At 71.2% G+C, this 50654-nt stretch carries 42 protein-coding genes and 2 pseudogenes (1 of these 44 cut by a window edge); 27 read left to right on the top strand and 17 right to left on the bottom strand.

The window, feature by feature from the left end; genetic code table 11:
- Positions 1–489: pseudogene (locus KIS93_RS41445) on the top strand (hypothetical protein); the annotation flags it as partial.
- A gap of 602 nt (positions 490–1091) precedes the next feature.
- On the opposite strand, the gene treZ reads toward KIS93_RS41445, so the two are convergent.
- The 3 genes from treZ to glgX all read right to left on the bottom strand — a co-directional run bounded on the left by treZ (position 1092) and on the right by glgX (position 8024).
- Positions 1092–2807 (bottom strand): malto-oligosyltrehalose trehalohydrolase, encoded by a 1716-nt coding sequence (gene treZ, locus KIS93_RS41440; RefSeq protein ID WP_155128468.1) that lies wholly within the window; start codon positions 2805–2807, stop codon positions 1092–1094.
- Positions 2804–5869, bottom strand: coding sequence for a malto-oligosyltrehalose synthase (gene treY / locus KIS93_RS66090; RefSeq protein ID WP_246005411.1), 3066 nt, complete (start codon positions 5867–5869; stop codon positions 2804–2806). Before treY ends, treZ begins: the two co-directional genes overlap by 4 nt.
- A 61-nt stretch (positions 5870–5930) precedes the next feature.
- On the bottom strand, positions 5931–8024 hold the full coding sequence (glgX, locus tag KIS93_RS41430; RefSeq protein ID WP_080042545.1) for a glycogen debranching protein GlgX: 2094 nt from the start codon (positions 8022–8024) through the stop codon (positions 5931–5933).
- A gap of 238 nt (positions 8025–8262) precedes the next feature.
- Here glgX and mscL point away from each other — a divergent pair, with 238 nt between their 5' ends.
- Genes mscL through pip form a run of 3 tightly spaced genes read left to right on the top strand, consistent with a single transcriptional unit; the run spans position 8263 to position 10301 of the window.
- On the top strand, positions 8263–8685 hold the full coding sequence (mscL, locus tag KIS93_RS41425) for a large conductance mechanosensitive channel protein MscL (protein WP_080042546.1): 423 nt from the start codon (positions 8263–8265) through the stop codon (positions 8683–8685).
- A 36-nt stretch (positions 8686–8721) separates the two neighbouring features.
- Entirely contained in the window at positions 8722–9294 is a 573-nt protein-coding gene (locus tag KIS93_RS41420; protein WP_230465549.1) for a hypothetical protein, read from the top strand.
- Between the two features lie 47 nt (positions 9295–9341).
- Positions 9342–10301, top strand: a complete 960-nt coding sequence (pip, locus tag KIS93_RS41415; protein ID WP_080042547.1) for a prolyl aminopeptidase — start codon at positions 9342–9344, stop codon at positions 10299–10301.
- On the opposite strand, the gene KIS93_RS41410 is transcribed toward pip, so the two are convergent.
- Both KIS93_RS41410 and KIS93_RS41405 read right to left on the bottom strand, forming a co-directional pair.
- Positions 10241–10999, bottom strand: a complete 759-nt coding sequence (locus tag KIS93_RS41410; protein ID WP_080042548.1) for a phosphatase PAP2 family protein — start codon at positions 10997–10999, stop codon at positions 10241–10243. The genes pip and KIS93_RS41410 overlap by 61 nt on opposite strands.
- 91 nt (positions 11000–11090) lie before the next feature.
- Positions 11091–11393, bottom strand: a complete 303-nt coding sequence (locus KIS93_RS41405; protein ID WP_080042549.1) for a hypothetical protein — start codon at positions 11391–11393, stop codon at positions 11091–11093.
- 79 nt (positions 11394–11472) lie between these two features.
- Here KIS93_RS41405 and KIS93_RS41400 point away from each other — a divergent pair, with 79 nt between their 5' ends.
- Genes KIS93_RS41400 through KIS93_RS41395 form a run of 3 tightly spaced genes read left to right on the top strand, consistent with a single transcriptional unit; the run spans position 11473 to position 14400 of the window.
- Positions 11473–12267 (top strand): universal stress protein, encoded by a 795-nt coding sequence (locus KIS93_RS41400; protein ID WP_230465550.1) that lies wholly within the window; start codon positions 11473–11475, stop codon positions 12265–12267.
- A 10-nt stretch (positions 12268–12277) separates the two neighbouring features.
- Positions 12278–12508: a hypothetical protein gene (locus tag KIS93_RS63750; RefSeq protein ID WP_222107741.1), complete on the top strand. Its 231-nt coding sequence runs from the start codon at positions 12278–12280 to the stop codon at positions 12506–12508.
- A complete protein-coding gene (locus KIS93_RS41395) occupies positions 12469–14400 on the top strand; it encodes a sensor histidine kinase (protein WP_222107740.1) in 1932 nt (643 codons plus the stop codon). The genes KIS93_RS63750 and KIS93_RS41395 overlap by 40 nt, the downstream gene beginning before the upstream one ends.
- Here KIS93_RS41395 and KIS93_RS41390 read toward each other — a convergent pair.
- On the bottom strand, positions 14341–14949 hold the full coding sequence (locus KIS93_RS41390) for a response regulator transcription factor (protein ID WP_080042551.1): 609 nt from the start codon (positions 14947–14949) through the stop codon (positions 14341–14343). The two genes, KIS93_RS41395 and KIS93_RS41390, sit on opposite strands and share 60 nt — an antisense overlap.
- A gap of 100 nt (positions 14950–15049) precedes the next feature.
- On the opposite strand from KIS93_RS41390, the gene KIS93_RS41385 reads away from it, so the two are divergent.
- Both KIS93_RS41385 and KIS93_RS41380 read left to right on the top strand, forming a co-directional pair.
- The gene (locus tag KIS93_RS41385; RefSeq protein WP_080042552.1) at positions 15050–15781 is read left to right on the top strand and encodes an ABC transporter ATP-binding protein; all 732 of its coding nucleotides are present in this window, start codon (positions 15050–15052) and stop codon (positions 15779–15781) included.
- Complete coding sequence (locus KIS93_RS41380; RefSeq protein ID WP_080042553.1) at positions 15772–18213, top strand: ABC transporter permease; 2442 nt, start codon at positions 15772–15774, stop codon at positions 18211–18213. The genes KIS93_RS41385 and KIS93_RS41380 overlap by 10 nt, the downstream gene beginning before the upstream one ends.
- Here the strand turns inward: KIS93_RS41380 and KIS93_RS41375 are convergent.
- On the bottom strand, positions 18202–19320 hold the full coding sequence (locus KIS93_RS41375; RefSeq protein ID WP_080042554.1) for a glycosyltransferase: 1119 nt from the start codon (positions 19318–19320) through the stop codon (positions 18202–18204). The genes KIS93_RS41380 and KIS93_RS41375 overlap by 12 nt on opposite strands.
- On the bottom strand, positions 19317–20279 hold the full coding sequence (locus tag KIS93_RS41370; RefSeq protein ID WP_080042555.1) for a glucosyl-3-phosphoglycerate synthase: 963 nt from the start codon (positions 20277–20279) through the stop codon (positions 19317–19319). The genes KIS93_RS41375 and KIS93_RS41370 overlap by 4 nt, the downstream gene beginning before the upstream one ends.
- Before the next feature lie 119 nt (positions 20280–20398).
- Between KIS93_RS41370 and KIS93_RS41365 the strand changes: the two genes are divergently transcribed.
- Together KIS93_RS41365 and KIS93_RS41360 are read left to right on the top strand one after the other, a co-directional pair.
- Positions 20399–21346 (top strand): Gfo/Idh/MocA family protein, encoded by a 948-nt coding sequence (locus KIS93_RS41365; protein WP_080042556.1) that lies wholly within the window; start codon positions 20399–20401, stop codon positions 21344–21346.
- On the top strand, positions 21333–22442 hold the full coding sequence (locus KIS93_RS41360; protein WP_230465552.1) for a zinc-binding dehydrogenase: 1110 nt from the start codon (positions 21333–21335) through the stop codon (positions 22440–22442). The genes KIS93_RS41365 and KIS93_RS41360 overlap by 14 nt, the downstream gene beginning before the upstream one ends.
- Positions 22443–22451: 9 nt before the next feature.
- Here KIS93_RS41360 and KIS93_RS69215 read toward each other — a convergent pair.
- The 3 genes and pseudogenes from KIS93_RS69215 to KIS93_RS41350 all read right to left on the bottom strand — a co-directional run.
- Positions 22452–23630, bottom strand: a pseudogene (locus KIS93_RS69215) (MGH1-like glycoside hydrolase domain-containing protein); the annotation flags it as partial.
- A complete protein-coding gene (locus tag KIS93_RS41355) occupies positions 23627–24412 on the bottom strand; it encodes a sugar phosphate isomerase/epimerase family protein (protein ID WP_080042558.1) in 786 nt (261 codons plus the stop codon). The gene KIS93_RS41355 and the pseudogene KIS93_RS69215, both read right to left, overlap by 4 nt.
- Positions 24413–24415: 3 nt before the next feature.
- Positions 24416–25444, bottom strand: coding sequence for a zinc-binding dehydrogenase (locus KIS93_RS41350; RefSeq protein ID WP_080042559.1), 1029 nt, complete (start codon positions 25442–25444; stop codon positions 24416–24418).
- A 114-nt stretch (positions 25445–25558) separates the two neighbouring features.
- On the opposite strand from KIS93_RS41350, the gene KIS93_RS41345 reads away from it, so the two are divergent.
- From KIS93_RS41345 to KIS93_RS41325, 5 genes are read left to right on the top strand one after another with little or no spacing between them, the layout of a single operon-like run.
- Positions 25559–26446, top strand: coding sequence for a sugar phosphate isomerase/epimerase family protein (locus tag KIS93_RS41345; protein ID WP_080042560.1), 888 nt, complete (start codon positions 25559–25561; stop codon positions 26444–26446).
- A gap of 32 nt (positions 26447–26478) precedes the next feature.
- A complete protein-coding gene (locus tag KIS93_RS41340; protein ID WP_080042561.1) occupies positions 26479–27849 on the top strand; it encodes an ABC transporter substrate-binding protein in 1371 nt (456 codons plus the stop codon).
- On the top strand, positions 27846–28811 hold the full coding sequence (locus KIS93_RS41335; RefSeq protein WP_080042562.1) for a carbohydrate ABC transporter permease: 966 nt from the start codon (positions 27846–27848) through the stop codon (positions 28809–28811). The genes KIS93_RS41340 and KIS93_RS41335 overlap by 4 nt, the downstream gene beginning before the upstream one ends.
- Positions 28798–29643, top strand: a complete 846-nt coding sequence (locus KIS93_RS41330; RefSeq protein WP_080042563.1) for a carbohydrate ABC transporter permease — start codon at positions 28798–28800, stop codon at positions 29641–29643. The genes KIS93_RS41335 and KIS93_RS41330 overlap by 14 nt, the downstream gene beginning before the upstream one ends.
- A 3-nt stretch (positions 29644–29646) precedes the next feature.
- Positions 29647–30804 (top strand): ROK family transcriptional regulator, encoded by a 1158-nt coding sequence (locus KIS93_RS41325; RefSeq protein WP_080042564.1) that lies wholly within the window; start codon positions 29647–29649, stop codon positions 30802–30804.
- Here KIS93_RS41325 and KIS93_RS41320 read toward each other — a convergent pair.
- Positions 30794–31543, bottom strand: coding sequence for a helical backbone metal receptor (locus KIS93_RS41320; protein WP_080042565.1), 750 nt, complete (start codon positions 31541–31543; stop codon positions 30794–30796). The two genes, KIS93_RS41325 and KIS93_RS41320, sit on opposite strands and share 11 nt — an antisense overlap.
- Positions 31544–31638: 95 nt before the next feature.
- Here KIS93_RS41320 and KIS93_RS41315 point away from each other — a divergent pair, with 95 nt between their 5' ends.
- Both KIS93_RS41315 and KIS93_RS41310 read left to right on the top strand, forming a co-directional pair.
- Positions 31639–32430 carry an SAM-dependent methyltransferase gene (locus KIS93_RS41315; protein ID WP_230465553.1) on the top strand — a complete coding sequence of 264 codons (792 nt, stop codon included), beginning with the start codon at positions 31639–31641 and terminating at the stop codon, positions 32428–32430.
- Positions 32431–32434: 4 nt separating this feature from the next.
- Positions 32435–33367 (top strand): TIGR03619 family F420-dependent LLM class oxidoreductase, encoded by a 933-nt coding sequence (locus KIS93_RS41310; RefSeq protein ID WP_080042567.1) that lies wholly within the window; start codon positions 32435–32437, stop codon positions 33365–33367.
- A gap of 61 nt (positions 33368–33428) precedes the next feature.
- Here KIS93_RS41310 and tpx read toward each other — a convergent pair whose 3' ends face one another.
- Both tpx and icmF read right to left on the bottom strand, forming a co-directional pair.
- Positions 33429–33929 (bottom strand): thiol peroxidase, encoded by a 501-nt coding sequence (tpx, locus tag KIS93_RS41305; RefSeq protein ID WP_080042568.1) that lies wholly within the window; start codon positions 33927–33929, stop codon positions 33429–33431.
- A gap of 87 nt (positions 33930–34016) precedes the next feature.
- On the bottom strand, positions 34017–37208 hold the full coding sequence (gene icmF, locus KIS93_RS41300; RefSeq protein ID WP_080042569.1) for a fused isobutyryl-CoA mutase/GTPase IcmF: 3192 nt from the start codon (positions 37206–37208) through the stop codon (positions 34017–34019).
- A 105-nt stretch (positions 37209–37313) separates the two neighbouring features.
- Between icmF and KIS93_RS41295 the strand changes: the two genes are divergently transcribed.
- Complete coding sequence (locus tag KIS93_RS41295) at positions 37314–38366, top strand: glucose 1-dehydrogenase (RefSeq protein ID WP_080042570.1); 1053 nt, start codon at positions 37314–37316, stop codon at positions 38364–38366.
- A 946-nt stretch (positions 38367–39312) separates the two neighbouring features.
- Here the strand turns inward: KIS93_RS41295 and KIS93_RS41290 are convergent.
- Positions 39313–40215, bottom strand: a complete 903-nt coding sequence (locus KIS93_RS41290) for a CHAP domain-containing protein (RefSeq protein ID WP_080042571.1) — start codon at positions 40213–40215, stop codon at positions 39313–39315.
- A gap of 181 nt (positions 40216–40396) precedes the next feature.
- On the bottom strand, positions 40397–41167 hold the full coding sequence (locus KIS93_RS41285; protein WP_080042572.1) for a PP2C family protein-serine/threonine phosphatase: 771 nt from the start codon (positions 41165–41167) through the stop codon (positions 40397–40399).
- A 77-nt stretch (positions 41168–41244) separates the two neighbouring features.
- Between KIS93_RS41285 and KIS93_RS41280 the strand changes: the two genes are divergently transcribed.
- From KIS93_RS41280 to KIS93_RS41245, 8 genes are all read left to right on the top strand, one after another.
- Positions 41245–43035 (top strand): N-6 DNA methylase, encoded by a 1791-nt coding sequence (locus KIS93_RS41280; protein ID WP_080047207.1) that lies wholly within the window; start codon positions 41245–41247, stop codon positions 43033–43035.
- Positions 43036–43075: 40 nt separating this feature from the next.
- Positions 43076–43966: a serine/threonine-protein kinase gene (locus tag KIS93_RS41275; RefSeq protein WP_080042573.1), complete on the top strand. Its 891-nt coding sequence runs from the start codon at positions 43076–43078 to the stop codon at positions 43964–43966.
- Between the two features lie 154 nt (positions 43967–44120).
- Positions 44121–45425, top strand: coding sequence for an ABC transporter substrate-binding protein (locus KIS93_RS41270; protein WP_080042574.1), 1305 nt, complete (start codon positions 44121–44123; stop codon positions 45423–45425).
- Positions 45422–46384 carry a carbohydrate ABC transporter permease gene (locus KIS93_RS41265; protein WP_080042575.1) on the top strand — a complete coding sequence of 321 codons (963 nt, stop codon included), beginning with the start codon at positions 45422–45424 and terminating at the stop codon, positions 46382–46384. Before KIS93_RS41270 ends, KIS93_RS41265 begins: the two co-directional genes overlap by 4 nt.
- The gene (locus tag KIS93_RS41260; protein WP_155128470.1) at positions 46381–47184 is read left to right on the top strand and encodes a carbohydrate ABC transporter permease; all 804 of its coding nucleotides are present in this window, start codon (positions 46381–46383) and stop codon (positions 47182–47184) included. The genes KIS93_RS41265 and KIS93_RS41260 overlap by 4 nt, the downstream gene beginning before the upstream one ends.
- On the top strand, positions 47181–48551 hold the full coding sequence (locus KIS93_RS41255; protein ID WP_080042576.1) for a GH1 family beta-glucosidase: 1371 nt from the start codon (positions 47181–47183) through the stop codon (positions 48549–48551). Before KIS93_RS41260 ends, KIS93_RS41255 begins: the two co-directional genes overlap by 4 nt.
- 33 nt (positions 48552–48584) lie before the next feature.
- Complete coding sequence (locus KIS93_RS41250; protein ID WP_080042577.1) at positions 48585–49580, top strand: LacI family DNA-binding transcriptional regulator; 996 nt, start codon at positions 48585–48587, stop codon at positions 49578–49580.
- Between the two features lie 3 nt (positions 49581–49583).
- Entirely contained in the window at positions 49584–50465 is an 882-nt protein-coding gene (locus tag KIS93_RS41245; protein WP_080042578.1) for a phosphotransferase enzyme family protein, read from the top strand.
- 25 nt (positions 50466–50490) lie between these two features.
- Here the strand turns inward: KIS93_RS41245 and KIS93_RS41240 are convergent, their stop codons facing one another.
- Positions 50491–50654: the end of a carboxymuconolactone decarboxylase family protein gene (locus KIS93_RS41240; RefSeq protein ID WP_080042579.1), read on the bottom strand. It continues 364 nt past the right edge of the window; 164 of the gene's 528 nt are visible here — the last part of the coding sequence; its start codon lies beyond the right edge, outside the window; its stop codon occupies positions 50491–50493.

Here is a 50654-nt window from a genome sequence, read left to right as displayed (position 1 = left end):
GGCGCGTGCGACTGCCTGCGGGTCACGTCCCGGGGCCTGCGCCGCTTCGCCCTGCCCGAGATCACCCTCGACGGCGCCGCCTGCGCCCACAACCTGTGCGCCACCAACCTCCTGCGCACGGTCGCCGGCCGCCTGCTGACCGACCACCTCTCCTACCTGGCCCGGCACCCGGAGGCGACCACCCACAAGATCGACGACTTCCTCCACATCCAGCCCGCCGACCAGCCCGACGGCGGCCTCCCCTTCGGCGTCCGCCTCACCCCGTACGACGCCGACGCCGGCGAGCTGGGTCGCACCGGCAGCATCCGCCGCCTCAAGGTGGGCCCGGCCCCCGGCACCGGCCAGATCACCTGCCTCAAGGTCGGCCCACCTTCAGGCTTCACGGGTTCCCTGAACGACTGGCTCTGCGCCACGCAGGTCTCCCAGCACGCCACCCTGACCTCTATCGACTTCCACTCCCCGGATCCGGCCCGCGTCCTGGCGGCATGACCCGGGCCGTCCCCGCACCGACGGCCCACCCCACCCCTCACCCCCAACCGAACGGGAACCACCGCGCATGCCGACCACACCCACCGCAGCACCACACCGCAAGCAGGGCCCCGCCTCCCATGGACGCCCCGAGCCACCCTCACCCGCCCACATGCAAGGCACACCCCCACCCCCAACCGCGGCGACTCCCCGCCCGCCCCGTCGCGGCGACTCCGGGCATACCCCGTCGCGGTGGCGACCGCCACGGCCTGTCGCGGCGACTCCGGCCATGTCCCCTCGCGGTGGCGACCGCCACGCCCCGTCGCGGCGACTCCCGGCATGCCCCGTCCCGTCGCGGTGGCAACCTCTACGACCCGTCGCGGTGGCGACGCCACGCCCCACCGTGGCGGGAAACGGCACCCTCACCGTGGCGGAGAGGGCACGCCCCACCGTGGCGGAAACGGCACCCTCACCGTGGCGGGAAGGGCACGCCCCACCGTCGCCGGGGCCGACCATCTCATCAGCCGGAACCAGCCAGCCCACCGTGGCCCGGCATCGGCCGCCTCACTGTGGCCGGAAGCGACTACTTCACGCGGATGGCGCGCGACAGATCGCCATGGACCTCATGGAGACGGGGGACGGCAGATGACCATGGATTGGGCGGGGAGCCGCAGCCCCTCCTCGTCCGTCGCCACGGGCTCGTCCGAGGCCAGCAGCACCGTGCCGGGCGACACCGGCACCGTCACCGACTCCTGGGAGAAGTTGACCGCCACCGCCAACTCCCCCCGCCACACCAGCAGCCACTTCTCCAGTGGATCCATCTCCACCCGCACCCGGTCCAGCCGCGGGTCCGACAGCTCGGGCAGGGCCTTGCGCAGGGCGATCAGGTCGCGGTACCAGCACAGCAGCGACCAGTGCGCCTCCTCCTTCACCTCGCCCCAGTCGAGCTTCGACTTGAGGAACGTCTCCTCGTCCGACGGATTCGGCGCCTCCCACACGTACCCGAACCCGTCGAACTCCCGCTCCCTCCGCACCCCTTCGCTGTCGCGCAGCTCGGGCTCGACATGATCGGAGAAGAACAGGAACGGCGTACGCGCCCCCCACTCCTCGCCCATGAACAGCATGGGGGTGAACGGCGAGGTCAGGAGCAGTCCGGCGCCGAGTTTGAGCGCCGGCATGGGGAGCCGGTCGCCGGCGGGCCGGTTGCCGATCTGGTCGTGGTTCTGCAGGCAGGCCACGAGCCGGTATCCGGGCACGCCCGCGTACGAGCTGCCGTGCGTGCGGGCCCGGAAGCTGGAACGGGTGCCGTCGTGCACGACCCCGTGCGTGAGCACCTTGGCAAGGGCGGGGAGGTGGGCGAAGTCCTGGTAGTAGCCGTGGCTCTCGCCGCTGACGGCGCAGTGCAGGGCGTGGTGCACGTCGTCGTCCCACTGCGCGGTCATGCCGAGCCCGCCGGCGTCGAGCGGACGCACCATGCGCGGGTCGTTGAGGTCGGACTCGGCGATCAGCGACAGCGGGCGGCCGACGGAGCAGGCCAGCGCGTCCACTTCCTCCGACAGCTCGGCCAGCAAGTGCTTGGCGCGCTTGTCGTGCAGCGCGTGCACGGCGTCGAGGCGCAGGCCGTCGATGTGGTAGTCGCGCAGCCATTGCAGGGCGTTGCCGATGAAGTAGCGCCGCACCTCGTCGGAGTCCGGCCCGTCCAGGTTGACCGCTTCGCCCCAGTAGCTGCCGTCAAAGCCGGAGAAGTACGGGCCGAAGGGCCGCAGGAAGTTCCCCGACGGGCCGAGGTGGTTGTAGACCACGTCCAGGATGACCCCGATCCCGGCCCGGTGGCAGGCGTCCACGAGCGACTTGAGCCCGTCGGGCCCTCCGTACGTCTCGTTCACCGCGTACAGGTCCACGCCGTCGTAACCCCAGTTGCGCCCGCCCGGCACCGGCGCGACCGGCATGATCTCCACGAAGTCGACGCAGAGCTCCACCAGGTGCGGCAGCTTCTCGATGGCCGCCGCGAACGTGCCCTCCGGCGTGAACGTCCCGATGTGCAGCTCGTAGATCACCGCTCCGCGCAGGTCGCGGCCCTTCCAGTCGTGGTCGGACCAGGTGAAGCGGGCATGGTCGTACACCGCGCTCTGCCCGAAGATCCCCTCCGGCTGCCGGCGGGTGCGGGGGTCGGGGTACGGGCCGTCGCCGTCCACCACGAAGCCGTACCGGGTGCCGTGCTCGGCACCCTCCACCTCTGCCGACCACCAGCCCCCTTCCCGGGGCGACATCGCCCGGCGCCCGCCCAGGACGTCCACTTCGACCGACGTGGCCTTCGGTGCCCAGACCTCAAAGATCATGTCTCTCCAGGAGTGAGACCGGATACTGACCGAGCAGGTGCGCGAGCGGGATCCGCCCGGTGAACAGGCCACCCGTGAGCAGATCCCGCCAAGTGCCCGCGGGCAGGGTCAACGTGGTGGCCCCCACCCACCCGCGGCGGCCAGGCCCACGGGCAACCGCGTCGCCACCACAACCGCCCGCGGCCGCCCCCCAACCTCAGCAACGCCCCCACCTTGCCCCTCGACAACAGCCCCCGCTCGCTGCCCGGGCTCGGCCGACCCCCACGCTCACCGTCAGGCCGACCACCCTCACCATCGGGCTGGGCGCCGTACTCGCCACGGGGCTGGTCGGCACGCTCGCCGTCGGACCAAACGCCATGGACGCCGTCGGGCCGGACGCCCCCCTCGCCACCGGGCTGGGCGCCGTACGCGCTACGGGGTTGGTCGGCGTGCTCGCCACCTGGTCCGCCGTGCTCGCCGTCGGGCCGGACGCTATGGACGTCGTCTGGCGGCACGTCGCCCTCGCCACCGAGCCGGGCCCCGTGCTCACCACCGCGCCTATCGCCGCCCTGGTCATCAGGCCGGGCGCTGTGTTCACCGTCGGACCGGGCGCCGCCCTCACCATCGGGCCCATCGGCGCGCTCGCCGTCAGGCCGAACGCCATGGACGTCGTCCGTCCAGGCGCCGCCCACGCCACCGGGCCGGGTCCCGTGCTCGCCACCCGACCGGACGCCGCCCACGCCATCGAGGCGGGCTCCGTGCTCGTCCGTTGGCGGCGCGCCATACCTCACGTCGGCCCGCACCCGATACGCATCGGCAGGCCGCGTGCCCTCTGCGGCATGGGTGCGCGCTCGCTCGCGGGCATCACCGTGCGCGGCGGTGCTGGCGTCGCCAAAGGTGGCGGCGCGAGGCTCGGGGCCGACGGCCGGAGCGTGCTCTGGAGCCCAGGGGGCGCCCTCCTCCGGAGCCGGGCGAACCCCAAGGTCGGCGGCCGGGCCGGCCTCCGAAGTCCAGGGGGTGCCAGCCTCCCGGGCCGGGCGGGCCCCAGGGTTGGTGGCCGGGCCTTGCTCCGAGGCCCAGGTGGCTTCCTCCTCGGTGAAGGCCCACGTGGCGGGCCAAGGAGGGGTGGGGGTGGAGGTGTCGGGGGTGGTGCGGGCGAAGGCGATCACGTGGTCGGCCTGGGGGCCGTCCGCGTACAGAGGCAGATATGCGGCGGCGCCCCCCAGCCGCCGCCTCAAACGCAGGGCCTGGGTGGTGACGAGGAGTTTGGCGGAGTCCCAGGAGGTTTCGGGTTTGCGGGGGTATGTGATCGGTCGCCGGTTGTCGGGGTCGACGAGGGAGAAGTCGGTGGTCTCGTTACCTTGGTACACGTCCGGCACCCCGGGCATCATGAGCTGCACGAGCTTGGCTCCGAGGGAGTTGGACATCGCGTACCGGTCGATGCGTTCGGTGAAGCCGCCGATGGGGAGGCGGACGGCGGCTGCGGCGAAGGCGCGCAGGCGGCGTTCGTAGTCGGGGTCCGGGTTGACCCAGGAGATGGCGGTCTTGGCTTCGCGGGCGGCTTTGAGCAGGTATTCGGTGAAGCGTTCGGCGGAGATGGGCCAGGCGGCCATGAGGTTCTGCCAGGCGAGGTAGTCGAGGTGGGGGTCGAAGCTGACCTGCGCCGACCATTCGGCGACGGCCGCGGCCCACTCGCCGGGCAGCTCCGACAGCACCGACAGGCGGGCCCGGACGTCCTCGGAGCGTTTGGTGTCGTGGGTGGACAGGGTGGTCATGGTGTAGGGGGACATCGAGGCGCAGAATTCGTGGAACTCCCGCACCGAGATGCCGAACACGTCGGGCTCGCCGCCGACCTCGTTCAGGCAGGAGAGGGGGAACCACCGGTAGAGGGCGGTGTCCTCCACGCCCTTGGCCATGACGGGCCCGCAGGTCTGCTGGAAGCGGACGATCGACTCGGCGGAGCCGTACAGGACCTCGTGGACGAGCGGGCGGACGGCGGGTGAGCAGGAGGCGGCGGCCAGCTCGACGGTCTCGACCGCCGCGGGCGGCGGGGGCTCGCCGGGCACCACGTACGCGCGGTAGACCGGCATGGCGGCGAGCAGCTCCCGGACGGCGGCCGGGTCGCAGGAGGTGGCGCGGGCCAGCCGGTCCACCTCGGCGCCAAAGAACAGGTCGAGCACGTCCTGCTTGGCCTGGGCCATCACGGGGCGGTAGTCGGCGGGCTGCCCGGTCAGCTCGGTGAACAGCCGGATGAGCGGCTCCTTGCCGGCGGGGTCGACGAAGAGGCCGTTGACGCGGTTGAGCACCTCGTAGCCGGTGGTGCCGTCGCAGGCCCAGTCGGCGGGCAGGCGTTCGGGGCCGATGAGGATCTTCTCGACGACGGTCCAGGCGCTGCCGGCGCGGGCGCGCAGGCGTTCGAGGTAGCCGCGCGGGTCGGCGAGGCCGTCGGGGTGGTCGACGCGCAGCCCGTCGACGAGGCCCTCGTCGAGCAGCCAGAAGATCACCTCGTGCGTGGCGAACAGCACGGACGGGTCTTCGACGCGCAGCCCGATCAGCGTCGACACGTCGAAGAAGCGCCGGTAGCCGGGCCCTTGGCGCCAGTCGACGAGCCGGTAGTGGCCGGGATAGGGGAAGGCGTGCTCGTGGTAGCGCAGCACGTCGCCGTCCACGACGGGCGGGGTGTCGTCGCCCAGGACGGGCAGCGCGACCTTGCCGTCCACCCACTCGATGTCGAACCAGGAGGCGTACGGCGAGGCGGGCCCGTCCTTGAGCACGGACCAGAACTGCGCGTTCACGGTGTTCATGTGGTTTGGCACGATGTCGATGACGATGCCGAGGTCGTGGGCGGCGAGCTGCTGCGCCATCTCCCTGAAGCCGGTGGCGCCGCCGAACTCCTCCCTGATCCTGGAGTGGTCGGTGACGTCGTAGCCGTGCCGCGACTCGGGCGTGGCCTGGAGGATGGGCGAGAGGTAGACGTGGCTGACGCCGAGGTCGCGCAGGTAGCCGGCGATCTCGGCGACCTGGGCGAAGCCGAAGTCGGGGGTGAGCTGCACCCGGTAGGTGGAGAAGGGCCTGGACAACATCAGGGGCCCGGACGGCATCAGGGGCCCGGACGGCGTCGGAGGCCCGGGCGGGGTCGGGGGGCTAGACACGGCGCAGCACCCGCATGCTGCGGCCCGGCACGGCGATCGCGTCGCCCGCCTTCACCATCCGGGCGTCCAGCCTGATCGGCATGGCCGTGTCGATCTCCGTATGCCACATCTCGCCATAGTCCTTGGGGATCGTGAACTTGATCGTGTCGTGGTGGGCGTTGAACAGCAACAGGAACGAGTCGTCCCTGATCGTGCGGCCGCGCCGGTCGGGCTCGGTGATGGCGTCGCCGTTGAGGAAGACGGCCAGGGACTTGGCGTAGCCGACCGTCCAGTCGCCGTCGGTCATCTCCTCTCCGGACGGGGTGAGCCAGGCGATGTCGCGCAGCCCGCGTACCGGCTTGCCGTAGAAGAAGCGGCGCCGGCGGAAGACGGGGTGTTTCTTGCGCAGCTCGGCCAGGCTCTGGGTGAATTCGAGCAGCAGCCAGTTCTCGCGGACGTCCGACCAGTCGACCCAGGTCAGCTCGTTGTCCTGGCAGTAGCCGTTGTTGTTGCCGCGCTGGGTGCGGCCGAGCTCGTCGCCGTGCGAGAGCATCGGCACGCCCTGCGACAGGAACAGCGTGGTGAGGAAGTTGCGTTTCTGCTGCTCGCGCAGCGATTCGATGGCGATGCCGGCGGGGCCTTCCTCGCCGCAGTTCCAGGACCTGTTGTCGTCGGTGCCGTCGCGGTTGCCCTCCTTGTTCGCCTCGTTGTGTTTGTGGTTGTACGAGACGAGGTCCTGCAAGGTGAAGCCGTCGTGGCAGGTCACGAAGTTGATCGAGGCGGCGGGGCGGCGGCTGTCGTCCTTGTAGAGGTCGCTGGATCCGGTGAACCGGGAGCCGAACTCGGGCAGGGTGGCCGCCTGCCCGCGCCACAGGTCGCGGATGGTGTCGCGGTATCGCCCGTTCCATTCCGTCCAGCGGGACGGGAAGTTGCCCACCTGGTAGCCGCCGGGCCCCACGTCCCATGGCTCGGCGATGAGCTTGACCTGCGACAGCACCGGGTCCTGCTGGACGAGGTCGAAGAAGGCGCTCAGCCGGTCGACCTCGTGCAGCTCGCGTGCGAGCGTCGAGGCGAGGTCGAACCTGAACCCGTCGACGTGCATCTCGATGACCCAGTAGCGGAGCGAGTCCATGATCATCTGTAGGACGTGCGGCGAGCGCATGAGCAGGCTGTTGCCGGTGCCCGTGGTGTCCACGTAGTACCGCTTGTCGTTGGCGACCAGCCGGTAGTAGTTGATGTTGTCGATCCCCCGGAACCCCAGCGTCGGCCCGAGATGGTTGCCTTCGGCGGTGTGGTTGTAGACGACGTCGAGAATGACCTCGATGCCCGCTTCGTGCAGCGAGCGCACCATCGCCTTGAACTCCAGCACCTGCCCGCCGCGCTGCCCCTGGCTGGAGTAGCGGTTGTGCGGCGCGAAGAACCCGATCGAGTTGTAGCCCCAGTAGTTGGACAGCCCGCGCTGCTCCAGGATGTGGTCGGTGACGAACTGGTGGACCGGCATCAGCTCCAGCGCGGTCACGCCGAGCCTGGTCAGGTGGTCGAGGATCTCGGGATGCCCGAGCGCCGCGTACGTGCCGCGCAGGTGCTTGGGGATCTTGGGGTGGCTGATGGTGAGCCCGCGCACGTGCGCCTCGTAGATCACGGTGTCGTGGTACGGCGTCGCGGGCGGCCGGTCGTGACCCCAGCCGAAGAACGGGTTGATCACCACCGAACGCGGCACGTACGGAGCGGAGTCGCGATCATTGCGGATGTCGGGCGAGCCGAACCGGTAGCCGTAGACGGCCTCGTTCCACTTGACGCCGCCCTCGATGGCCATGGCGTACGGGTCGAGCAGCAGCTTGCTCGGGTTGCACCGCAGGCCGTGCGCCGGCTCGTAAGGCCCGTGCACGCGGTAGCCGTAGCGCTGACCAGGCCCGATGCCCGGCAGGTAGCCGTGCCAGATGAACCCGTCGACCTCGCTCAGCGGCACCCGCGACTCGACGTTGTCCTCGTCGAACAAGCACAGCTCGACCTGATCGGCCACCTCGGTGTAGAGCGAGAAGTTGGTGCCGGCCCCGTCGTAGGTAGCCCCGAGCGGATAAGGGTCTCCCGGCCAGATCTCGATCATCGAGGCTCCCTTGCGGTCTCTCCCCATGTTCCGTTCCCCCGCTCCACCGGACAACCCCGGGCCCCAGCTAGATCACCCTGTTCCTTCCCACGCTGAGGGCGTCATTACTCCGGCTCGCTTCTTCCGAGGTCAAAAGGGGTGAGCCGCCCCGACGGCGCGGTATCGGAGGCGGCTCACGCACTCAGCATCCCTTACGTCACCGGTTTCGGAACGTCTTGTACGGCAATGTGCCGACTCCATGGGCGGTTTCAAACAGTTCTTACTCCGTGGCAACATCGTCGAGCTGGCCGTCGCCGTGATCGTCGGCGCCACGTTCAGCGGCCTCGTCCAGGCGTTCGTGACGGACCTGATCACCCCGCTGATCGGCGCGGTGACGGGCGGCCGCCAGCCGAACTTCGCCGAGTACTCCTTCACGATCAACGGCAGCCAGTTCAAGTACGGCGACTTCCTCAACCACCTGCTCACCTTCCTGATCATCTCGGCCATCGTCTACTGGCTGGTCGTGGCCCCGATGACCCGGCTCATCAGCCTCCTCGACCGGAAGAAGACGGCCGCGACCAAGCAGTGCCCCGAATGCCTGTCCGACATCCCGACCGAAGCCCGCCGGTGCGCGCACTGCACGGTGGAACTGGTGCCGGATTCGGAAAAACCCAGGCCATGACGCGCGACCGCGCGGCCCGTCCGTCAAGATGGACCGATGAGCGTTGAGTTGATGGTCTGGGACGAGCCGGTGCCGATCAGCAGGGACCAGGCACGGGCGACGTACCTGGCGGTCAAGCGAACCCCGCCCGGCACCGGCACCGCACCCGACGTGGCCAAGGAGCTGCCCGGGGAGGTCACGCTCTACCCCGGGCACGTGCTCGTCTCGATGGACCTCGACACGATGGACGAGCTGTCGGCCCAGGTGTTCACGGTCGCGCGCGCCCACGGCCTGGTCTGCTACGACCCCCAGCGCGACCTCGTGCACAACGTGGCCCCGCTGGGGGTGTACGAGGGGATGCAGCTGCACACCGGGGACGGGATGGTCGTCCATGATCCTGACCTTGGGTTGATCCACGACGTGCTGGGGACGATGTCGGCGCAGAACCCGTTCGTGGCGCTGGTGAACTTCGGGCAGCACTTCTTGCAGGTTTCGCCTGGATTTGAGCTGGAGTACAAGGAAGGGGCCCTGGTCAGGGCCATGGTGGCGGAGCTGGAAGAGGTGCGGCAGGCGTTCAACGAGTACGCGACGGGCGAACGCGGGTTCCTCAGCCGGCACCAGTGGTCTTAGTCGACGTATGACGACGCAGGGGCCGGCATGCGGCAGGATCGGGGCGTATGAGAACCCTGTATCCGCCCATCGAACCGTACGACTCCGGCCTGCTCGACGTCGGTGACGGTAACCAGATCTACTACGAGGTCTGCGGCAACCCCGGCGGCAAGCCCGCTGTCATGATCCACGGCGGCCCGGGGGGCGGGTGCAGCGCCAAGCACCGCCGTCAGTGGGATCCGGAGCGGTATCGCATCGTGCTGTTCGATCAGCGCAACTGCGGGCGGAGTCTGCCGCACGCCTCCGATCCGGCGACCGATCTCACCGCCAACACCACCTGGCATCTGGTGGCGGACATGGAGAAGCTGCGCGAGCATCTGGGCATCGAGCGGTGGCAGGTGTTCGGGGGGTCGTGGGGCAGCGCGCTGGCGCTGGCGTACGCGCAGACGCATCCCGACCGGACGAGCGAGATCGTGCTGCGCGGCATCTTCCTGCTGCGGCCCCACGAGCTGCGCTGGTTCTACCAGGAGGGAGCGTCCTACCTGTTCCCCGACCTGTGGGAGCGGTACGTCGCCCCGATCCCCGAGGAGGAGCGGGGCGACCTGATCGAAGCGTTCGGCAGGAGGCTGGAGGGGCCGGACGACGAGGCCAGGCTGGCGGCGGCCAAGGCGTGGTCGCAGTGGGAGGGCGGCACGGTGACGTTGCTGCCCGACCCGGCGCTGGTCGAGGAGTTCGGCGAGGACAAGCACGCCGTCTGCTTCGCCAGGATCGAGAACCACTACTTCCGCCACGGCGGCTGGTTCGAGCCCGCCGACCAGTTGCTCAGGGATATCGACCGGATCCGGCACCTGCCGGCCGTGATCGTGCAGGGCCGCTACGACGCCTGTACGCCCATGGCGACGGCGTGGGATCTGCACAAGGCGTGGCCGGAGGCGGAGTTCCACGTGGTGGACGACGCCGGGCACGCCTACTCGGAGCCGGGCATCCTGGATCGGCTCATCGAGGCGACCGACCGGTTCGGCTCCTGACCGAAGCCGCGGTTCGGCTCCTGACCAAGGCCCAGGTTCGGCTGCTGACCGAAGCCAGGGCCGGGCTGCTGACCGAAGCCGGGGCCGGGCTGGTGGCCGAAGCCGGGGCCGGGCTGGTGGCCGAAGCCCGAAGCGGGCAGGTGGGCCGCGCCCTCGCCGGCCAGGCGGGTGCGGACCAGCCGTACCGCCGGGGTGACCGCGCCCACCAGCAGCAGCGTGAACAGCGGCGCGAGCACCGCGCCCAGCAGGAAGCCCGCGGCGACGTCGTGCGGGTAGTGCACGCCCACGAACACCCGTGAGAACGCCATGACGGCGGCCAGCGGGAACACCGCCCAGGCCAGGCCGCGCCAGGCCAGGACGAGCGTGGCGGCGGCGCCGGCCGCGATCACCGAGTGGTTGCTGGGGAAGGACCAGTCGTCCAGGGGCGGGCAGGCGGCGATCGTCGCCACGCCACCCCGGCACGGCCGGTCCTCCCTGACGAGGGTCTTGACGACCTCGCTCACGATGTACGCCAGCACGATCCCGGCGGGCCCGGCGATCACGAGGGCCAGGTCACGAGCCGGCGCCCGCCACGCTCGCACGGCGGCCACCACGAACAGCGCCGCGAAGAGGAATAACCCGGCGTCGGTGCCGACCTCGGCGAAGGTGTGCAGCCATGCGGGCGTGGTAAGGGCGAAGCCGACGATGTCCTGGTACACGCGTGTCCAATCCGTGAACGACCAATGGACACGACCTTACGGACTCAACGCGTCGAATGCCTCGGCCTATCGGCTGAAACCGCCCTATTACTTAGGTAAGGAACTGCCGGGCCAGCGCGGCCTGCTTCGTCTCCAGCTCGGCGCGGGTGATCAGCCCGCGGTCGAACGCCTCGGTGGTGGCGTCGCGCTCCGCCATGTAGTAGGCGGCCATGATCTCGCTGCGCAGGGGCGTGAACCCGCGCTCCACGCAGTCGGAGAAGACGGACACCTTCTGCTCGACGGCGTCCGCCGGGACGGTGCAGGCCAGGTCGCGCTCGCGGAGCTGCTGAACCGCTTCACGAAGGGTGATGGGACCGAGCGACCCGTTGAACCGGGTATCAAGGGTGATCTTCACTTTCTTTGCGCCTCCACAGGTTTGAAACGTTCGGAAGAAGGCGGCGTATTCCCAGTTCAGAGCGGGTAAGAGGGCAATCGTGATCGGAGCGCACGTGATCGTCGGATACGCGAACGACGCGGGCGGGAGAGACGCTCTCGCCCTCGGCGCCGCGATCACCCGCGTCACCGGCGGGGAGCTGACGATCGCCACGATCTACCCGCCGGGCAGCCCGGGGCTGGCGGTCGAGGCGCAGGCCAACCTGGCGCACGCGGCCGAGGCGCTGGGGCCGGTGCCCGCCGAGTACATCACGTACGAGAGCCGGGGCACGGGGCGCGGCCTGTCGGTGCTGGCGAGCCGGATCAGGGCCGACCTGATCGTGGTCGGCTCGGCGGCCGGCGGGCAGCACGGCCGCATCGCGATCGGCTCCGCCGCCGACCACCTGCTGCACCTGTCGTCCGAGGCGGTGATGCTGGCGCCGGCCGGCTACCTGCCGCCCACCGAGCCCGGCCGCCTCACGCTGGCCTACGTTCATCGGCCGCAGTGTGACGCGGCGGTGGGGCAGGTGGCGCAGGCGGCGCTGCGGCTGGGTGTGCCGCTGCGGCTGATCACCCTCGACCTGCGCACGGAGGACCAGGGCAAGCTGAGGGACGACCTGGCGCTGGCCGTGCGGCTGGCGTGGGAGACGACCGGCATCGAGGCGGAGTCGGAGGTGGCCGAGGGGCACGACGTGACGGCCGCGCTGGCCGGCGTCGAGTGGCTGCCGGGCGAGCTGCTGGTGTGCGCGGCCAGTGAAGACGCCCAGCCGCACCGGGTGTTCCTCGGCGAGCTGGCCATGAAGGTGCTGCGGGCGTCCTCCTGCCCGGTCACGGTGCTGCCGAGGGGGTTCTCCTAGGCTTGCCCGTGTGTTCGTGGCGCGAATGATCGTGGTGGCGGTGCTGGCCGCGCTGGCCGGCGTGTACGTGCTGGCCGGCGCGCCGGGGGCGGTGCTGGTGTTCGCGGTGCAGTGCCTCTACACGCTCTGGTCGAGGGCGTGGTGGCTGCTGGCCGCGCAGGCCGTGCTGGTCTTCTGGGTGACGCTGGGGCCGGCTCCTCCGTGGTCGTGCTGGGCTTCCTGGCGGGGTCGCTGCTGGTGACGCGGCTGTGGGCGGTGGCGCCCGCCGTGGTGTTCAGCGCGGTCGTGATCGCGTACGCCCGGGGCGGCGGCCTCGCCTCGACGCTCGACCTGGCGATCACGACGGCGCTGATGACGTTGATCGTGCTCGGGCTCATCCGGCTGGTGGAGCGCGTGGACGAGCTGCACGCCACCCGGCAGGCGCTGGCCGCGGCGGCGGTGGGCGAGGAGCGGCTGCGCATCGCGGCCGAGCTGAGCGACGGCCTGGGGCGCGGCCTGGCCACGATCATCGACGGGGTGCGGCGCGCCATGAACGGCACCACGACCACCGGCCCGGGCGAGGCGGTGAGCACGGCGCGACGGCCGCCGGCCACGGACCTGGGCGAGGTGGTCAGTGCGGCGCGGCGCTCGCTGGCGGACGCGCGGGCCGCCGCGGCCGGTTACCGCGCGATGTCGCTGACGCCCGAGCTGACCACGGCCAGGGGCATGCTGGAGGCCGCCGGCGTGCGGGTGGAGGTGCGGGCCGGGCACGCCGAGCCGCTGGGCCCGGCGGGGGCGCTGCTCGCGACCGTGCTGCGCGAGGCCGTCACCGACGTCGTACGCCGCGGCACGGCCCGCCACTGCCTGGTCGAGACCGAGGAAGGCGCCGGCACGGTCACCCTGCGCATCACCGACGACGGCCGCCGCACCGCCGAGGACGACGCGCTGAGCGAGCTGGCCGCCCAGGTCAGGGCGGCCGGCGGCACGCTGGGAGCGGGCCTGTCGGACCAGGGCCGCCACACGGTGGAGGCGACGCTCCCCGCCCCGCGCCGCCGGCCGGAGGAGCGCCCGCGCGCCGACCTGTCCGTGCTCATCCTGACCGCCGTGCTGGTCGGCTTCAGCCTCAAGGCCCTGCTGCAGATCCCGCCGGGCCTCCTCCTGCCGGCCGCTGTGCTGCTGGCCGTCATCGTGGTCATGCAGCTCAGGTCCGTCCATGGCCGTCACATGGCGGCGCTGGGCGTGATGGCGGTGCTGGCGTTCGCGCCGGTCCCGCTGTTCGGCCCGATCTGGCTGGGCGTGGGCGGTTTCCTGGCGGGCCCGGTGCTGCTGGCCTTCCGCCCGCGTACGGCCTGGCCGCTGGTCGCGGCGATCGTGGCCGCCACGGCCGCCCTCGCCGCGTCGTACGAGCTGCCGTTGGCCGCGGCGGCGAACGTCACGGTCAGCAACCTCGTCACCGGCCTGGTGATCTACAGCCTGCTGCGGCTGGCCGGGATCGCGAAGGAGCTCCAGGCCGCCAGGGAGGGCCTGGCCCGCTCGGCCGTCGTCGAGGAGCGCCTGCGCGCCGCCCGCGACCTGCACGACCTGCTGGGCCACGACCTGGCCGCGATCCTGCTGAAGTGCGAGCTGGCCCGCCGCCTCCCGCCGGAGGCCGCGCGGGCGGAGCTGGCGGAGGTCCTGGAGATGGCCGAACGGGCCGGGCACGACCTGCGCTCGGTCTCGGGCGGGCAGCTCGACCTGTCGCTCGCCGCCGAGGCGGGCTCGGCCGCGTCCGTCCTGCGGGCGGCGGGCGTCGAGGTGACCTGCGACCTGGCGCACCCGCCGCTGCCGGCCGAGGTGGAGACCGTGCTCAGCGCCGTCCTGCGCGAGGCCGTCACGAACGTCCTGCGCCACAGCGCCGCCCGCCACTGCGTGATCCGCACGTCCGCCGATGGCGGGCGGGTGCGCCTGACCGTGCGCAACGACGGCGCCCGCGCCGGCGAGGCCCGGCGCGGCTCGTCCGGGCTGGGCAACCTCACCACCCGCCTGGCGGCGCTGGACGGGCGGCTCACGACGGGCGCCCGGGACGGCTGGTTCGTGCTCGACGCGACGGCGCCGCTAGATCCAGCCCGCCTCGGTGGCCAGGCGGACGGCGTCGGTGCGGTTGCGCGCGTTTAGCTTGGTCACGATGGCCGTCAGGTAGTTCCGTACGGTCCCGGCCGTCAGGTGCAGCCGGGCCGCGATGTCAGGGGCGTCCAGGCCGTCCGCGACGAGCCGGAGCACGTCGGCCTCGCGCGGCGTGAGCGGGTTGTCGGCCAGGTCCCAGGCGGTGACGGCCAGGGAGGGGTCCAGCACCCGCTTGCCCGCGGCCACGTCGCGGATCGCCTCCGCCAGCTCCTCGGGCGGCGCCGTCTTCAGCATGAACCCGCCCACCCGCGCCGCCAGCGCCCGCTTGAGGTGCGCGGGCTTGCCGTGCCCGGTGAGCATGAGCGTCCGGCACGACGGGACGCGGGCGCCGATCCGGGCGGCGGCCTCCAGGCCGTCGAGCTCGCCCGGCATGTCGATGTCGAGGACGGCCACGTCGGGCAGCTCCACGGCGGCCGAGGCGACGGCGGCCGCGCCGGACTCGACGGCGGCGACCACCTCCAGGTCCGGCTCCAGGCCGAGCAGCGCCGTGAGCGCGCCCCTGATGACGGCCTGGTCCTCAGCCAGAAGAATGCGAATCACGCCGCCTATTGTCCATCAGTGTCCGGATCATGATGACGTCATGGGTGGTGGGTGACGGCGTCTCTGGGACGCGTAAGCGCTGGTCGGCACGCTGGAACACATGACAGAAGCAGTGCGGCTGGACGCCGTGAGCAAGGTGTACGGGAAGGGCCAGGGCGCGGTGGCGGCCCTGCGGGAGGTGTCGGCCGTCATCCCGCGCGGCTCGTTCATCGCCGTGATGGGGCCGTCAGGGTCGGGCAAGAGCACGTTCCTGCACTGCGCGGCGGGGCTGGACGTGCCGTCGTCCGGCTCCGTGCGGCTCGGCGGCACCGAGCTGACCGGGATGGGCGAGACGGAGCTGACCGAGCTGCGCAGGCAGCGGGTCGGCTTCGTGTTCCAGGCGTTCAACCTGGTCGCGGCGCTCGACGTGGTCGAGAACGTCACCCTCCCCCTCCGCCTGTCCGGCGCCCGGGTGCCGCGCGGCCGGCTGGAGGACATCCTGCGCCGGGTGGGCCTGGAGGGCCGCGCCGGGCACCGGCCCGCGCAGCTCTCGGGCGGCCAGCAGCAGCGCGTCGCCATCGCCAGGGCGCTGATCACCGGCCCCGAGGTGGTGTTCGGTGACGAGCCCACCGGGGCGCTGGACACGATGACGGCCAGGGACGTGCTGCGGCTGCTGCGCGAGGTGGTGGACGGCCTCGGCCAGACCGTGGTGATGGTGACGCACGACCCGCTGGCCGCCTCGTACGCCGACACCGTGCTGTTCCTGGCCGACGGCCGGATCGTCGACTCCATGTCCGGCCCGACGGCCGAGAAGGTGGCCGAGCGGATGACCAGGCTGGGGGCGTGGACGTGAGGGCCGGGTTCGCGTGGAAGTTGTTGCGGGAGCGCAAGGGCGCGTTCGCGGGGGCGTTCGTGGCGCTGCTGTGCGCGGCGGCGCTGGTGTGCGCGTGCCTGATGCTGCTGGAGACCGGGCTGCGCGGCACGGTCTCGCCCGAGCGGTACGCGGGCGCGCCCGCCGTCGTGGCCGCCGACCAGTTCGTCCGGCAGACCGTCGGCAAGGGCGACGGCGAGACCAAGACGAAGGCCAAGCCGCTGGCCGAGCGCGCCTGGCTGCCCGAGACGGTCGTTGAAACGCTGCGGCGCACGCCCGGCGTGTCGAAGGTGGTGGCCGAGGTGACGTTCCCGTTCGGCGCGTACACGGCGCACGGCTGGGAGTCGGCCGCGCTCACCCCGTTCACGATCGCGCGGGGACGCGAGCCGCGGGGCGCCGGCGAGATCGTGGTGGACGCCCGCGCCCGGCTGGAGGTGGGGGCGCGGCTGCGCGGCTACCGCGTGGTGGGCGTGACCGCGCAGGCCCTGCCGAGCCAGGACACCGTCTTCTTCAGCACCACGCAGGCCCGCCGCCTGGCCGGGCGGCCCGGCATGGTCAGCGCCGCCGGCGTCTTCCCCGGCCTGGCGCGGGCGCCCCAGGGTGCGGTGCTCTACACCGGGGACGAGCGCGGCCGGCTGGAGTTCCTGGACGCCGAGCAGGCCAGGGTCAAGCTGATCAGCATGGGCGGCGCGCTGGCCGGAACCTCGCTGATCGTGGCGATCCTCGTGGTCGTGGGCACGTTCGCGCTGTCGATCCAGCAGCGCCAGCGCGAGCTCGCGCTGCTGCGGGCGGTGGCCGCCACGCCGCGGCAGCTGCGCCGGCTGGTGGGCGGGCAGGCGCTGGTGGTGGGCGTGCTGGCGGGGGTGCCGGGAGCGGCGGCCGGGGTCGGGCTCGGCCTGCTGCTGCACGCGGCGTTCGTGGCGCTGGGTGCGACCCCGGCGAACCTGCCGCTGGTCGTCAGCCCGTTCCCGCCCCTGCTCGCGTTGCTCGCCACGGTCGCCGCCGCGTGGGCCGCGGCCCGGGTCTCCGCCCGCCGGCTGGCCCGGATCCGTCCGGTGGAGGCGCTCGGGGAGGCCGCGCTCGACGACGGCCGGCTGCCCGTGTGGCGGCTGGTGGCCGGGCCGGTGCTGGTGGCCGGGGCCGTGACGCTCACCCTGGTGCTGTCGGGGCTGGACACGGAGGCCGCCGCCACGCCGGTGACCATGCTGACCGCCCTGTTCTGGACGGTCGCCGTGTCGGTGCTCGGCCCCCTGGCCGCCCGCCTCGCCGTCGCCGTCCTCGGCCCGCTGCTGGCCGGCGCGTCCCGGCTGGTCCCGTCTCGGAAGAGGACGCCGCCCGGCGCGTCCCGGCTGGTCCCGTCTCGGAAGAGGACGCCGCCCGGCGCGTCCCGGCCGGCGAAGGGGGCCAGTGGTTTCCTGGCGGCGCGGAACCTGCGCGCCACCCCCAAGGCGCTGGCCGCCGTGCTGTCGCCGCTCACCCTGATGGTGGCGATGACCTGCACGATCCTGTTCACCCAGACCACGATGGGCGCCGCCGCGCAGGAGCAGGCCGCCGCCGGCACCCGCGCGGACCACGTGCTGCCCGGCGCCGCCGCCTCGGCCGCGGAGGTCGGGCGCGTGCCCGGCGTGCGGGCCGTCACGCCGGTGCTGCGCACGTCGGTCCGGTTCGGCCTGGACAAGTACCCGGCCCAGGCCGTCGTCTACGACCGGCGCACGCTGGACCTGGGCGTGGTCGCCGGCACGATGGACGGTTTCGGTAAGGGCGCGGTGGCCCTGAGCAGCACCGCCGCCGCCCACCTCGGCCTCGCCCCCGGAGACCGGGCGGCGCTCACGCTCGGCGACGGCACCCCGGCCACGCTGAAGGTCGCCGCCGTCTACTCGCGCGGCCTCGGCTTCGGGGACGTGACGCTGCCGTACGAGCTGGTGGCCGGCCACGTGGACGACCCGTCGGGCACGCTGCTGGTCGCGGCCCCGGGGATCACGCTGCCGGGAGCCGCACCGGCGACGGCGACGATCGGCTCCGCGAACCCGCAGGTCACCTTCGTGGCCCTGGGCCTGATCATCGCCTTCACGGCCATCGCCGTGGTCAACACCCTGGCCATGGCCACGTCGGGCCGGGCCAGGGAGCTGGCCGTGCTGCGCCTGGCGGGCACCACCCGCCGCCAGGTCCTGCGCATGCTGCGCCTGGAGACGCTGGCGGCGGTGCTGGCCGCCGTGGTGACGGGCACCGCGGTGGCGCTGGTGACGCTGGCGGCGTTCGGGGCGGGGATGACGGGGTCGGCGGTGCCGTCCGTGCCGCCGGTGGCGTACGGGCTGGTGGTCGCCGCGGCGACCGTCCTGGCCCTGCTCTCCACCACCGTCCCCGCCCGCCTGGCGCTCAGGACGCGCCCGGCGGAGGCGGTGTCATCGACGTGAGAGGACCTGCTCGTACAGCTCCAGGTACCGGTCGGCCATCACCGACGGCGAGAAGCGGCGGCGGGCCTCGCGGCGGCACTCCTCGGGGTCGATCTCGTCGACCCGGAGCACCCACTCCGCCAGCTCCTCCTCGGTGTCGGCGAGGAAGCCGGTGCGGCCGTGGTCGATGATCTCCGGGAGGCAGCCGCGCCGCAGGCCCACGGGCGGGACGCCGAGCCCGAGGGCCTCCACGACGGCCGTGCCGCCCGGTTCGTCCCACTGGATGGGGAAGAGGGCGGCGCGGGCCGAGGCGTAGAGGTCGTCGCGTTCCTGGCCGCCGACCGCGCCGACCCAGCGGACCAGGTCCCCGTCGAGGTAGGGCGAGACCTGGTCGAGGTGGTAGCGGACGTCGGGATGGCTGTGCAGCGGGTGGTAGGGGTTCTGGGCGACGACGTCGAGCTCGGCGGCCGTGTTGCGGCCGCTCACGGGGCCGGCCAGCACCAGCGGCAGCCCGAGCTTCTGGCAGATGCGGGCGGCCACGTGCTGGCCCTTGAGCCCGCAGATGCGGCCCATGACGACCAGGTGCTCGCCTCGCTCGGGGTGCGGGTCCCGGCCGGCGAGCGGGGTGGCGAGGTGGACGGCGCCGAGCGAGGCGGCGCGCAGGGCGTCGGGGGCGCGGGCGATCTGCGACTCCGAGACGCCGTTGACCGCGATCGACGGCGGGAACGCGCCGTAGAAGGCGGGATGTTTGCGCAGGTCCCAGTGCAGGGTGTGGAGGACGGGCGGGCCGCCGAACGCGGACAGCGTGGCCGGGCCGACGACTTCGACGTGGTCGTGCACGAGGTCGATGTCGTCGCGGCGGCGCAGCTCGGCCACGACCCTGGCCAGGTGGGCGTGGGTGATGCCCATGACCTGGTTGTAGGGCTTCTGCAGCTCGGTGAACTGCTCGTCGTCGTAGGCGCTGATCAGCTCGTCCACGTCGAGGGTGCTGCTGCCGACGGAGGCCAGCACGACGTGCACGCCGCGCGCGCGCAGCTCGGGCACCAGTGTGGCCACGACGTTCTCGATGCCGCCGTATCCGGCGGGCGGGACCGCGAGCCACGGCCCCGCGTTCATCAGGACTTTCATGCCAGATCCTCCTCCAGTACGAGGGAGGCGAGCGGAGGCCGCTCGGCCACTCCCACGTCCACCAGGCCCGCGTCCCCTTCGAGCCCGAACTGCAGGAGCGTGTGCGCCGGGGGCTCCGACGCGAGCACGCGGCCCTGGCGTTCCAGACGGGACCAGGCGGTGAGCATGATCTGCCCGGCCATGCGGCCGAGAGCGGGGATCGACTGGTGCGTGTGGGTGCGGTGTCCCAGGTCCACCTGGGCCATCGCGTCCAGCCCGACAAGCTGGAGCAGGTCGACGAGGAGCCCGAACTCGACGCCGTACTCGGTGACGAACGGGACCTGTTCCAGCACTTCGCGGCGGGCGGCGTACTCGCCGCCGAGCGGCTGGGCGAAGCCGGCCAGCTCGGGCCAGAACATGTTGAGCAGCGGCCGGGCCACCAGCTCGGTCACGCGCCCGCCGCCGCCCTGCTGGGCGACGCCGTCGGAGCCGATGTAGGGCCGCTCGTAGGTGGCCTTGACGAAGTGGGTGTCGCGGTTGACCAGCAGGGGGCCGACCAGCCCTGACACGTAGTGCGCGCCGAAGCTGCGCAGGTCGGCGTCGATGTAGACGATGATGTCGCCGGTGGCGGCGGCAAGCCCTTTCCACAGGGCTTCGCCCTTGCCTGTGAGGGGTGGGAGGTGCGGGAGCACCTCTGCTTGTGCCACGACGCGGGCGCCGGCCTCCCGTGCCCGCTCGGCGGTGGCGTCGGTCGAGTTGGAGTCGACGACGAGGATCTCGTCGACCAGGGGGGTGCGCTCGACGAGGTCGCGGCGGATCGCGGCGACGATGTCGCCGACCGTGCTCTCCTCGTCACGCGCGGGAAGCACCACGCTGATCGTGGTGCCCTCCTTGGCCGGCACTAAGGCATCCGCCGGCCACTCGGCAGCGGTGCTCGAGTGCGGGCCGTACCACTCCTGGGCCTTGGCCAAGGCTCGCATATCCGTCTCCATGCATCAGCCCCGATCTCATGAGGTCACGGCATCTGCCCGATCTATAGGCGCTTGAACCTATTTGTTTGATTCGGCCTAGACGTGGCATATGCCGGGTTGTGTCCCCTATGACCCGAGTCGGCATCGTAGGTGCCGGAAATGTCGCCGCTCGCCACGCTGACGTCCTGTCCGGGTTCCCCGATGTCACGATCGCTGGGATCGCCGACACGGATCCCCACAGGGCCGAGGCGCTGGCCTCGAAGCACGGCTCCCCCGCCTATGGCGGCCATGCCGACCTGCTCAGTGCCGGCGGTCTTGATGCTGTCTACGTCTGTGTGCCTCCTTTCGCGCACGGTAACCCGGAACATGATGTTCTGTCGTGTAATCTGCCACTTTTCGTGGAAAAACCGCTTTCTCTAGATCTCAAAACCGCAGAAAACATCGCGTCCGAAATCGAGCGGAGATCTCTGCCCTCGGCCGTCGGCCACCACTGGCGCTACCTCGACATCGTCCGGCAGGCCCAGGACCTGCTGGCCGGCCGCCCCGTCCGGCTCGCGCTCGGCCACTGGCTGGACAAGGTGCCCCCGGTGGCATGGTGGCTGAACCCCGACATGTCCGGCGGCCAGATCGTGGAGCAGGCCGTCCACGTGCTGGACCTGGCGCGCCTGCTGGTCGGCGAGATCTCCATGGTGCACGCCGTGCCCGCCGAGAACACCGTGGACGGCGAGGTGGACCGCGCCACCGCCGCCGTGCTGCGCTTCACCGGCGGCGCCGCCGGGCTGCTCGCCACCTCCTGCCTGCTCACCCACAAGCACCGGGTGGGGCTGGAGGTGTGCGCCGACGGCATCGCGCTGGAGCTCAGCGAGACCCGCCTGCTCGTGGACGGCGAACGCGTGATCGAGGACGACGGCCAGGCGAAGGTGCGGGTGGACCGCGAGTTCATCAACGCCGTGCAGGGCAAGCCGGCCGATGTGCGCGTACCGTACGGGGAGGCGCTGCGCACCCACCGCCTGGCGCTGGCACTCGCGCGATCCGCCGCCGAACGGAAGCCGGTGATGCTCGATGATGACCAGTAACGTCCTCAGCATCGACGAGCCGGGCGAGGTCTGCCTCGTCGAGGAGAAGCTGCCCGACGTGCCCGAGGGCGGCTTCCTGGTCAAGACCGTCTACAGCGGCATCTCGGCCGGCACCGAGCTGACCTTCGTCAAGGGCACCAACCCCTACCTGAGCTCGACGTGGGACCCGGCGCTCGGGCTGTTCCTGGAAGGCGCGCCGTCGGTGTCGTACCCGGTGCGCGGCATCGGGTACATGCAGGTCGGCAGGGTGATCGAGAGCCGGACGCGGGCCGCGCGCGAGGGCGCGCTGGTCGCCATGTGCTACGGGCACCGCACGGCGTACGTGGCCGACCCGATGGCCGACCGGTTCGTGGAGCTGCCCGGCGACCTCGACCCCATGCTCGGCATCTACGTCGCCCACATGGGCCCCATCTGCGCCAACGGCCTGCTGCACGCCGCGCACGACCTGCACGGCCCGGCCGTGCGCGACCTCGGCGACGGCGTGCGCGGGCGGCGCGTCGCGGTGGTGGGCGCGGGCGTGGTGGGGCTGCTGACGGCCCTGTTCGCCCGCGCGGGCGGCGCGGCGGAGGTCGTGGTCGTGGACGAGACCCCGGCCAGGCTGGAGATCGCCGCCGCGCTCGGCATGGACGTGCTGGCCGCCGGCGACGACCCGGCCGTGACGCTCAAGCGCCGCTGGCGGCACGGCCAGAACGACCGCGGCGCGGACGCGGTCTTCCAGTGCCGGGGCCAGGCCAGGGCGCTGGCGCTCGGGCTGCGCCTGCTCCGCCCCCAGGGCACGCTGATCGACCTGGCCTTCTACACGCAGGGCGCCCAGGAGGTGCGGCTCGGCGAGGAGTTCCACCACAACGGGCTGAGCCTGCGCTGCGCCCAGATCGGCCGGGTGCCGCGCGGCCTGGCCCACGCCTGGGACAGGGAGCGGCTCTCGTACGAGACGATCGGCCTGCTCAGGGAGCACGGCGACGCGCTACGCGAGCACGTGATCACTGATGTCGTCGGCTTTTCTGAGGCGCCCCGATTCCTGACCGGACTCGCGGCACGACGGCTTCAGTCCGTTCAGGCTGTGCTCCGCGACGATGTCGAGGACGAGCGCGGCTGACCAGCTGAAGTCGCGGCAGCCGTGCCCGCGCAGCGTGAGCGGGTTGAAGTACTCGCGAAAGCCCGACACGCTGACGGCGCGCATCATCGTGTCGGCGACCGCCCTGGCCAGCTCGGGGCGGCGGCCCTTGAGGCCGTGCCAGATCAGCCAGCTCAGGTTGATCCAGCTCGGGCCGCGCCAGTAGCGGGCCGGGGCGAACTCGGGCGCGTCGAGGGCGTAGCTGGGCAGCGGCAGCTTCTTCAGGCCGAACCGGTCGATGGCCGTGCCGATCAGCGTGTCGGCGACCTCGGACGGCAGGCCGGGCAGCATGAGCGGCGTCAGCCCGGCCGCGCTGCTGGACTCGATCAGGGTGCCGCTGTGCAGGTCGCGCGGCTGGAACAGCTTGCCGTCGAACAGGTGCCGCACCATGGCCTTGGTGATCGCCGCGGCCTCGCGCCGGTGCGGCTCGGGGTCGAGGCCGAGCTCGTGCGCGATCGCGGCCAGCGTCGACTCGGCCACGCCGTAGGCGGTGTTGAACAGCGGGTCCTCGACGTGGAACGGTCCGGGCTCGCGGTAGCCGGACTCGCGGTAGGCCTGGGCGATCTCGACGTACTGAACGTAGTCGCGGTCGGTGGGCCGCTCGTCGGCGCTGACGCTCTGCAGGTCACGGCGGACGAACCCGGTCGCGGTCGTCTCCACGGCCGCCAGCGGCAGGTCCCAGGCCGGACTGTTGTCCATGCCCGACTCCCAGGGGTGCACGATCGAGATCAGCCCCTCGGCGGAGCGGCGCTGCTCGCGCAGGAACTCCTGCTGCGCCACCAGTCGGGGATAGATCCGGCGCAGGAAGGCGCGGTCGGGCTCGGCCTGGTACGTCTTCCACGCGGCCAGCGCGTGCACGGGCGGCTGCACGATGCCGGAGGTGCGCACCCCGGAGGGCGCGGCCGTGCGCCAGAAGTCGGAGCTGGGGAAGTAGGCGTCCTCGGGCACCGCCGGATTGAAGACGATGTGCGGCACCCGGCCGTCGTACCACTGGGCCCCGAACAGGCTGAGCAGCTCCGTCCTGGCCCTGCGGGGCGACCAGCGGGCGTTGCCGATCGCGATGAAGGCGGAGTCCCAGCTCCACTGGTGCGGGTAGAGGCGACGGGAGGGAACCGTGTAGCTGCCGTCCCAGTTGCTGACCAGGACGCGCACGGCGTCGCGGAGGATCATAGGTACTTCCTCACGAATGCTGCGGTTTGGGGAAGAACGATCTCGGGCTCGCCGCGCAGGCGGCACTCCAGGGCGAGGTATCCGTCGTAGCCGGCCGCGTCGAGGGTGGCGAGCTGCGCGGCCCAGTCGAGGTGCCCGGTGCCCGGCTGGTTGCGGTTGGACTCGCTGATCTGCATGTGGGCGATGTACGGGGCCGCCTCGATCAGCGAGCGGCAGGGGTCGTCCTCCTCGATGTTCATGTGGTAGGTGTCGCCGACGATCCTGATGGAGTCCATGGAGCAGTAGGAGACCGCCTCGGCCAGGGTGTTGACCATGTGGTTCTCGTACCGGTTGAGCGGCTCCAGCATGATCAGCACACCGTTGCGGTGCGCGTGCTCGCCGAGGATGCCCAGCGCCTCGGTCAGCACCTCGCGGTCCTCCTCGGGGCTGCGCGGCGGCTCGAACGGCGGCAGCCGGCGGGAGAACTGCCCCCAGGAGGCGGGCGTCATGACGCCGATGCCGCCGAGCTCGCCGATGACGGTGAGCTGGGAGCGCAGCTGCTGGATGGCGTCCTTGCGCTTGGCGGGGTCGAAGTCGCCGATGAAGTGCGGCATGTCGACGCAGACCGTCGGCATCTCCACGCCGTCGGCCAGCGCCCGCTTGAGCTCCGTCAGCCGGCCCGCGAAGTGGAAGTCCCCCTTGCCGCGCAGCTCGATGGCGTCGAAACCGGCGTCGAGCGCGAACGCGAACTTCTCCTGCAGCGAACGACCCGGCAGAAGCTGCTCCTGTACGGCGAGCTTCACTGTCTACTCCTTGAATTCGAAGACGAGTTGGAGCACCTCGGACTGGTGCTTGTCGAGCAGGTCGAAGGCCTCGGCGGCCCGGTCGACGGGCATGACGTGGCTGACGAGCTCGCGGGCGTCGATCTCGCCGCGGTGCACGAGCTCCATGAACGTCAGCTGCAGCCGCTCGACGTCCCACCGGTGGGCCAGCCACGAGGCGACGCCGCCGATCTGGGAGGAGACGAGCTGCACCTGGTTGTGGTGGAACTCCTCGCCGAGCCGCAGCCCGATGCCGTCGCCCTGGTAGAACCCGGCGGCGACGACCCGGCCGCCCTTGCGGACGGTCCTGATGCCCTCGTGCAGGGCGAGGTGGCTGCCGCTGAGCTCGATGACGGTGTCGGCGCCGACGATGCGCTTGCGCATGAACTCGGCGACGGAGCCGGAGGCGACGTCGAAGGTCTCGGCGGCGCCGAACTTCCTGGCCAGCTCCAGGCGGTCGGGGATGGCGTCGGCGGCGACGACGCGGGCGCCGCTGAGCACGGCCAGCCGGGTGGCGAGCAGGCCGATGACGCCCTGGCCGAAGATGGCGATCTGGTCGCCGAGGTGCACGTCGGCGGCGTGCACGGCGTTGAGCGCGATGGCGCCGACGCGGGCGAAGACGCCGGTCAGGGGGTCGGCGCCGGGCGGCAGGACGTGGCCGACGAGTTTGTCCGCCGGGACGACGGCTTCGGCGCGGTGGCCCCAGATGCCCCACACCAGGCTGCCGACGGGCGGGTCGGCCACATCGGGCGCGGCCTCCACCACCTCGCCCACCTCTTGGTAGCCCCAGCCGCTGAGTGGGTAGGCATGCGTCTGGCCTTCGACGAAGAGCCGGCGCTCGGTGTCCCACTTGCGAGTGAGATAGGGGTTGGTACCGCGGTAGGCGGTGAGTTCGGTGCCCGCTGAGACTCCTGAATAGAGCGTGCGTACCCGCACTGTGCCCGGCTCTAGCTGCGCGGGCGACTCCAGGCTGACGCGGACACTGCCTGGCTCTTCGAAGGTGATGACGCGCATTCCCCACAACTTATGTTTTTTGATCAATCAAAAGTCGAAGATTTAACGCTACTTTGCACACCATAGTTGCGCTCGTAACACTCTTAAGTCTACGACTTCCGTCGGAGGTGACTGATGAAATTGGGGTTTCTGACAGCGTGTCTTCCGGAAAGCGACCTTACCGACATTGCTCGCTGGGCCGCTACCCAGGGCTTCGAAGCACTGGAGGTGGCCGGTTGGCCCTCTCCAGATGACCGAAATCACATCAGAGTAGATCGTTTCGACAGCGCCGAATGCGAGCGAGTCAGGCGAATCTTCACGGAGACCGGACTCACGCTTTCCTCGATCGCCTACTACGAGAACAATCTCCACCCTACGGCAGGGAAAGAGGTGAACGCCCACGTCAGGCGGTGTATCGACGCCGCCGCCGCGCTCGGCTGCCCCACCGTCGGCACCTTCGTCGGCCGCGATCCGGGCCTGCCGGTCAAGGAGAACCTGGACCGGGCCACTGACGTCTTCGGCCCCCTCGTCGAGTACGCCCGGCAGCACGGCGTCGACATCGTCATCGAGAACTGCGTGATGAAAAGCTGGCACCCCGATGGATATCCGGGCAATTTGGCCTATTCTCCCGAACTATGGGAATGGATGTTCTCATTGGGCCTCAAGCTCAACTACGACCCGTCCCATCTCGTGGCGCTCGGCATCGATCCGGTGGCGGCGCTGACCCCGTACGTCGACAACATCGCGCACGTCCAGGCCAAGGACACGCAGCTCCTTCCCGGGCAGATCGACCGCTACGGCTTCTACGGCCCGATCAGCGGTGAAAAGGGCTGGTACCGCTTCCGCGTGCCGGGGCTCGGGCAGGTCGACTGGACCCGGGTGATCGACGCGCTCTACGAGGGCGGATACGACGGAGTGGTCTCCGTCGAGCACGAGGACGCCGTCTGGAGCGGAAGCACGGAGAGGGTACAGACCGGTCTCGGTATCGCCTACCGCACGTTGCGGCCTCTTGTGCACGGGTAAGGGCGGCATATCCCCAACCAGAGGAGCGTGCCATGCCGACGAAGGTGACCGCCGTCCTCTCTGCCGCCCTGCTGGCCGCCGCCCTGGCGGCCTGCTCGGGCGGCGGTGGCGAGGAATCGTCAACCAGCAATGAGATCACCGTCTGGACCCTGGAGGACCTCGACGCGCGGATGGCCGTGCAGAACGCGATCGTCGCCGACTTCACCAAGAAGACCGGGATCAAGGTGAAGCTGGTCGGCGTCGGCGAGGACCAGTTCAGCCAGACCCTCACCGCGGCCGCGGCGGCCGACGACCTGCCCGACGCGATCGGGGCGCTGCCGCTGTCGTCCGTCCGCGAGATGGAGGCCAACGAGCTGCTCGACACCGAGACGCCGGGCAGGATCGTCGACCGGCTCGGCCGCGACACGTTCTCGCCGCGCGCGCTGGAGCTCGACACCTCCGGCGGCAAGCTGCTCGCGGTGCCCAGCGACGGCTGGGCGCAGCTCATCCTGTACCGCAAGGACCTGTTCGAGAAGGCCGGGCTGCAGCCGCCCGACACGTACGAGGCGCTGCAGGCGGCCGCGGCCAAGCTCAACACGGGCGGGGTCGCGGGCATCACGCTCGCGGTCGCGCAGAAGGACTCCTTCACCGCGCAGAGCTTCGAGCACGTGGCGCTGGCGAACGGCTGCCAGCTCGTGGACAACTCGGGCAACGTCACCCTCGACTCACCGCAGTGCGCCCGGGCCTTCGAGTTCTACGGGAACCTGGCCAGGAACTACTCGGTCAAGGGCAAGCAGGACGTCGACTCGACCAGGGCCACGTACTTCTCGGGCAAGGCGGCCATGACGATCTGGTCGTCGTTCATCCTCGACGAGCTGGCCGGGCTGCGCAAGGACGCGCTGCCGAGCTGCCCGGAGTGCCGCGAGGACCCCGAGTGGCTGGCCAAGAACACCGGCGTGGTGACGGCGCTGAAGGGCCCCGACGGGAGCGCTCCCGCGCAGTACGGCGAGATCGTCTCCTGGGTCGTCACCCGTGACGCCGCCAAGGATCCGGCGAGCACGTTCGTCTCGTACATGATGAACGAGGGCTACGAGCGCTGGATCGGGATGGCGCCGGAGGGCAAGTTCCCCACCCGCAAGGGCTTCGACGAGAAGTGGGACAAACTGCCCGCCGGGGTCGACTCCAAGAAGCCGCTCGCCGACGTCTACCCGGCCGACGTGCTGACGGCGCTGCGCAAGAGCCCCGACACCTTCGCCAGGTGGGGCATCCCGCAGGGCCAGGGCAAGCTGGTCGGCGCCACCATGGGCGAGCTGCCCGTGCCCAAGGCGGTCAGCGCCGTCGCCGACGGCACCCTGACGCCGCAGGCCGCCGCCGCCCAGGCCAAGGCCGACGTCGAGACCATCAAGCGCGGGATCCGGCAGTGACCACGACCGCGAGCAAGCCGCAGGCGCCGCAGCACCGCAGGCCCGCGCGGCGCGGCCGGACACTGCGCCAGCAGGAGGAGCGGGCCGGGCTCACGCTCATCTCCCCCACGCTGATCATCACGCTGGTCGTCGTGGTGCTGCCGCTGCTGTGGGCGATCATGCTGGCGTTCCAGGACGCGCGGCTGATCAACATCCGCCGCGTGGGCGTCTTCGGGCACTACACGCTGGAGAACTTCTCGTACGTGATGTCCGAGCCGGGCTTCTGGTCGTCCCTGGTCAACACGCTCGTCTACACCGTCGCGGGGACGGCGTTGTCGATCGCGCTCGGCCTGGTGACCGCGCTCGCGCTGCGCGACAGGTTCAAGGGCAGGACGCTCGTGCGGGCCTCGATCCTGATCCCGTACGTGGCCCCCGTGGTGGCCGTGGCGTTCCTGTGGGAGACGATGCTCAACCCGCAGTACGGCATCGTCAACACCTGGCTGAGCGAGCCGATCGCGTTCCTCACCCAGGCCAAGGGCGAGTTCCTGGGCGTCCAGGTGCCGGTGGCGCTGCTCACCGTGATCGCGTTCGAGGCGTGGCGGTACTTCCCGTTCGCGTTCCTGTTCATCCTGGCCCGCCTCCAGGCGCTGCCGGCCGAGCTGGACGAGGCCGCGGTCGTGGACGGCGCCACGCCCACCCAGCGCTTCCGCTACGTGATCATGCCGCAGCTCTGGCGGATCATCGCGCTGCTGTCGGTGCTGCGGTTCGTGTTCACCTTCACCAAGTTCGACGACGTCTACCTGCTGACCGGCGGCGGGGCCGGCACCGAGGTCGTCAGCGTGCGCGTCTACAACTTCCTGACCTCGCGCGACGACATCGGCGCCTCCGCCGCACAGGCCATCGTGCTGGCCGTCTTCCTCGTGGTGTTCCTGGCCGTCTACCTGAGGTTCTTCGCCGGAGGTGAGCGCAGTGACCAGGGATAGGTTCGAGCGGGGCCTGCTCAGGGTGCTCAAGCCGCTGGTGATCGCCTTCCTGTTCCTGATCACCGCGTTCCCGTTCTTCTACATGGTGATGCTGTCGGTACGCGACATCCAGGAGCTCATCCTGGACCCGGGCTCGCTCTGGCCGCGCGCCTTCACCCTCGACACGTACGTGGACGTGCTGACCCGGCAGGGCTTCCTGACCTTCCTCAGGAACAGCGCGGTCGTCGCGGTCGCGTCGGTGGCGGTCACGCTGCTGATCTCGATCCCGGGCGCGTACGCGGTCGCGCGGCTGCGCTTCTTCGGCCGGCGCCAGGTGCACTTCCTGTTCCTCGCCGTGTACCTGTTCCCGGCGATCGTGCTGGCCATCCCGCTGTTCGTGCTGTTCACCATGATCGGGCTGCGCGGGTCGCTGATCGGGTTGATCCTCGTGTATATCGCGCAAACGGTGCCTGTCACGGTATACATGCTCCGCAACTACTTCGAGACCGTGCCGCAAAGCGTGGAGGAAGCGGCGGCGATCGACGGGTGCACGAGGTTGTCGACCATCTGGCGGGTGGTGCTGCCACTGTCCAAGCCCGCGCTGATGGCCACCGGCCTCTACGCGTTCATGATCGCCTGGAACGAGTTCCTGTTCGCCCTGCTCTTCCTGGTGGACAGGAGAGAGAGCTGGACGGTGTCCCTGGGGCTCTCTCAGCTCGCGGGGAGCATCGAGATCCCGACGACGGTCCTGATGGCAGGGTCGGTGGTGCTCACGCTGCCCATCGTGATCGTGTTCTTCGCCAGCGAGCGGCTGCTGACGGAGGGCCTCACCGCAGGAGCGGAGAAGGGATAGACCATGCTGACGGCAGGGCAGATCCTCCAGCTCATCCGCGATGGCTCCTGCCGGACGCGCAAGGACCTGATCGAGCTCACCGGTCTGTCCCGGTCGACCATCACCGACCGGCTCGACCGGCTCATCGACGCCGGCTACATCCACGAGTCCGGCGTCGGCACCTCCGGGGGCGGGCGACCGCCCTCGGTGCTCGACGTGGACGCCACCAGGCGCCTGATGCTGGTGGCCGACCTGGGCGCCACCCATGCCAGGGTGGCGCTCACCGACCTCGCCGCCCGGCCCATCGCCGAGGAACGCACCGAGATGCGCATCGAGCTCGGCCCCGACGCCGTGCTGTCGTGGGTGCGGGAGGCGTTCCAGCGCATGCTCGACCGCGTGGGACGGCCGGCCGGCGAGGTGTGCGGCATCGGCATCGACCTGCCCGGCTCGGTCGACCACACGACCGGCCGGGTGATCAGGTCGTTCCTCATGCCGGGCTGGGACGACCACCCCGTGGGCGAGGCCATCGGCGCCACGTTCGACGTGCCGATCCTCGTCGAGAACGACGCCAACGCCATGGCGCTGGGCGAGTGGTGGTCGTTCTGGCGCGACACCGACTCGCTGATCCTCATCAAGGTGTCCACCGGCATCGGCACCGGCATCATCCTCGACGGGCAGATCTACCGCGGCGTCGAGGAGGCCGCGGGCAACATCGGGCACGTCCGGCTGCGCGAGACCGACGACCGGGTCTGCACCTGCGGCTCGCGCGGCTGCGTGGCCTCACTGGCCAGCGGCCACGCCCTGGCCGGCGACCTCGGCGTGGCCACCAGCCGGGACGTGGTCCGGCTCGTGCAGGCCGGCGACCCGGAGGCCATCGCCCGCGTCCAGGAGGCGGGCCGCACGCTCGGCGTCGTCGCGGCCACCGCGGTCAGCCTGCTCAACCCCGGCGTGCTGGTGCTGGCCGGCGACATGGCCGAGACCAGGGAGCACTACCTGACGGGCATCAGGGAGCTGGTGTACCGGCGGAGCCTGCCGTACACGACCAGGAACCTGGAGATCGTCACCAGCTCGCTGGGCGACCGCGCCGGGATCGTCGGGATGGCGGTGATCGTCATGGAGCACGTGCTCTCCCCCGCCTCCGTGGACGCGGCCCTGGCCGCCCAGGCGAAGCTCACGACCTGAGCGCGCGGCGCAGCAGGGCGGGCGCCTCGGCGAGCGAGGGACCGTACCAGGTCAGCAGCCGGCCGCTGACCAGGGCGCAGGTCAGGCCGGGGAACGACTCGGGGCCGTCGCTCGCGCTGAACGCGTACGGCTCGTCGGGCAGGACCACGAGGTCGGGCCGGCGCTCGTTCAGCTCGGTGAGGGGGATCTTGGGGTAGCGCTCGGGGTGGGCGGCGTACAGGTTGTCCACGCCGAGCCGCCTGAGCACGTCGCCGGTGAACGTGTCGCGGCCCGCCACCATCCACGGGCGGCGCCAGATGGGCACGATCGCCGTGCGTCTCGGGCCGGTGTGCGGCTCCCGCCACGCCTCGCGCGCCCGCGCGAGCCAGGCGGGCGGCTCCACGCGGCACGCCTCGGCGAACATGCGCTCCAGCGACGTGAACGCCTCCTCCACCGTCTCGATGCGCGTCACCCAGACGGCGATGCCGGACGCGCGCAGCGCCTCGATGTCGGGCGGGCGGTTCTCCTCGGCGTTGGCCAGCACCACGTCGGGGGCGAGGCGCCTGATCGCGTCGAGGTCGGGGTTCTTGGTGCCCCTGACCCGGACCACGTCGAGGTCGGCCGGGTGCGAGCACCAGTCGGTCGCGCCGACCAGCGCGCCGGGCAGGGTCGCCGCCACCGACTCGGTCAGCGAGGGCACCAGGGAGACGATCCGCCGCACGGTCGCGGGGATCGGCACGGGCACTCCGGTGTCGTCCACATCGGCAAGCCTAGATCGCCGATTTGATGATCATCTGTCGGTACGGGGCCGTAGACTCCTGGCAAAGATCGTCGACTGGTGATCGGGGGCCCCGGTTGCAGCGTGAGTCGCTCGGCTTCGATCCTCGGACGCCCAGCGTGGCCCGCATCTACGACTACTGCCTCGGCGGCAAGGACCACTTCCCGGCCGATCGCGCGGCGGCGGAGCGGATCCTCGAAGTGGCGCCCGAGCTGCGCGCGGCGGTGCGGGCCAACCGCGCCTTCCTCGGCCGGGCGGTGCGCTTCCTCACGGAGTGCGGCATCGACCAGTTCCTCGACATCGGCACGGGGCTGCCGGCCCGGGGCCACGTGCACGAGCTGGCGCCCTCGGCCCGGGTGGTCTACGTCGATCGCGACCCCGTGGTGCTCGTGCACGCCAGGGCGCTGCTGGCCCGCCAGGGCGCGACCACCGTGGTGCGCGGCGACCTGCGCGAGCCCGACACGATCGTGAAAGACCCTGAGCTGCTGCGGGCGCTCGACCTCGACCGGCCCGTGGGCGTGCTTCTGACGGCGGTCCTGCACCATGTCACCGACGCCGACGGCCCCGAGGAGATCGTCGCGACCCTGCGCGAGGCCCTGGCACCCGGCAGCCACCTCGTCCTGTCCCACGCCACCGGCGACGCCGGTGCCGCCTTCGCCGAGCGGGCCACCGAGGTCTACCGCGGCGCCGACGCGCCGCTCACGCTGCGCGGGCGCGACCGGATCGCCGGGCTGTTCCAGGGGTTCGAGCTGGTGGACCCGGGCCTGGTGTGGCTGCCCGAGTGGCGGCCGGAGGAGGCCGACCTGATCGACTTCGCCGACGGCCCGCAGACGTCGCTGTTCCTGTGCGGCGTGGGCAGGAAGGGCTGAGGCCATGAGACTCGGGCTGGCCGTGCCGCAGTACGGCAGGTTCGCGGCGCTGTCCAGCGTGCTGCGGGTGGCGCGGGAGGCCGAGCCGATGGGCCTGCACAGCCTGTGGGCCGGCGACCGGCTGCTGACCCCGCTGGAGCCGAAAGACCGCTATCCGGCCGGCGACGGCACGATCCCCGAGGCGCACCGGGTGTTCCTCGACCCGTTCGCGGTGCTGTCGGTGGCCGCGTCGGCCACCTCCGCCGTGCGGCTGGGCACCAGCGCGCTCAACGCCTGCTGGTACGCCCCCGCCGTGCTGGCGCGCTCCCTCACCACGATCGACCACCTCAGCGGCGGGCGGCTCGACGCCGGGCTCGGGCTGGGCTGGTCCTCCGACGAGTACGCCGCCGCCGGCGTGCCCTGGCGGGGCCGGGCCCGCCGCTACGACGCCACGCTCGACGCGCTGGAGACCATCTGGACCACCGACCCCGTGTCGTTCGAGCACGAGCTGTGGACGATCGCGCCCAGCCACATCGAGCCCAAGCCCGCCCGGCGCCCGCCCCTCTACCTCGCGGGCTTCTCCGAGGCGGCGCTGCGCCGCGTCGGGCGCAGGGGCGACGGCTGGCTGACGGCGGCGCTGCCGATCCCCGCGCTCACCTCCATGTGGCGCACCGTGTGCCGGGCCGCCGAGGAGGCGGGCCGCGACCCCGGCGCGCTGCGGATGGTCCTGCGCTCCAACCCCGTGGTCACCGAGCACGGCACGCCGCCCAGGAGCGGCACGGTCGCCGAGATCTCCGCCTACCTGGCCGGCGCGGCGCGGGCCGGGGTGCACGAGGTCATCCTCGACCTCCAGCACACCGCCACCGGCGACCAGCACCTGCTCGACCTCGCGGCGGCCTTCCAGGCCGGGCTGGCGGGGCACCTCGACGAGGCGCCCCGCCCGTGCCCTGCTTCCTGAGCGCGGCCTGCTTCGTGAGCGCGGTCTACTTCCTGAGTGCCGCCTACTTCCTGAGCGCGGCCTACTTCTTGAGCGCGGCCAGCGCGCCGTCGTAGTCGGGCTCCTGGGCGATCTCCGGCACGAGCTGCGAGTACACGACCTTGTTGTCGCCGTCGAGCACGACCACGGCCCGCGCGGCCAGCCCGGCCAGCGGCCCCGACTCCTGGGCGACGCCGTAGTCCTGGAGGAACTCGCGCCCCCGCATGAGCGACAGCGTGGTCACGTTCTCCAGCCCCTCCGCGCCGCAGAACCGCTTCTGCGCGAACGGCAGGTCCGCCGAGATGCACAGCACCGCCACGTCGGGGTGCCCGGCGGCGATCTCGTTGAACCGGCGCACGGAGGCCGCGCACGTGCCGGTGTCGAGGCTCGGGAAGATGTTGAGCACCTTCGTCTTCTGGCCGAAGTCCTCCAGCGTGCGCTCGGCCAGGTCGGCGCCCACCAGCCGGAACGCCGGGGCGCTGTCGCCGGGCTGCGGGAAGGTGCCGCCCACGGTGATGGGGTTGCCCTTGAAGGTCACGGACATGCAAAGCCTCCTGATACGCGATGTTCTCCCAGCATCGCGATCCTATCGGCGTCCCCTATCAGGCCCTGTCACGACGGGCGCCCGCCGTCAGACGTTGCGCCGGTACTGGCCGCCCGCCTCGAACAGCGCGTCGGTGATCTGGCCGAGCGAGCAGTGCCGGACCGCTTCCATCAGCACCGCGAACGCGTTCCCGTCCGACATCGCGGCCTCGCGCAGCCGGGCGAGCTGGGCGGGCGCCTCGGAGCGGTGCCGCTCGTGGAAGTCGCGCAGCCGCCGCAGCTGCGACTGCTTCTCCTCCTCGGTGCCCCTGGCCAGCTCCAGCTTGTGCGGCGCCGGCTCGTCGGTGTCCTTGGTGAACGTGTTGACGCCGACGATGGGCAGGGAGCCGTCGTGCTTGCGCATCTCGTACAGCATCGACTCGTCCTGGATCTTGCCGCGCTGGTAGCCGGTCTCCATCGCGCCGAGCACGCCGCCCCGGTCCGACAGCCGCTCGAACTCGCTCAGCACCGCCTCCTCCACGAGGTCCGTCAGCTCCTCCACGATGAACGCGCCCTGCAACGGGTTCTCGTTCCGGGCCAGGCCCCACTCGCGGTTGATGATGAGCTGGATGGCCATCGCGCGGCGCACCGAGTCGGCCGACGGGGTGGTCACGGCCTCGTCGAAGGCGTTGGTGTGCAGGCTGTTGCAGTTGTCGTAGATGGCGATCAGGGCCTGGAGGGTGGTGCGGATGTCGTTGAAGTTCATCTCCTGGGCGTGCAGGGAGCGGCCCGAGGTCTGGATGTGGTACTTCAGCTTCTGCGAGCGCTCGCCGGCGCCGTAGCGCTCGCGCATCGCCACCGCCCAGATGCGGCGGGCCACCCGGCCGAGCACGCTGTACTCGGGGTCCATGCCGTTGGAGAAGAAGAACGACAGGTTCGGCGCGAAGTCGTCGATCTTCATGCCCCTGGCCAGATACGCCTCCACGTACGTGAAGCCGTTGGCCAGCGTGAAGGCCAGCTGGCTGATCGGGTTCGCCCCGGCCTCGGCGATGTGGTAGCCGGAGATGGAGACCGAGTAGAAGTTCCGGACGCCGTGCTCGATGAACCACTCCTGGATGTCGGCCATCATGCGCAGCGAGAACTCGGTGGAGAAGATGCAGGTGTTCTGGCCCTGGTCCTCCTTGAGGATGTCGGCCTGCACGGTGCCTCTGACGGTGGCCAGCGTGCGGGCGCTCAGCTCGCGGTCCTCGGCCTCGTCGGGGTCGCGGCCGTGCTCGGCGCGGAAGCGGTCTCTGGCCTGGTCGATGGCGGCGTTGAGGTAGAAGGCCAGGATCGTCGGGGCGGGGCCGTTGATCGTCATGGAGACGGACGTGTTGGGCGCCGACAGGTCGAACCCGTCGTAGAGCACCTTCATGTCGTCGAGCGTCGCGATGGACACCCCCGAAGTACCGACTTTTCCGTAGATGTCGGGCCGCACGTCGGGGTCGTGCCCGTACAGCGTCACCGAGTCGAACGCCGTGGACAGCCGCGTCGCCGGCTGCCCCTCCGACAGCAGCTTGAAGCGCCGGTTCGTACGGAACGGATCGCCCTCCCCCGCGAACATCCGCGTCGGGTCCTCATCGTCGCGCTTGAACGGGAACACCCCCGCCGTGAACGGGAACGCCCCCGGCAGGTTCTCGCTCCTGAGGAAACGCAGCAGGTCACCGTGGTCGGTGTAGCGGGGCAGCGCCACCCTCGGGATGCGGTTGCCGGACAGCGTCTCGCGCCAGAGCGGCGTGTGGATCTCGCGGTCGCGCACCTTCACCACCAGCTCGTCGGCGCTGTAGCGCTCCTTGACCGCCGGCCAGCCGTCGAGCAGCGCCCGGCTCTCCTCCGACAGCTCCCGCTCCACCCGCTCGGCCTCCCGCGCGCCCTCCTCGCTCAGCAGGTCACGAACGGCCGCGAGCTGCTGGCGGCGGCGCGCCACCTCCGCCTGCGCGAGCGTCTCCGCGTGGTACGCGCGCACCGTCTCGGCGATGTCGGCCAGGTAGCGGGACCGGGCGGGCGGCACGATCGCGGCCGACACCTTCGACGTGCGGCCCTCGACCGGCGGCAGCAGCCCCGGGCTCTCCGCGCCGGTCGGCAGCAGCGGCTTGAGGTGGTGGTAGAGGGCCGTGACGCCGGCGTCGTTGTAGCGGGCGGCGATCGTGCCGAAGACCGGCATGTCGTCGGGGGCGGCGCCGAACGCCTCGCGGTTGCGTACGAGCTGGCGGCGCACGTCGCGCAAAGCGTCCTCGGCGCCGCGCCGCTCGAACTTGTTGATCACCACGGCCTCGGCGAAGTCCAGCATGTCGATCTTCTCGAGCTGGGAGGCGGCGCCGAACTCCGGCGTCATCACGTAGATCGGCACGTCCACGTGCGGCACGATGCCCGCGTCGCCCTGGCCGATGCCGGGCGTCTCCACGATCACCAGGTCGTAGCCGGCCGCCCGGCACGCGGTGATCACGTCGTCGAGGCAGGCCGGCACCTCGTTCGGCGCGCCCCTGGTGGCCAGCGAGCGGAAGTAGGTCTGGGGGCTCAGGCTGTTCATCCTGATGCGGTCGCCGAGCAGCGCGCCGCCGCCGCGCCTGCGGGTCGGGTCGATCGCGACGATCGCGATGCGCAGCTTGTCGTCGTTGTCCACGCGGAACCTGCGCACCAGCTCGTCGGTGAGCGAGGACTTGCCGGAGCCGCCCGTACCGGTGATGCCCAGCACCGGGGCCTGCCTGCCCGACTTCGCCTGGCGCAGCCCCGCCACCAGGGCCTCCGGGGCCCGTCCCGACTCGATGAGGGTGATCGCGCGGGCCAGCGCCGCCTGGTCGCCCGAGACCACGGCCTCCACCGACGGCGGGTCGTCCAGCTCGACGTCGCAGTCCTCGATCAGCTTGTTGATCATGCCGGGCAGGCCGTACCGCTGGCCGTCCTCCGGCGAGAAGATGCGGGTCACGCCCCGCGAGTGCAGCAGCTCGATCTCCTCGGGGACGATCACCCCGCCGCCGCCCCCGTACACCTTGACGTGCCCGGCGCCGCGCTCGCGCAGCAGCTCCACCAGGTACGAGAAGAACTCCACGTGGCCGCCCTGGTAGGAGCTGATCGCCACACCCTGGACGTCCTCCTGGATGGCGGCCGTGACGATCTCGTCCACCGAACGGTTGTGCCCCAGATGGATGACCTCCGCCCCCTGGCTCTGGAGGATGCGCCGCATGATGTTGATCGCCGCGTCATGCCCGTCGAACAGGGCCGCGGCGGTCACGAACCGTACTGGGTGAACCGGGACGTGCACGCCTGATCACTCCTTCGTGGAGGCCTCTCCTTCCGAAGATACTAGGACGTCCTACTATTTCCCAAGGGCGTCCGGGGTAGAGGCCCTACCAAGGGGGTGACGCCGATGCGCGCGCTGACGTTCGTGCCAGGCCAGAAAGGCACGCTCGACGTGGAAGAAGTGCCCGACCCGGAGCCGGCCCGCGGCGAACTGCTCGTCCAAGGACTCGCCCTGGGCATCTGCGGGACCGACCGCGAACTGGACCAGGCCGAATACGGCTGGCCGCCGCCCGGCCGCGACCGCATGGTCATCGGCCACGAATCGCTCGGCCGCGTCCTGCAATCTCCCGACGGGTCCGCGTTCTCACCCGGAGACCTCGTCGTCGGCGTCGTCCGCCGGCCCGACCCCGAACCGTGCGGGGCGTGCGCGCACGGCGAGTTCGACATGTGCCGCAACGGCCGCTACACCGAACGCGGCATCAAAGAGATCGACGGCTACGGCAGCGAGACCTGGACCGTCGAAGCCGCCTACGCCGTCCGCCTCGACCCCGCACTCGCCGACGTCGGAGTCCTCGTCGAACCCGCGTCCGTGGTCGCCAAAGCCTGGGAGCAGATCGAACGCATCGGCTCACGCGCCTACTTCGACCCCCACACCCTCCTCGTCACCGGCGCCGGCCCCATCGGCCTCCTCGCGGCCCTGCTCGGACAACAACGCGGCATGGAGGTCCACGTGCTCGACCGGGCACCCCGCGGCCTCAAATCCGACCTCGTCGAAGCACTCGGCGGCACCTACCACTCCGCCTCGTCCCTGGAATCGTTCTCCCGAGCCAAACCCGACATCATCATCGAATGCACCGGAGCCGGGCAGCTCGTCATCGACTCCATGATCACCACGGCCGCCACGGGCATCGTCTGCCTGTGCGGGCTCGCGCCCGGCGGGCGCACCCACCGGGTGGACGCCGGCGTCATCAACCGCGACATCGTCCTGGAGAACGACGCCATCTTCGGCACCGTCAACGCCAACCTCCGCCACTACCGGGACGCCGCCGGAGCCTTGGCTCAGGCGGATCGGGGGTGGTTGGAGCGGTTGATCACGCGACGGGTGCCGCTTTCGCGCGCTCTGGACGCGTTCCAACCCGCCGAGAACGACGTCAAGGCCGTCATCGACCTGACCTCCTGACCCACCGCCCTACACCGTCGCACGACGCCCGATCCCCTCGGCCGACATGCGATGGGCGGGCCACCGCACACGTTGCGCCGAGCTCCGCCGCCCACCTTCCCGCCGACGCGGCGCCAGAAGGGCGGGGCCCCGGCCGCCGATGCGCGGGGACCGCCCCGGAGCTTCGGGGCGACCGCCGTGCGCACGGGTCGAGGCGTCGGAGGTGGCGTGGCGCCCGACGCGCGGGCTCGCAACGGCGCCGCGTCGGCGAGCAGGTGGACGGCGGAGCCCGGCGCAAGACGTGCGGCGGCCGACCGGCGAGCCGTGAGGACGGCCACCGGAGCGACGCGGGACGACCGCCGTAGCGCGGAGGGCAGCCGCCGTACACGTTGCGCCGGACTCCACCGCACACCTTCCCGCCGACCCGGCGCCAGAAGGGCGGGAAGCCGGCCGCCGACGCGCGGGCTCCCGACCGCGCCGCGTCGGCGAGCAGGTGGACGGCGGAACCCGGCGCAAGACGTGCGGCGGCCGACCGGCGAGCCGTGAGGACGGCCACCGGAGCGACGCGGGACGACCGCCGTAGCGCGGAGGGCAGCCGCCGTACACGTTGCGCCGAGCTCCACCGCACGCCTGCCCGCCGACCCGGCGCCAGAAGGGCGGGGCCCGGCCGCCGATGCGCGGGGACCGCCCCGGAGCGTCGGGGCGACCGCCGTGCGCACGGGGCGAGGCGTCGGAGGTGGCGTGGCGTCCGACGCGCGGGCTCGCAACGGCGCCGCGGCGGCGAGCGGGCGTACGGCGGAACCCGGCGCAAGGCGTGCGGTGGCCGACCAGCGAGCCGTGGGGACAGACCATCGGAGTTGACGTGGCGTCCGACGCGCGGGCTCGCAACGGCGCCGCGGCGGCGAGCGGGTGGACGGCGGGATCCGGCGCAAGGCGTGCGGTGGCCGGCCCACGAGTCGTGCGGGGGTCAGCTCGCGTCGTAGGGTTTGCGGCGCTTCGGTGTGGGGCGCGGCTTTGTGGGGTGTGGCTTTGTGGCGGGGCGGCCGGCGCCTGCCGCGACCCTGGCCATCCCCGAGCGGTCGGTGGGGGCGGTCGTGCGGGGCGGGGCCTGTGCTTTTGCCTGCTCCGTCAGCGATGCCTCCGTCGGTGACGCGTCGCCTTGCTCCGGCTGGTGAGGTGGGGTGAGGGGGTTTCGGGGGGAGGGGACGCGGGGTGGCGGTGGAGGGGCGGTGGGGCCGGGGAGCCAGGGGAGGCGGCGGTGGGTGCCGGGGCGGCGGCGGCCCGTGACGCGGAGGGAGAGGACGATGGTCATGAGGACCATGGCGGCCAGCAGCGCGGGTGGTGTGCCTAAGAGGTCCAGGGGGGAGCCGTGGGCGTCGCCTGAGCGGGGTGGGGAGATGAAGGGGCGTTCGGTGGAGCGGATCTCGTCCAGGCGTTCCAGGTTGGCCTTGACCAGGCGCGGGATGCCGTACCCGACGACCTTGTCCGTTTCTCTGGTTTTGCGTTTGAGCCAGACGCGGTCGACGTTCGCCTCGATGGTGTGGATTTTGTGGCCTTCGACGCGTTCGACGATCCCGACGTGGTCGATGCCTTTGTAGCTTTTGCCGCCGCGCCAGTCGTAGAAGACGAGCGCCCCGGGTTCGGGGCGGCGGCTCCAGGCGTTCTGCTGGATGAACCAGGCCGCGTGGGAGGGTGTCCAGGCGAACTCGCCGACGTAGTCGGAGAGGCCGGACTTGTTCGCGGCCCAGGAGAGGAACATGTCGCACCATGGCGCGTCGCGGTACTGGGTGTCTTGGACGCGATCCGCGTACCACTGGCCGAACTTGGTGAACTGGCCGCTCTTTTCCTTGTAGCCGAGTTCCTGCCGCACCGTCTTCAGCAGCTCGTCCGCGATCGGGTCCAGGGTGACTCCTCCCAGAAAACCGACAAATCACGATGGACTGTAGTAGCGCCATCGCGGAATTGCGCGTATCACCGGGAAAATGTTCAATTATGAGGATAAATTGCGGTCATGTGATTCCTGGGACTGATGGGACGAGCCACTGCCCGTGCTAGGAGCCTGCACCCACCCGGTAGACGCCTTCGTCGCCCATGCCGGGCCCGACGACGTCGGCGACGATCACGGTCACGTTGTCCGGCGAACCTCCCTCGTTCGCCAGGTCGATGAGCCGCTGGACGCACGCCGCCGGGTCTGCCACCGTGGTCAGCACTTCGTGCAGCATCTCGGGCCCGAGCACGGTCGTGAGCCCGTCGGAGCAGAGGAGGTAGCGGTCATCAGGCTCGGCTTCGCGCAGCGCCATGTCAGGCTCGGCCCTGCCCTCGCTGCCCAGCACCCGCAGCACCATCGAACGGCGGGGGTGCACGGCGGCTTGATCCTCCGTTATCCGGCCTTCGTCCACCATCGACTGCACAAGTGTGTGATCCTTGGTCATCTGGTAGAGCGCGCCATCGCGAAGCAAGTATCCGCGGGAGTCACCGAGATGAGCCAGGGCGAAGTGGTAGCCATCCCACAGCATGGCGGTCACCGTGGTCCCCATGCCCCTGCGGGCGGGGTCGATGTCGGCCAGCTCGACCAGCCTGCGTGCCGCCTCGTGCACGGCGCCCTCCAGGGCCGCCTCCAGGTCGGAGCCCGTCTCGGGAAGCGTGGCATCCAGCTCGCGCATGACGGCGATCGCCGCCGAGCTCGCCAGCTCGCCGGCCGCGTGTCCACCCATCCCGTCAGCCACCACGAGCAACCGGCCGCTCGCGTAGCCAGAATCCTCGTTCTGCTCCCTGCGGCGGCCCACGTCTGATCCGGCGGCATAGCGGATGTTGTGCTTCATACCCAGCAGTAAATCATTGGTTGAAAGACTTCACAAGCAGATGCGCTGAAGACTCGATGTGAACTACTGTGGGCACCATGAGCCACGACCCGACCGTGAACGCCGGGGACATCGCCCGGCTCGCGGGTGTCGGGCGTGCCGCGGTGAGCAACTGGCGACGTCGCCACGACGACTTCCCCCAGCCCATCGGCGGCACCGCCAACCAGCCGCTGTTCTCGCTGCGGCAGGTCGAGTCCTGGCTGCGGCGCTATGGGAAGTCCTACCAGGTATCGCTGGGAGATCGGGTCTGGCAACGCCTGAAAGCCGCGGGGGATTTGCGGCTGGGTGAGCTGGTGGCCCAGGCCGGAGCCCTGCTCACCAGGTCCTTTGATGCACAAAGCCCCCCGTCAAACAGTGGTGGGCTTGATGACGAGCTCGCCGAGCTCGTGCGGGAGCTGGGTGAGCAGCACGGGGCGCTGACCGCGTACGAGTTCCTGTGCGAGCGTTACCTCGAAGCCCACTCCCGCCAGCTCTCGGTCACCCGTGACGACGTCGCCGCGCTGATGGTGCGGCTCGTGGGCGCGCCCGGCGCGACCGTGCTCGACCCCGCCTGCGGGGTCGGCACGTTGCTGCTCGCCCCGTCCGCCCTGGAGCAGGGCGCCAGGGTGCTCGGGCAGGAGCTCAGCGAGACCTCCGCCGCCATTACCGCCTCCAGGCTGGTGCTGCGCGGTGTGGAGGCCAGGATCGTGGCGGGCGACTCCATGAGGAACGACGGCTTCGCGGGCGAGCGGGCCGACGCCGTCGTGTGCGATCCGCCGTTCAACGAGCGGGCCTGGGGCTATGAGGAGCTGACCGGCGACCCGCGCTGGGAGTACGGCCTGCCGCCGCGCGGCGAGCCGGAGCTGGCCTGGGTGCAGCACTGCCTCACGCACGTCAAGCCGCGCGGCCTGGTCGCGATCCTGATGCCGCCGGCCGCCGCGAGCCGCAAGGCGGGCCGCCGCATCCGCGCGAACCTGCTGCGCGCGGGCGCGCTCCGGGCGGTCGTCGCGCTGCCCGGCTCCGACCTGTGGCTGCTGCGCCGCCCGGCGGCCGGGGAGCGGCCGCCGTCGGAGGTGCTGATCCTCGACGCGACGGCCGACCTGTCGGTGGTCGAGCCGGCCTGGCAGGCGTACCTGGAGGACCGTTCCGACCAGACCGTGCGCATCATCGACCTGCTGGCCGACGAGGTCGACATGACCCCGGCGCGGCACCAGCGGCGCGACGACGTGGGCCGGGCGTTCGCCGAGGCCCGCGACCGGTTCCTGGCGGCGGCGGCCGTGCCGCCCGACCTGAAGGTGCTGGAGCAGCCGCTCGACCAGCCGGCCACGACGCTGGGCGACCTGATCAAGGAGGGGCTGGTGACGACGTCGCAGGCCCCGCCGAAGATGGCCGCCGACGGCGGTGACGTGCCGGTCCTGACCTCCGACGACGTGCTGTCGGGCGGCGCGCCGTCCGGGCTGACGACCATGCAGCAGGGGCTGGTGCCGGTCCAGCCGGGTGACGTGGTGGCCTCGTACTCGGCCGTGCGGGTGGTGGAGGACGGCGGCGGGGCCGTGCTGGGGCCGCACCTGACGCTGTACCGGGTGGACGCGCGCCGGCTCGACCCCGACTTCCTGGCGGGCTTCCTGCGGGCGGCCGGCGGGCGGGTGACGACCGGCTCCAGCAGGTTCGACGTGCGGCGCACCCGCCTGCCGCGGCTGTCGCTGAAGGAGCAGAAGGCGTACGGCGAGGCGTTCAGGCAACTGGCCGTGCTGGAGGACGCCATCCGGGAGACCTCGACGCTGGGGCAGACGCTGATCCGGCTGGGCCTCGACGGCCTCGCGGACGGCCACCTGCACCCGCAGTCCTGACGGTGTAGTTTTTCCCCGAAAGGCTGCGGGAGGGGCGTTGATGGTCATCGGTGACCGCTATGAGCTCGACGACCTTCCTCTTGGGCAGGGCGGCATGGGAGCGGTCTACGCGGGCCACGACCGCCACCTCGACCGCCGGGTGGCGGTGAAGCTGCTGCGGCTGCCCAGCGGGCCGGATCACGAGCTGGAGCGCCGGTTCATGAGGGAGGCGCGGATCCTGGCCCGGCTGGAGCATCCGGGGGCGCCCGTCCTGTACGACTTCGGCACCCACGAGCAGCGGCTCTACCAGGTGATGCAGTTCATCGAGGGCGTCACGGTGGCCGACCTGGTGCACGAGCACGGCCCGCTGCCGGTGCCGTGGGCGGCGGCGATCGCGGCGCAGGCGTGCGCGGTGCTGTCGGCGGCGCACGCGCTGGCGATCTGCCACCGGGATCTCAAGCCGACGAACCTCATGCTCTGCCCCGACGGCAGCGTGAAGGTGCTCGACTTCGGGCTGGCCATGCTCCGGGAGTCGGAGGTCACGACGTTCACGAGGATCGGCCAGATCCTGGGCACTCCGGCGTACATGGCTCCGGAGCAGATCCAGCACGGCGTGGCGGAGCCGCGCAGCGACCTGTACGCGCTGGGCTGCGTCCTGCACGAGATGCTGAGCGGCCGGCAGCTCTTCACCGGCCCGACCGACTACGTGGTCTTCGAGAAGCAGGTCAAGGAGCGCCCGCCGGAGATCCCGGGGCTGCCGGAGCCGCTGAGCGCGTTGCTGGCGCAGCTGCTGGAGAAGCAGCCGGACGACCGGCCCGCCGACGCCGACGAGCTGTACGAGCGGCTCGACCCGTTCGCGGTGAACCTACCGATGCTGCCGGGTTTCCTGACGCGGGAGCCGAGCCCGGGCCGCATGTACGCCCGGATGGCCGGCCGCGCCCTCACCGGCTGACGCCTCCTAGCGGCACCGCCGCGTTGAGAGATCGCTCTCTTAAATAACGCTGATCGTTATTTGACCCCCGTTGACAGCAGGAGGGGAGCACCACGACTCTCGTGAGAGAGCGCTCTCTCAGTCATCCCCCAAGCACGACCCAGGAGGGTTTCCCATGGCCCCTCGCATCCGGCGGCTCGGCCTGCCGTTGCTCACCGCGTCCGTCCTCGCCCTGGCGACGGCGTGCGGCGGAGGAGGTGGCGGCGCAGGCGGCAGCACCACCGAGTCGAGCGCCAAGCCCGGAGAGAAGATCAAGCTGACCGTCGACCTGTTCGGCGACTTCGGCTTCAAGCCGCTCTACGAGGAGTACAAGAAGACCCACCCGAACATCGAGATCGTCGAGAACGTCACGCAGTTCAACGACCACCACAGCAACCTGGTCAAGCGGCTGGCCACGAACGCCGGCGCGGGGGACGTCGCGGCGGTCGAGGTGGGCTACATCAGCACGTTCACCGCCCAGCCGAACAAGTTCGTCGACCTCAAGCAGTACGGGCTCGACAAGCGCCAGGCCGACTACCTCGACTGGAAGTGGCAGCAGGGCCTCAGCAAGGACGGCACGCAGGTCCTCGGCCTCGGCACCGACGTGGGCGGCCTGGCCATGTGCTACCGCAAGGACCTGTTCAAGAAGGCCGGCCTGCCCGACAAGCGCGACGAGGTGTCGGCATTGTGGCCGACGTGGGAGCAGTACATCGAGACGGGCAAGAAGTTCGCCGCGGCGAACGTGGCCGGCGCGAAGTTCGTGGACTCCCCCGGTGAGATCTTCCGCGCGATGGTCAACCAGGCGCCCGTCGGCCTGTACGACGCCCAGGACAACATCATCGTCGCCTCCAACCCCGACGTGAAGAAGGCGTGGGACCTGTCGAACCAGCTCACCGCCGACGGCCTGACCGCCAAGCTGGCCGCCTTCTCGCCGCCGTGGAACACCGGCTTCGCCAAGGGCTCGTTCGCCACGATCATCTGCCCGGCCTGGATGACCGGCTTCATCCAGGAGCAGGCCAAGGACTCGGCCGGCAAGTGGGACATCGCGTCCGTGCCCGGCGGCTCCGGCAACAGCGGCGGCTCGCACCTGATGGTGCCCAAGCAGAGCAAGCACCCGAAGGAGGCGGCCGAGCTGATCGACTTCCTCACCTCCAAGGAGAACCAGGCCAAGGTCTTCAAGGAAGAGGGCACGTTCCCGTCGATCCCGGCCCTGTACGACGACCCGTCGATCCAGAACTTCACCAAGCCGTTCTTCGGCGACGCCCCCATCGGCAAGATCTACTCCGACGCCGCCAAGGCGCTCAAGCCGCAGCACCTCGGCCCGAAGGAGGCCGACGTGCGCACGGCCATCGGCAACGGGCTCGGCCGGGTCGAGCAGGGCAAGCAGACGCCGGACGAGGCGTGGGCGCAGGTGCTCGAGGACGTCAAGAAGATCAAATGAGCACCCTTCCCCTCGCGGTCACGCGACGGCGTAGGCGCAGCGTGCGGCACACCCTCGACATGAGGGTGTCGCCGTACGCCTACGTGGCCCCGTTCTTCCTGCTGTTCTGCGCCTTCGGGCTGTTCCCGCTGGTCTACACGGCCTGGGTGAGCCTGCACGAGTGGACGTTGCTGTCCGACACCCAGGAGTTCGTCGGCCTGGGCAACTACTCGACGTTGCTCGCCGACGAGTACTTCTGGAACGCCACCTTCAACACCCTGTCGATCGGCGTGCTGTCGACGGTGCCGCAACTGGCGCTGGCCATCTGGCTGGCGCACCTGCTGAACCGGCGGCTGCGCTTCCAGACCCTGTTCCGGATCTCCCTGCTGCTGCCGAACGTCACGAGCGTCGTGGCGGTCGTGGTGATCTTCAGTCAGCTCTTCGGCCGGGACTTCGGGCTGATCAACTGGATGCTGTCGTGGTTCGGGGTCGGCCACATCGACTGGGCGGCGGGCACGGCGACCTCGCACGTCGCGCTCTCGGTCATGATCATGTGGCGCTGGACGGGCTACAACGCGCTCATCTTCCTGGCGGCCATGCAGGCCGTCCCGCGCGAGCTGTACGAGGCCGCCACCCTGGACGGCGCGAGCAACCTCACCCAGCTGCGCCGGATCACGATCCCGATGATCCGCCCGACGATCATCTTCGTGGTCATCGTCTCCACGATCGGCGCCATGCAGATCATCGCCGAGCCGATGCTGTTCGGGCAGAGCAGCGGCGGCGGTGGCGGCATCGCCACGGGCGGCCCCGACCGGCAGTTCCAGACGCTGGCGCTGTTCGTCTACGAGCAGGGCTTCGCGAACTCGACGTTCGACTTCGGCTACGCCTCGGCGGCGTCGTGGCTGATGTTCGTGGCCGTGGTGGTCGTCGCCGGGATCAACTTCCTGATCACGCGCAGGGTGAAGGGCGGCCTGGTGTGAGACTGCGTTATCTGACCCTGACCGCGGTGGCGTTCTTCTCGGCGTTCCCGCTGTACTACAGCGTCGTGGTGGCCTCCCGGCACAACTCGGCGCTGGCCGAGGTGCCGCCGCCGCTGATCCCCGGCGGGAACTTCTTCGCCAACGTCGCCCGGGTCTTCGACACGGTGCCGTTCGGGCTCGCGCTGGTCAACTCGGTCATCGTGGCGGGGTCGATCTCGATCGCGGTGATGTTCTTCTCGACGCTGGCCGGGTTCGCCTTCGCCAAGCTGACGTTCAGGGGCAGGAACATCATGCTGGTGATCACGGTCGCGACCATGATGGTCCCCGCCCAGCTCGGCATCATCCCGCTCTACATGCTCATGGTGAAGCTGGAGTGGACCGGCACCACCTACGCGCTGATCGTGCCGGCGCTGGTCAACGCGTTCGGCGTGTTCTTCATGACCCAGTACCTCTCGCGCGCGCTGCCCACGGAGCTGCTGGAGGCCGGGCGGGTGGACGGCTGCTCGACGTGGGGGCTGTTCTGGCACGTCGTGCTGCCCGCCGCGCGGCCCGCGGCGGCGGTGCTGGGCATGCTGACGTTCATGTCGGCCTGGAACGACTACTTCTGGCCGCTGGTCGTGCTCAACCCGGACAATCCGACCGTCCAGGTGGCGCTCTCGACCCTGGCCAGCGGGTACGTCAACGACTACGTCCTCGGCCTGGCCGGGACGGCGATCGGGACGCTGCCGCTCGTGGCCGTCTTCGCCCTGTTCGGCAAGCAAATCATCGGTGGAATCATGCAAGGAGCTGTTAAGGGATGATGTTTCCCGAGGACTTCGTCTGGGGCGCCGCCACGGCCTCCTACCAGATCGAGGGGGCGGTCAAGGAGGACGGGCGGGGCCAGTCGATCTGGGACACCTTCTCCCACACCCCCGGGAACGTGGCGGGCGACGACACCGGCGACGTCGCCTGCGACCACTACCACCGCTTCCGCGACGACATCGCCCTGATGCGCGAGCTGCGGCTGGCGGCCTACCGGTTCTCGGTGGCGTGGCCGCGCATCCAGCCGGACGGCGCGGGCCCGGTCAACCCGCGCGGCCTGGCGTTCTACGACCAGCTCGTGGACGAGCTGCTGGCCGCCGGAATCTCGCCTTATGTCACGCTTTATCACTGGGATCTTCCCCAAGCGCTCGAAGACCGCGGCGGCTGGACCGACCGCGACACCGCCGCCCGCTTCGCCGACTACGCCGAGGCCGTGCACGCCCGGCTCGGCGACCGCGTCGACAACTGGGCCACGCTGAACGAGCCCTGGGTGGCCGCCTTCCTCGGCTACGGCAACGGCGTGCACGCGCCCGGCCGCCGCAGCCCCGCCGACGCCCTGCGCTCCGCCCACCACCTGCTGCTCGGCCACGGCCTGGCGGCCCGGCGGCTGCGCGCGGCCGACGCCCGCACCCTCATGCTGGTCGTCAACTCCTCACCCGTCCTGACCCCCGCCCAGGTCAACGACCCTTCGGCGGTGCCGGACGATGCGGACGCGGCCGCGGCGCACCGCATCCACGCGCTGCTGACCCGGCAGTTCCTCGACCCCGCCGTGTACGGGACGTACCCGCGGGAGGTGCTGGAGGCGGCGGCCCGCAACGGCGGGACGGACCACATCCAGGACGGCGACCTGGAGCTGATCAACGCGCCGATCGACCTGATCGGCGTCAACTACTACAACCCGTGCGTCGTCGAGTCGGGCCCCGGGCTGCCGGCCGACGCCGCCTGGCCGGGCTCCGAGGACGTCAGGTTCGCCACCGCGGACGCGCCGACGACCGCGATGGGCTGGCCGATCGTGCCCGACGGCCTGTCGCGGCTGCTCGTGCGGCTCTCGCAGGACTATCCGCAGGTCGGCCTCATGGTCACGGAGAACGGCGCCGCCTTCGACGACGTCGTCCAGGACGGCCGCGTGCACGACGACGAGCGGGTGGCGTACCTGGACGGGCACCTGCGCGAGGTGCACCGCGCCATCGAGGCGGGCGCCGACCTGCGGGGCTACCTGGTGTGGTCGCTGCTGGACAACTTCGAGTGGGCCGAGGGCTACCGGCGCCGCTTCGGCATCGTGCACGTGGACTATTCGACGCAGGAGCGGGTGCTCAAGGACAGCGCCCTGTGGTACCGGGACGTGATCGGCAGGAACGGCCTGTAGATTCTTGGACGTGCTCTCCCTCCTGGTGCAGACATGAGACGCCCGACCCTTGAGGCGGTCGCCGCCCGCGCCGGCGTGTCGCGCGCCACCGCCTCCCGGGTGGTCAACGGGCAGACGACGGTGGCGCCGCACATCCGCGACGCCGTGCTGCGCGCGATCGACGAGCTGGGCTACGTCCCCAACTCCGCCGCGCGCAGCCTCGTCACCCAGCGCACCGACTCGGTGGCCCTGGTCGTCAGCGAGCCCGGCACCCGGGTCTTCTCCGAAGACCCGCTGTTCTCCACGGCGATCCGGTCCGCCTCGGTGGAGCTGGAGGCGATCAACAAGCAGGTCGTGCTCATGCTGGCGTCCTCGCCCAAGAGCCACGCCAGGGTGGAGCGTTACATCGCCGGGGGGCACGTCGACGGCGTCATGCTGCTGTCCATGCACGGCGCCGACCCGCTGCCGTCCGCGCTCTCGCGGCTGCGCGTGCCGGTCGTCTCCTACGGGCGGCCGGCCGTGCCGGTCGACATCCCGTACGTCGACAACGACAACGTCGGCGGGGCAGAGGCCGGGGTGCGGCACCTGGTGGAGACGGGGCGACGCCGGATCGCCACCATCGCCGGCCCACAAGACATGATCGCCGGCCAGGACCGGCTGGCCGGCTACCGCAACGTGCTGCGCGACTCCGACCGCCGCTCGATCGTCGCGGTGGGCGACTTCACCCGCGAGTCGGGCGCGATCGCGATGCGGCAGCTCCTCGGCGACGACCCGGGGCTCGACGCCGTGTTCGTGGCCAACGACATGATGGCGGTCGGGGCGCTGCAGTCGCTGCGGCAGGCCGGGCGGCGGGTGCCCGACGACGTGGCGGTGGTCGGGTTCGACGACGTCGAGGCGGCCAAGTACACCGAGCCGCCGCTGACGACGCTGCGGCACCCGATCGCCGAGCAGGCGGCGGCCATGGTCAGGCTGCTGCTCAACCTGTTCGAGGGCGGGCCGACCGAGCCGATCATCCTGCCCACCGAGCTGGTGATCAGGGAGTCGGCCTAGCCCATGCCGTCACGCAGCGCCGCCGTGGCCGCCGCCGTCGCGGTGGCCGAGGAGCACGGGGTGCGCGTGGCGGAGCCGGAGGTGCTGCACGACTCGTTCAGCCTCCGGATCCTGCTGCGGCCCGCGCCGATCGTTGCGCGGGTGCCCACCACCACGGCCCTCGGCCGGCCGCGGCCCGCCGACGCGCTGGAGCGCGAGATGGCGGTCGTGTCGTTCCTGCGCGCGGCGGGGGCGCCGGTGGTGCCGCCCAGCGACCTGCTGCCCGCCGGGCCGCACGTGCGCGACGGGATCGCGGTGTCCTTCTGGGCGCACGTCCGGCACGATCCCGCCCGCGTGGTGACGCCCGGCGAGGCCGGGCGGATGCTGGCGGAGCTGCACGCGGCGCTGCGCGGCTTCCCGGGCGAGCTGCCGTACCTGGGGCCGGTGCTGGACGAGCCGGCGCGGCTGCTGGACCTGCTGGCCGGGGCGGGCCCCGAGCTGGTCGGGGCCGGGGAGCTGGCGCGGCTGCGGGAGGCGCACGCCGCGCTGCGGGAGCGGCTGGACGGGACGGCCGGGCTCCAGGCCGTGCACGGTGACGCGCATCCCGGCAACCTGCTCGCCACGCCCGCCGGGCTCCTGTGGAACGACTTCGAGGAGTGCATGGCGGCACCCGTCGCGTGGGACCTGGCGGTCCTGCTGCGGACGACCCGGCTGGACGGGCGCGCCGCCGTCCGGGCTTATGGGGCCGATCCGGGCGATCCGGCGCTGCGCGCGTTCGTGGCGGCCCGGGGGCTGCAGGGCGCGCTGTGGGTGCTGGCCAGGGCGCTGCGCTTTCCGGAACGGGCGGGCGAGGCCCGCGCGGTGCTGGAGACGTGGCTGCGCGACCCGAGCGGCATGACGCGCTGATCCCCCAGCGGCCCTGGTCGCGGCGCTACACGCGGAAGACGCGGAGCTGGAGGGCGAGCGTCGAGTAGTAGCCGACCAGCGTGGTCAGCTCGAACAGCGCCCGCTCCCCCAGCGCCGCGTACTCCTCGTCGTCCAGATCCCCCTTCGCGACCAGCGCGCGGGCCACGCCGAGCACCGCAGACTCGGCCG

It is taken from the genome of [Actinomadura] parvosata subsp. kistnae (assembly GCF_900323885.1).
Lineage (GTDB): Bacteria > Actinomycetota > Actinomycetes > Streptosporangiales > Streptosporangiaceae > Nonomuraea > Nonomuraea composti.
Note: the sequence above shows the minus strand (reverse complement) of the source record. Positions and strands in the feature narration are given on the sequence as shown.

Excerpts from the sequence above, each read along its gene's own strand:
- KIS93_RS41350 (WP_080042559.1), bottom strand. The coding sequence starts at position 25,444 with ATGCGCGTCATCACCTTCGAAGAGCCAGGCAGTGTCCGCGTCAGCCTG.
- KIS93_RS41285 (WP_080042572.1), bottom strand. The coding sequence starts at position 41,167 with ATGAAGCACAACATCCGCTATGCCGCCGGATCAGACGTGGGCCGCCGC.
- KIS93_RS41275 (WP_080042573.1), top strand. The coding sequence starts at position 43,076 with ATGGTCATCGGTGACCGCTATGAGCTCGACGACCTTCCTCTTGGGCAG.
- KIS93_RS41280 (WP_080047207.1), top strand. The coding sequence starts at position 41,245 with ATGAGCCACGACCCGACCGTGAACGCCGGGGACATCGCCCGGCTCGCG.
- KIS93_RS41325 (WP_080042564.1), top strand. The coding sequence starts at position 29,647 with ATGCTGACGGCAGGGCAGATCCTCCAGCTCATCCGCGATGGCTCCTGC.
- KIS93_RS41340 (WP_080042561.1), top strand. The coding sequence starts at position 26,479 with ATGCCGACGAAGGTGACCGCCGTCCTCTCTGCCGCCCTGCTGGCCGCC.
- treZ (WP_155128468.1), bottom strand. The coding sequence starts at position 2,807 with ATGATCTTTGAGGTCTGGGCACCGAAGGCCACGTCGGTCGAAGTGGAC.
- KIS93_RS41370 (WP_080042555.1), bottom strand. The coding sequence starts at position 20,279 with ATGCGAGCCTTGGCCAAGGCCCAGGAGTGGTACGGCCCGCACTCGAGC.
- KIS93_RS41365 (WP_080042556.1), top strand. The coding sequence starts at position 20,399 with ATGACCCGAGTCGGCATCGTAGGTGCCGGAAATGTCGCCGCTCGCCAC.
- KIS93_RS41250 (WP_080042577.1), top strand. The coding sequence starts at position 48,585 with ATGAGACGCCCGACCCTTGAGGCGGTCGCCGCCCGCGCCGGCGTGTCG.
- tpx (WP_080042568.1), bottom strand. The coding sequence starts at position 33,929 with ATGTCCGTGACCTTCAAGGGCAACCCCATCACCGTGGGCGGCACCTTC.
- KIS93_RS41270 (WP_080042574.1), top strand. The coding sequence starts at position 44,121 with ATGGCCCCTCGCATCCGGCGGCTCGGCCTGCCGTTGCTCACCGCGTCC.
- KIS93_RS41310 (WP_080042567.1), top strand. The coding sequence starts at position 32,435 with ATGAGACTCGGGCTGGCCGTGCCGCAGTACGGCAGGTTCGCGGCGCTG.
- KIS93_RS41295 (WP_080042570.1), top strand. The coding sequence starts at position 37,314 with ATGCGCGCGCTGACGTTCGTGCCAGGCCAGAAAGGCACGCTCGACGTG.
- mscL (WP_080042546.1), top strand. The coding sequence starts at position 8,263 with ATGGGCGGTTTCAAACAGTTCTTACTCCGTGGCAACATCGTCGAGCTG.
- glgX (WP_080042545.1), bottom strand. The coding sequence starts at position 8,024 with ATGATCGAGATCTGGCCGGGAGACCCTTATCCGCTCGGGGCTACCTAC.
- KIS93_RS41385 (WP_080042552.1), top strand. The coding sequence starts at position 15,050 with ATGACAGAAGCAGTGCGGCTGGACGCCGTGAGCAAGGTGTACGGGAAG.
- KIS93_RS41245 (WP_080042578.1), top strand. The coding sequence starts at position 49,584 with ATGCCGTCACGCAGCGCCGCCGTGGCCGCCGCCGTCGCGGTGGCCGAG.
- pip (WP_080042547.1), top strand. The coding sequence starts at position 9,342 with ATGAGAACCCTGTATCCGCCCATCGAACCGTACGACTCCGGCCTGCTC.
- KIS93_RS41265 (WP_080042575.1), top strand. The coding sequence starts at position 45,422 with ATGAGCACCCTTCCCCTCGCGGTCACGCGACGGCGTAGGCGCAGCGTG.
- KIS93_RS41360 (WP_230465552.1), top strand. The coding sequence starts at position 21,333 with ATGATGACCAGTAACGTCCTCAGCATCGACGAGCCGGGCGAGGTCTGC.
- KIS93_RS41255 (WP_080042576.1), top strand. The coding sequence starts at position 47,181 with ATGATGTTTCCCGAGGACTTCGTCTGGGGCGCCGCCACGGCCTCCTAC.
- treY (WP_246005411.1), bottom strand. The coding sequence starts at position 5,869 with ATGTTGTCCAGGCCCTTCTCCACCTACCGGGTGCAGCTCACCCCCGAC.
- KIS93_RS41375 (WP_080042554.1), bottom strand. The coding sequence starts at position 19,320 with ATGAAAGTCCTGATGAACGCGGGGCCGTGGCTCGCGGTCCCGCCCGCC.
- KIS93_RS41345 (WP_080042560.1), top strand. The coding sequence starts at position 25,559 with ATGAAATTGGGGTTTCTGACAGCGTGTCTTCCGGAAAGCGACCTTACC.
- KIS93_RS41420 (WP_230465549.1), top strand. The coding sequence starts at position 8,722 with ATGAGCGTTGAGTTGATGGTCTGGGACGAGCCGGTGCCGATCAGCAGG.